The sequence below is a fragment of the Mesorhizobium sp. WSM4833 genome, from assembly GCF_055811095.1.
In genome coordinates this window covers 168,098-220,038 of the sequence record NZ_JBVVQG010000006.1, presented here as the reverse complement: position 1 = coordinate 220,038, position 51,941 = coordinate 168,098, and the positions used below count along the sequence as shown (strand labels likewise).

The window sequence follows — 51,941 nt, the reverse complement described above, 5'->3', positions numbered from 1 at the left end:
GCACACTGGCCGTGGGGCCGCGGGCCGCGGCCCCCCGGGGGCCCGGCCGGGGGGGCCGGGGCGGCCGCCCGCGGGCCCGGGCCCGCGCGGGGGGGGGGGGGGGCCGGGCCCCCCCCCCCCCCCGCCCGCGGCCGCCACACCAACCCCACGCCCCCCCACCGGCCCCGCGCCGTGTCGCCGGCCCCCCCCCGCGGCCGCCGCCCCCCCCCCCCCACCACTTTAGACAGGCTCCGGCTCCTCGAGAGCCTTCAAACGGGCGAGATTTGTGGCTGACCAGACATCGACCGCGAACCCGTGGCCGGCAGATGCCGGCACTTCCGATCTGATCTCTCCAGGCCGTAAACGCCTTGGCTGGGCGCTGATGGCCGTTGCGACGCTTGGCCTGCTGGCGACGATCGTGCTGGAGATCCTCTACAAGGGCAGCCCCGATACGATCGGCTTCGAGACCTGGCGCCCCGTCGTCTATGCCTATGTGCTGTGGGGCGTGGCGATCGGTGTCGGCCAGGTGCTGACGCGCGGCGAAGACGGCCAGCGTGCCCTGTTTCTGCTGCCGGCGCTGCTGTTCACCATCGCCATGGTGATCTTCCCGACGCTGTTCGGTTTCTACATCGCACTCACCGACTGGAACCTCAGTTCCTTCAGCGGCCGCCGGTTCAACGGGCTCGACAATTTCTGGCAGATGCTGGGCGATCCCTACTACCGCAACGCGCTGTTCAACATGGTGCTCTACGTGCTGGCGGTGGCGGTCGAATATGTCATTGCCTTCGGCTTGGCGCTGCTCCTCAATGCCCAGATCCGGGCGCGAAAATTCTTCCGCGTCGTCTTCCTGATGCCGCTGATGCTGTCGCCGGTCGCGGTGTCGTGGATGATCGGCAAATCGCTGATGGAATACAGGTTCGGGCCGGCCGCAACGCTGGCGCGCCATCTCGGCTGGGAAAATCCCGCCTTCTTCTCCGATCCGATCATCGCGCGCATATCGATCATGATACTGGATGCCTGGACCTTCATTCCGTTCATGATGATCATGCTGCTGGCCGGGCTGCAGGCGATGTCGCGCGAGGTGCTCGAAGCCGCACGCGTCGACGGCGCCAATGCGTGGCAGACCTTCTGGCAGGTCACCTTCCCGCTGATGCTGCCGGTGTCGGTGACGGCGGTGGTCCTGCGCATCATCTTCAAGCTGAAGCTTGCCGACATCATCATCACCGTGACGTCCGGCGGCCCCGGCGGCGCCACCGATTCCGTGTCGAGCTTCATCTACCGCGAATACCGCGACCGCTCGAATGTCGGCTACGGAACCATGCTGGCGATGGCCTATCTGGTGATCATCGTTGTGTTCGTCACGTGGTTGTTGAAATTTGCCAACCGTTTTGTCCGCAATGTCAATTAAAGCAAGATGGGGGTGAATTGAGCCCGATGAGCGTTCAGACCACCGAATATGTCGCCTCGGAGATCCGCTCGCCGGCGAGCTTCCTCGCCAGCCGCGTCTTCATCTATGGCGCGCTGGCCTTCTGGGCGTTCATCTGCCTGTTCCCGATCTATTGGACGATCACGACCTCGTTCAAGACCGCAGTCGACGTCACGCAAGGCCATCTCATCCCCTTCGTCGACTTCCAGCCGGACTGGAAGGGCTGGCGTTCGCTCGGCCTGTCGCCGGACTCGATCTTCCAGACCTCGACCGTGCGCGAGGAGTTCCTCAAGCGCTTCATGAATTCGGTGATCACCTCGGTCGGCGCGTCGAGCCTCGCCATCATCATCGGCAGCCTCGCCGCCTACGGGCTCACCCGCTATCGCTACCATTTCGCCTGGTTCAAGAACGAGGACATCTCGTTCTTCTTCCTGTCGCAGCTGATCCTGCCGCCGGTGGTGCTGGCGCTGCCCTTCCTGGTGCTCTACCGCGAGGTCGGCCTGCTCGACACGCGCATCGGGCTGATCCTGCTCTACACGCTGATGGTGCTGCCGATCGTCATCTGGATCATGCGCGACCAGTTCAACTCGATCCCGGTCGAGCTCGAGGAAGCCGCCCTTGTCGACGGGCTGTCGATCTGGGGCGCGTTCTTCCGCATCGTCATGCCGATCGCGCTACCGGGCATGGTCGCCGCCTTCATCCTGGCGATGGTGCTGTGCTGGAACGAGTATTTCTTCGCCGCCCTTTTGACCTCGACCGACGCCAAGACAATTCCCGTCATGGTGGCGAGCCAGACCGGCTCGCAAGGCATCAACTGGTGGTCGATGGCGGCACTAGCGACGGCGGCCATCGCGCCGCTCGCCGTCATTGGCATCGCGTTGGAGCGCTATCTGATCATGGGCATGACCGCGGGCGCGGTGAAGTAGCATGGCGCCCTCTTACCTTCTCCCCCTTGTGGGAGAAGGGAAGCCGCGCGCTAGCGTCCCAATATTGCCCGCAGGTGGTCCATGATCATGGCGACGCCCTTCTGCCCGAGCTCTGCCGAAGCATCCTTGGCGCTCGCCGTGTACCAGCCGGTATTGTCGGCGAAGTGATTGGCATCGACAGCCTCCGGGCATAGCGCCAGCATCAGCGAGGTCTCGCCAATGCCGGCATGGTCGAACGGGTACTTGCCGTTCATGTCAGCCGACATCAGCGGATGCACCTGCACCCAGTTGAAGAAATTTTCACCCGCCGCGTGTCCTGAATAATAGTCCGCCATCGCCTGCGACCCCCACCAGCCCTCGCCGCGCTCCTTTTCGAGGAAGCGGAAGATCGCCTGGCGGCCGGCGGCCTTGAACGCCAGATCGGTCGGCATGCCGGCGACAAAGTTCTCGGTCTGGTGGTGGATAATGGCGTGGATGTTGCGGAAGCCGATGCGCAGCAGGCTGTAGAACAGTTCCTCGCCGAACGGCGCCAGCGCATTGCCGCCGACCTGCACCGAGCCGCTGCCTTCCGGCGGCGCCACCGCATAGCTTGCCGCACCGTAGTAGAAGGGCGGCAGGATGACGACGTCCTTCTCCTTTTCGAACAGCTCCAGCGTCTTGATGACGGCCAGCGTGTCCATGCCGACGGCCATGTGCTCGCCATGGTATTCCAGCACGCCGAGCGGCAGAGCGACCGGCCAATTCTCGGCGATCGCCCTGCGGATCTGGTGTGGCAGCATCAGTTCATAGCGCATGATCTATTCCATGTTGGTGTGGCGGGCGCGCATGGCTTCGGGCGACACGCCGGTCAATTCCCTAAGCTTCAGCACCATCACCTCAAACAGCAGGAACAGCGCGCCTTCGAACACCGAGCCCATCGGCAGGACCGATGTTTTTTGCGCCCCCTGATCGTTGGCCATGGTCTGCGCGGGAATGAGCAGCGTGAAGTCGGCAAGCCTTGCCGCGCTGCCTTCGGCCTGGGCGGTCAGCAGGAGATTGGTTGCACCTGCTTGGCGCGCGACCTGCATCAGGGTCAGCACGGTCGAGGTTTCTCCCGGCCCGGAACTGACCAGGAAGACATCGCTCTGCCCCAGCGGCGGCGTGTTCATGTCGCCGACCACGGAAACCGGCAGCCCCAAATGGTAGAGCCGCATGGCAAAACCCTTGACCTGCAAGGCCTCGCGGCCGCAGCCATAGACGACGATCTGTCGCGCGCCGGCCAGCATTTTGCAGGCGGCGTCGATCCGGCTTTCGTCGATGCGTGCCAGCACGCCACCCATCTCCTCAAGTGCGGTCTCGAACAGGCTTTTGCTCTTGTCGCTCACCGCAAACCCGCCATTGAAAAATCACCCTGGTATTTGCCGCTCTTGCTGCCACGAACAGCTTGATTTCGTTATGCTAGCAACCGTGAAAATGCGTGTCCAACGCGCAGCTATGCTTTTGCCTGATCACAGGCGTGATAGTGTCATGTCAGACAAATCAAGCGAGGCAAACGGCAGGATATGAAGACACGGCATTTCGACCGCATCGGCAATGGCGGCATCAGTTTCACCGAGCTCGGCTTCGGCGCGGCGCCGCTCGGCAATCTCTACCGTGCCGTCTCCGACGAGGACGCCAACGCCACGCTGGAGGCCGCCTGGGCGACCGGCTGCCGCTACTACGACACCGCGCCGCTCTATGGGCTCGGCCTCTCGGAAACGCGGCTCAACCCGTTCCTGCGCGGCAAGAAGCGCGACGACTATGTGCTGTCGAGCAAGGTCGGCCGGATCATGCGTGCCTGCCCGCCCGAAGAGCGCACCGGCATCGGCAAGTTCTTCGACACGCCATCACGCCGCGAGGTGTACGACTACAGCTATGACGGTGTCATGCGCTCGTTCGAAGCCTCGCTTGAGCGCCTCGGCGTCGACCGGATCGACATCCTCTTCGTGCACGATGTCGACATCTTCACGCATGGCAGCAAGGAAGCCTCCGACCGGCGCATCGAGGAGTTCATGCGCTCGGGCTATTACGGCCTGCTGTCGCTGCGCGACCAGGGCGTGATCAAGGCGTTCGGCGGCGGCATCAATGAGTGGCAGGTCGCGCAGACGCTGGCTGAGCGCGGCGACTTCGATCTGTTCCTGCTGGCCGGGCGCTATACGCTCTTGGAACAGGAGGCGCTGACGTCCTTCCTGCCGCTCTGCCAGGCACGCGGCATCGGCATCGTTCTCGGCGGACCCTACAACTCCGGCATCCTCGCAACAGGGCCGAAGCCCGGAGCCTACTACAACTACTCCGAAGCGCCGAAGGACATACTCGACCGGGTCGCCGGGATCGAGAACGTCTGCAAGCGTCATGGTGTCAGGCTGATCGAGGCCGCCCTGCAATTCCCGCTGCTGCATCCTTCAGTCGTTTCGGTGATCCCCGGTGGCCAACGGCCGAGCGAAGTCGAGAGCAATCGCTCGCTGCTCGATGCGAAACTGCCCGCAGCACTTTGGGCGGATCTCAAGGAGGAAGGTCTTATGCGCACTGATGCGCCGACCGCATAAGCCGGCCGCGTCGCGTCAGCGTCGGGCACCAAAATGAAAAGCCGGGCAAGCCCGGCTTTTCTGAGGTCTCTGAAAAGAAAAAACGCTTAGTTGACTGCGTCCTTGAGGCCTTTGCCGGCCGAGAACTTCGGCACGGTACGCGCCGGGATCTTCACTTCGGCGCCGGTCTGAGGATTGCGGCCGGTCGAGGCGGCACGCTTTGACACGGTGAAATTGCCAAAGCCGACAAGCCGGACATCGCCGCCCTTCTTCAGTTCGCCGGTGATCACGGAAAATACCGCATCGACCGCCGACTGCGCGTCACCCTTCGAAATGCTCGCGGCGTCGGCGACAGCGGACACCAGTTCGTTCTTGTTCATAAAAATTCCCTTCCATGAGAACACCGGAACTATCGACTCATCCGGCAGGAAACGGACTTTAGAAAGAAGCGCTCCCGCAACCAAGTCGAAAAGGCAGGAAAAAAGCGGAAAAAGCCCGGAATTCCGGGGTTTTTCACATGAAAAAGCCGGGCGCCAGGCCCGGCTCTCCGTTTGTGCGCTGCAACCTTGACGAAAACCAACGCATGGCCCCGAAAACCGTAGCCGGTTTGCGGCAAGGGCCATGCGCAAGTCTAAGCGTTAGAGCGTCCTTTGTGCGTCCAGATGGACGCCCGGCGCTCTAATGCGCCAGGGACTTTCCAGCGTCGTCGGCACTGTCTGTCGCAGCCGGCGGATTGACCGGCTCGACCCATTCGATCGGCTCCGGCATACGCACCAGCGCGTGGCGCAACACCTCGCCGACACGTGAGACCGGAATGATCTCCATGCCGTTCTTCACATTGTCCGGAATCTCCGCCAAGTCCTTGGCATTGTCTTCCGGGATCAGCACCTTCTTGATGCCGCCGCGCAGTGCGGCGAGCAGCTTCTCCTTGAGCCCGCCGATCGGCAGGATGCGGCCGCGAAGCGTTATCTCGCCGGTCATCGCCACATCCGCCCGGACCGGAATACCCGTCAGTACCGATACAATGGCTGTCGCCATGGCAGCACCTGCAGACGGGCCGTCCTTCGGCGTGGCGCCTTCCGGCAAGTGCACGTGGATGTCGCGCTTGTCGAACAGCGGCGGCTCGATGCCGAAATCGACGGCGCGCGAGCGGACATAGGAGGCCGCCGCCGAAATCGATTCCTTCATCACGTCGCGCAAATTGCCGGTCACGGTCATGCGGCCCTTGCCGGGCATCATGACGCCTTCGACCGTCAGCAGCTCGCCGCCGACTTCCGTCCAGGCGAGTCCGGTAACGACACCGACCTGATCGTCAGCCTCGACCTGACCGAAGCGGAAGCGTTCAACACCGAGGTAATCGGCGAGGTTCGCCGCCGTGATGTTCACCGTCTTCTTCTTCGTCTTCAGGATCTCGGTCACCGCCTTGCGCCCGAGCTTCATCAGCTCGCGCTCGAGGCTCCTGACGCCCGCTTCACGGGTGTAGGTCTGGACGATGGCGCGGATCGCGTCCTCACCGACGGAAAACTCCTTCGGCTGCAGCGCGTGATCGCGGATCACCTTAGGCATCAGGTGCCGCTTGGCGATCTCGATCTTCTCGTCCTCGGTGTAGCCGGCGATACGGATGATCTCCATGCGGTCCATCAAGGGCGCCGGGATGTTCAGCGTGTTCGCCGTCGTCACGAACATGACGCTCGACAGATCGTATTCGACCTCGAGGTAGTGGTCCATGAACGTCGAGTTCTGTTCCGGATCGAGGACCTCGAGCAACGCCGATGACGGATCGCCACGGAAGTCCTGGCCCATCTTGTCGATCTCGTCGAGCAGGAAGAGCGGGTTGGACTTCTTGGCCTTCTTCATCGACTGGATGACCTTGCCGGGCATCGAGCCGATATAGGTGCGCCGGTGGCCACGGATCTCGGCCTCGTCACGCACGCCGCCCAGCGCCATGCGGATGAACTCGCGTCCAGTCGCCTTGGCGATCGACTTGCCGAGCGAGGTCTTGCCGACACCGGGAGGGCCGACGAGGCACAGGATCGGCCCCTTCAGCTTCTTCTGGCGGCTTTGCACGGCGAGATACTCGACGATGCGCTCCTTGACCTTGTCGAGGCCAAAATGGTCGGTATCGAGCACGTTCTGCGCGAAAGCCAGATCCTGCTTGACCTTGGAGTTCTTGCCCCACGGGATCGACAGGATCCAGTCGAGATAGTTGCGCACGACGGTCGATTCAGCCGACATCGGCGACATCGTCCGGAGCTTCTTCAACTCGGCTTCCGCCTTTTCGCGGGCCTCCTTGGAGAGCTTGGTCTTCTTGATGCGCGCCTCTATCTCGGCGGCCTCGTCGCGGCCGTCCTCGCCTTCGCCGAGTTCCTTCTGGATCGCCTTCATCTGCTCGTTCAGGTAGTACTCGCGCTGCGTCTTCTCCATCTGGCGCTTGACACGCGAGCGGATGCGCTTCTCCACCTGCAGGACGGAGATTTCGGCTTCCATGAAGCCCATCGCCTTTTCCAGCCGCTCCTTGACCGACAGCGTGGCCAGCATCTCCTGCTTCTCAGGGATCTTGATGGCGAGATGCGAGGCAACCGTGTCGGCGAGCTTGGAATAGTCGTCGATCTGGCTGGCAGCACCCACCACTTCGGGCGAGATCTTCTTGTTCAGCTTGACGTAATTCTCGAAGTCGGTGACGACCGAACGCGCCAGCGCCTCAACCTCGACCTCTTCCTCTTCCGGCTCGACCAGCGCCGCGGCGCGGGCCTCGTGGAAATCGGGACGGTCGGTGAACGAGACGATTTTCGCACGCGAAGCGCCTTCGACCAGAACCTTGACGGTGCCGTCGGGCAGCTTGAGCAATTGCAGCACATTGGCGAGCGTGCCGATGTCGAAAATGGCATCGGGCTCGGGATCGTCATCAGCGGCATTCATCTGGGTGGCAAGCAGGATCTGCTTTTCCTGACCCATCACCTCTTCCAGCGCCTTGATCGACTTCTCACGCCCGACGAAGAGCGGAACGATCATGTGCGGGAACACCACGATGTCGCGCAGTGGGAGAACTGCGAAGACGCCGTCGCTGGGTGCCTTGGATACTTTGGCCATTGTCCAACCTTTCATGTCGCGGCCGCTAATTGAGCCAACCGCGAATCTTATATTAACGACCGGGGATCGTTCCGCCTACCACCGTTTGTGACGGGAGTTTTACAGCACAGAAATCGGGCACCTCGGCCTTCTCCAGTTAGTTGGATGCACGACCCCCAAAGATCAAGGGGCGTGTCCAAATCCGCACTCCCAACCCGTCCGCGAGTGACACATTTGCGACGCCAAGCCCGTACGCCGCGCAAACCGCTGTGCGACAGCAAAACGGCGCCTTGCGGCGCCGTTTCAGAATTTCGCTGCGGGCTCATGTCAGGCGCTGACATTGCCCTTCTTTTCCTTCTGCTCGGAGTAGATGTAGAGCGGCCGGGCACTGCCGGTCACCACCTCCTCCGAAATCACCACTTCGCGCACGCCTTCGAGTGCGGGAAGCTCGAACATCGTGTCGAGCAGGATCGCCTCCATGATCGAACGCAGGCCGCGCGCGCCGGTCTTGCGCTCAATAGCGCGCTTGGCGATCGCCGAAAGAGCGTTCTCATGGAAGGTCAGGTCGACATTTTCCATCTCGAACAGCCGCTGATACTGCTTGACCAGCGCGTTCTTCGGCTCGGTCAGGATCTGGATCAGCGCCGGTTCGTCGAGGTCTTCCAGCGTCGCCAGGACCGGCAGACGGCCGACAAACTCAGGGATAAGACCGAACTTCAACAGATCCTCGGGCTCGACCAGGCGGAAAACATCGCCAGTGCGGCGATCCTCCGGCGAAGCGACGACCGCGCCGAAGCCGATCGACGTCTTGCGGCCGCGATCCGAGATGATCTTGTCCAGCCCGGCGAAGGCGCCGCCGCAGATGAACAGGATGTTGGCTGTGTCGACCTGCAGGAATTCCTGCTGCGGGTGCTTCCTGCCGCCCTGTGGCGGCACGGAGGCGACGGTGCCTTCCATGATCTTCAAGAGCGCCTGCTGCACGCCCTCGCCCGACACGTCGCGGGTGATCGAGGGATTGTCCGACTTGCGCGAAATCTTGTCGATTTCGTCGATGTAGACGATGCCGCGCTGGGCGCGCTCGACATTGTAGTCGGCCGACTGCAACAGCTTCAGGATGATGTTTTCGACGTCCTCGCCGACATAGCCGGCTTCGGTCAGCGTCGTCGCGTCAGCCATGGTGAACGGCACGTCGATGATGCGGGCCAGCGTCTGCGCGAGCAGCGTCTTGCCGCAACCGGTCGGGCCGATCAAAAGGATGTTGGACTTCGCCAGTTCGACATCGTTGTTCTTGCCGGCATGCGCGAGGCGCTTGTAGTGATTGTGGACCGCCACCGACAGCACGCGCTTGGCGTAGGGCTGACCGATGACATAGTCGTCGAGAACCTTGAGGATCTCCTGCGGTGTCGGCACGCCTTCGCGCGACTTCACCATCGAGGTCTTGTTCTCTTCACGGATGATGTCCATGCAGAGCTCGACGCACTCGTCGCAGATGAAGACCGTCGGACCGGCGATCAGCTTGCGCACTTCGTGCTGGCTTTTGCCGCAAAACGAGCAGTAAAGCGTGTTCTTGGAATCGCCGCTGTTGTTGCCGACCTTGCTCATTTTCATGTCCTTTCATGGCCGCCCGCCGATGGTCTGGCTGAAAGGGCGCATACTCTATCTATCGCGGGAATCCGCCGCCGCCAGTGTGTCCCGGCTCCCGCAACGCATTCCGTACGAAACACAAATCAGAAAACGTGGCAATGATTCGCGACAACCCCGCATAAAGCTAAGCCGCCGAAACTCAACATAGCCTTAACGTAGGCAATCCTGTCCCCCGAGGGAACAGCCAATTGTGGCCGAAATGCCGCAAGACGCGCCAAAAGCGCGTGATGGTGCCATCCAACTGCCAACTTGCCTTTATGCCAGCGCCCCTTCGGCCGCCTCGCGCGACGAAATGACCTTGTCGATGAGGCCGAAATCCTTGGCTTCGTCGGCGGTCATGAAATGGTCGCGGTCGAGCGTTTTCTCGATCTCTTCATAGCTCTTGCCGGTGTGCTTGACGTAGACCTCGTTGAGGCGACGCTTCAGCTTGATGATATCCAGGGCATGGCGCTCGATGTCGGACGCCTGGCCCTGAAAGCCGCCGGAAGGCTGGTGAACCATGATGCGGGCGTTCGGCGTGGCAAAGCGCATGTCCTTGTGACCGGCAGTCAGGAGCAGCGAACCCATCGAAGCCGCCTGGCCGATGCAGAGCGTCGACACGGCCGGCTTGATGAACTGCATGGTGTCGTAGATCGCCATGCCCGAGGTGACGACGCCGCCCGGCGAATTGATGTAGAGGTTGATTTCCTTCTTCGGATTCTCAGCTTCGAGGAACAAAAGCTGCGCGCAGACCAGCGTCGCCATGCCGTCCTCGACCGGACCGGTGATGAAAATGATGCGCTCCTTGAGGAGGCGCGAGAAAATGTCGTAGGCCCGCTCGCCGCGATTGGTCTGTTCGACCACCATCGGAACGAGGTTCATGTAGGTTTCGACGGGGTTCTTCATCAGGTATCTCTTATCTCGCGGTGGGATTCCGGCGCCGGGAATGCCGGCAGATCGGGCAGAATCGGTTCTGGATCGTTATTCCGTAAATAGGATGCCGGCTCGTCCTTGTGCAAGGCCGACCCCTCCTAGCCATCTGGGTAAGTCGAATCAAGCTTTCTGACCAAGGATTCGCGGCGGCGGATGCTTCCGCGGGTCCGGAGCCGCATCGCCGGCCCCGCAACGTAGCAGTTTCTTAACCGCGTCACTTAACGAAATGCGCCGAAACCGCTTTTTTCCGAGACGGCTTCCTCTACAATTCAACGTTGAACTTATGCATAGAGTTCAACAGGGGGAGTGTCATGCCCGGGAAAACCGCATGCTTCACCATTGCCGGCCTGACCGTGCTCGGCACGATTTCGCAGACGGCGGCCGGCGGCCGCGCCGTCGAATGTTATGAGCCGGTCCGCAGTCCGGCCGTCTATGACACGGTCTATGAAGACGTGATGATCAGTCCGCCCGGTCAGCAGGTCGACTATATCGCCCCTATCTTTGGCACGCGCGAGCGCGTCGTGATGACCGTTCCGGCGCAAGTGACCTACCAGATCGTACCGGCCGTCACCCGCACCGTCTATCGTACGGTCCGGGTCGATGGCGGCGGCTATTCCTGGGAATGGCGCGTCATCCATGGCCGCAAGGTGCTGTGCAAGGTATGGCACAAGGCGCGCTACGAACGCGTCGCAGAGACCGTCGTGATCCGGCCAGAACGCACGCGGCGCGTCGTCATTCCCGCACAATATGACAGCATCGCCGAGGAGGTGCTGGTGCGGCCGGAACAAAGGCGCGTCATCGATGTCCCCGCCTCCTACCAGGCCGTCGCGCGTCGTGTGTTGGTCCGGGAAGGCTCATCCAGTTGGCGGCGGGTGCATATTCCCAGGCATTGCCAGGATTAGCGCGCATGGCGTACCCTGCTTCGCAGCGGATCTCCGTTGGGCTGAGGGCATGCGCGACCTGGAAATTTCCAATCAGGAATTGTCAGACCTTGCCGAAGAAGCCTTGGCGCTTGCCAAAGCTTATTGGGCCTCCCTCGAGGAACGTCGGACGTATCCCACGACCAGCGGCAAACAGACGACGGAACTCTTCTCGCGGCCTTGGCAGGAGAGCGGTCGTGGTCGGGAAGTCTTGCAGGATTTCAAGTCGATAGCGGAGCATGTGCGGCCTTCAACCGGCAGGTTCTTCGGTTATGTCGTCGGCTCCGGCGAACCGATCGGCGCGCTGGGGGAATTGCTGGCTGCGGTGCTCAATCAGAATGTGACGTCGTGGCGCTCGGCACCGGCTGCGACATCGATCGAACGCGCCGTCGTCGAATGGTTGGCGGAGGCTGTCGGTTGCCCCGGATTTACAGGCAGCCTGTGCGGCGGCGGCTCGACGGCGAACCTCATGGCCCTGGCGATGGCGCGGGAAGCGAAGCTGCCAGCCAACGAAACAGGCGTGCGACCGTGCGTGATCTATGCTTCCGAGCAAGTGCACATGTCCATTCCCAAGGCCGTCGCGCTGTTGGGGATCGGTAGAAAAAATCTCCGTTTGATCCCTGTCGACGACAAATTCAGGATGCGGACGGATGCCCTCCAGGCAGCTATTGCAGCCGACCGCGGCATCGGCAACATGCCCATCGCCATCGTGGCCACGGCCGGCACCATCATCTCCGGTGCGATCGATCCCCTTCCCGAAATCGCAGACATTGCCCGCAGGGAAGCGTTGTGGATGCATGTCGATGGGGCCTATGGGGGACTGGCGGCCCTGACCGTCCCGGAAAAGTTCCAGGGACTGTCTTTGGCGGATTCGCTGTCGCTCGATGCGCACAAATGGCTCTATCAGCCACTCGATTGCGGCTGCCTGCTCAATCGCAACCCAGACATTGCGCGCACGACTTTCTCGCACAGCGACGACTACGTCAGGATATTGAGCGAAGACCCAACGGAAGCATTTGCATTCTTTGAAGAGTCGATCGAACTGTCTCGGCGCTTCCGTGCGCTGAAGCTCTGGATGTCGCTGCAGTATCACGGGCGCCGTGCCTATCGCGAAGCCATCGCGCGCGATCTCTACCATGCCCAGATGCTGGTACAGGCAATCGCTTCACAGCCGGAGCTTGAGCAGCTTGCGCCGGTATCGCTAAGCGCGGTCTGTTTCCGTCACCGCTCTAAGGACAACGAAGCGATCCTGCGCCGCGTGATCGCGCGCGGCCGCGTGTATCTGTCGAATGCAACGATCAGCGGTCAGTTCGCGCTGCGGGCGTGTTTCGTCAATCACAGGACGACCTTGGATGACGTGCGGGCGATTGTGTCCGAAGTCATTGCCGCCGCAGACGAACTCAATCATTGAACCGCTGCGGATTTGGCCTCGTGTTTCAGGCGACCTCCGCCCGCAGCCATGCCTTCAGACCGGCGATATCCCCATCGCCGACAGCAGCGGCAACGCGCCTGCCGACCGCAGCGCCGAACTTGTAGCCGTGGCCGGAGCATGCCGAGACAACAAGGCATTTGCCCTTTTCATGCGCCATGAATTTTTCGTCTGATGTGAAAGTGTAGGCGCAGGTGACGACTTCGGTCACCTGATACTCTTCGATGCGGGCGATCGGCGGCGAAAACAGGTTGCGGATCGCCTCGCCCTCGCCCGCCACCGGCTCGCGGTTCCAATCGGCGTCGCTGGTCGGCACCTTGTGCAGCCCGGACCCGAACTTCATGCCGGCGCCGCCGGAGGGCGGGATCACATAGCCGTCGATCGCGCCGCCGACATCGAGCACGACCGGTGCCGCCTGCCAGGCCGCCTTGAGGTCGGCCGGCGGTTCGACATAGGCAAGTGCGGTTCGATAGGTCTTCAATTCTCCATCCAGTTCTGGAAACAGTTTTAGCACCCAGGCGCCGGCGGCGACGACGATGCGGTCGGCCTGCATCGTCGAGCCGCTTTCGAGCACGATGTGGCCGGCTTCGGCGTCGACCTCGACCACCTTGCTGTTTTCGTAGACATTGGCGCCGTTGGCGCGCAGCCACTTTGCCAGGCCGGACGCGATCTTGCGGCAATGCAGGGCGCCGCCTTCGGTCGAGAAATAGGCGTAGCGAAACGAGCCGGCTTCCAGAAACGGCCAGCGTTTCACGGCTGCATCGGGCTCCAGCAGTTCGAACGGAAAATTGCCTTCTTCCAGGCCCTCGCGATATTCCTCGGCCTCGTCGCCGGGCTCGCGCGAAATGCAGACAAATCCTCTGGGATCGAGGTGGCTTTCGCCGAGATCGGCCCACATCTCGTCCCAGGCCTGGTAGGCTTCGGTGATCAGCCGGCCGTAGCCGGTCCCCGCGCGATAGGCGCGGCGGATGATGCGATGATGGTCGCCCGACGCGGCCAGCGGGTTCGGGATCGGCCCCTGCTCGACGATCGAAACGCTGTGACCCGCCTTGACCAGCGACCACGCCGTCGAGAGGCCGACAATACCCGCACCGACAACGATCACCTTCATCAAATCAGACTTTCCGCAGCCGGTCGGCTGGCTCAACGTATTGGATTGCGGGCGCCAACATACGGTCTGGAATCAGGCTGGCAAGCCGCGCTATTGGTCTGGCATGAGCAAATTGACGCCACCCGCCCTGGCCTTTGATCCAGCCACTCGACATCTGCGGCTCGACCCGCACGAGCCGGCTTTTTTTCAAAACCCTTATGATGCCTATGCTTTCCTCCACGGCGTATCGAATGCATTCTTCTGGGAAGAATTCGGCTTCTGGTGCTTTGGCGGTTTCGACGACGTCAACCGGCTGCTGCGCGACCGCCGTTTCGGCCGCCAGAATCCGGCCGGCATTCCACACAGTCGCGGCATCGGACAGGACCGCAGCCATCTCAGGGCCTTCGACGGCGTCGAAGCCAATTCGATGCTGGAACTGGAGCCGCCGGTGCACACGCGGCTGAGAACACTGGTCAACCGCGCCTTCGTCTCGCGTCAGGTCGAACGGCTGCGGCCGCGTGTCGAGGCTTTGGCCAACGAGCTGATCGACCGTTTCGAACCAGGCAAGACGGTCGACCTGTTGCCTGCCTTCGCGGCGCCCTTGCCGATCACCATCATTGCCGAAATGCTCGGTGTGCCGGTCGACATGGGGCCGCAACTGCTCGACTGGTCGCACCAGATGGTTGCCATGTACATGCATGGCCGCACGCGCGCGATCGAAGAGACGGCCAACCGCGCCGCGGGCGAATTTGCCGATTTCCTGCGTTTCCATGTCACCGAGCGACGCAAGAACCCTGGCGACGACCTGCTGTCGCTGCTGATCTCGGCGCAGGAGGACGGCAAAAAGCTGTCGGAGGACGAGATGGTGTCCTCGGCGATCCTGCTGCTCAATGCCGGTCATGAAGCGACAGTGCATCAGACCGGCAACGCTGTCCGTTCGATCCTTATGCAAGGCGGCGATGTCAGCCGCTTCTTCGGCTCACCCGAAGCGACCGCGGCAACGGTCGAGGAATGCCTGCGCTTCGACGCGCCGCTGCACATGTTCACGCGCTATGCCTACCAGGAGATCGAAGTCGCGCCTGGCATTGTCGTGCAGCCGGGCCAGACGATCGGGCTGCTGCTGGGCATGGCCAATCATGACCCGCGCGCCTTCGCCGAACCGCAAGCTTTCCGGCCCGATCGTCCGGACCAGAAGAACGTGTCATTCGGCGCCGGCATCCATTTCTGCATCGGCGCGCCGCTGGCCAGGCTAGAATTGCAGGTGTCGCTGAAAACCCTGTTCGAACGGCACCCGAAGCTGCATCTTGCCGAAAGGCCAAGCTTCCGCGACACTTACCACTTCCATGGGCTGGAAAGGCTCGCCGTCGGCTTTTGACGAAGCGCGGATTTGGGCGCCGGCCTATTCCAGCCATAGCGCCAGCAGCAACCACAAGGTCGGCTCACCGGACCGCCCACGATGCCCTTCCACGACAAGGCACCGGAAGCTGTCTCAGCCAGTTCCAGCGAAATAGTCATACGCAGGCAGCACAAGCTTGGGGGAGAGCCTGAAGGCCGTTGCTGGCAGCCCCTGTCGATCCATGCCAAATCGCAAGATCGGTCGAGCGCGATATATCCGGAAAGGCCTAACTGGTGTCGTCACGGAGAAAGAGACGTTGAAGGCCGCACTTGAAAACTACCAAGCCCGAATGCAGCGGGTGCTAGACCATATAGACCAGCATCTGGATGACGATCTGGGGCTGGAGGCGTTGAGCGGTGTCGCGGCGTTCTCGAAATATCATTTCCACCGGCAGTTCACGTCCACCTTCGGGGTGTCCGTGCATCGCTATGTCCAGCTCGCCCGCATGAAGCGTGCTTCGTACAGACTTGCCGAAAGTGACGCCCAAAGCGTCACCGACATAGCCATGGATGCCGGTTACGACGCGCCGGATGCCTTCGCCCGCGCCTTTCGGCAACGGTTCGGACAATCGCCGTCGTCGTTCCGGAAGTCTCCCGACTGGGGGTCGTGGCTCATGGCCTTCGGGCCCCTCGAAAAAGCAAGGAACACGCTTATGCAGATAATCTTTGAACACGACGACGTGACGATCCGCGATGTGCCCCCGACGCCGGTGGCGATCATGGAGCACCGCGGAGACCGGGCGACGCTCCAGGACACCATCCAGCGGTTCATCGCCTGGCGCAAGGCCGCGGGCTTGTCGCCCGAGACAAGCCCGACCTTCAACGTCTTCCGTTCCGAAAGGGAGCCCGCGGTCCCGGCTGACTACAGCATGGACATTTGTGCCGGGACCGACCGGCCGATCGAGGCGAATGACGCGCAGATGAAGGCTGGCGTGATCCCCGGCGGGCGCTGCGCGGTGCTGCGCTACCCTGGCAATACCAACAATCTCGAACCCGCAGCACTTTATCTTTATCGTGAATGGCTTCCGGCCAGCGGCGAGGAAGCACGCGACTTTCCGATCTATTGCCAACGACATCTGTCCCACTTCCCGGAGGGCCCGCTACGCGAAGTGGTCGTTGAACTCTTTCTGCCTCTGAAATAGCTCGGCAGGACAGCGGTTTGTCCCCCCGATCGCGAGCATCATGGCGACGCGAGATCAAAGCTTGATCACATACTCCTTGCGAGTCGTTTCAAGCACTTCCCAGCTGCCCTTGAAGCCGGGCTTCAGCACAAAGCTGTCGCTGGTCTTGACGGTGCGCGCTTGCCCACCGTCCTCCGCGATCACCGAAACGCCGGACAGGATGTGGCAGAACTCCCACTCGTCATAGACGATGCGCCATTTGCCCGGGGTCGATTCCCATATGCCGGCATAGAGGCCGCCGTCGCGCTCCTCGACATTCCAGGTGCGGAATTTGGGATCGCCCGAGATCAGCCGGTCGGGCGCCGGTGCACCCTGTTCGGCGTCGACAGCGTCGACGCCGATGGAAAGAAAGTTTGACTCGCTCATGATCGGTCAGACCTTGGCTAGAGCCTGTTCGAGGTCGGCGACGATGTCGTTGACGTCCTCGATGCCGATCGAAAGCCGCACCGTGTCCGGTCCTGCGCCGGCCTTGACCTTCTGCTCGTCGGAAAGCTGGCGGTGCGTGGTCGAGGCCGGGTGGATGACCAGCGACTTGGTGTCGCCGACATTGGCGAGGTGCGAGAACAGCTCGAGCGCCTCGACGAATTTGACGCCCGCGTCATAGCCGCCCTTCAGCGCGAAGGTGAACACGGCGCCGGCGCCAAGCGGTGAGTACTTCTTCTGCAGCGCGTTGTTCTTGTCTGAGGGCAGGCCGGGGTAATTCACCGATGCGACCTTGGGGTGGTTGGACAGCCAGGCGGCAACCGTCACGGCATTGTCACAGTGGCGCTGCATGCGCAGCGGCAGGGTTTCCAGGCCGGTCAGGATGAGGAAGGCGTTGAACGGGGAGATCGCCGGGCCGAGATCGCGCAGGCCGAGCACGCGCGCGGCAATGGCGAAGGCGAAATTGCCGAAGGTTTCGTGCAGGACAAGACCACCATATTCGGGGCGCGGTTCCGACAGCATCGGGTATTTGCCCGATTTCGACCAGTCGAAGGTGCCGCCGTCGACGATGGCGCCGCCGATCGAATTGCCGTGACCGCCGATGAATTTGGTCAGCGAATGGACGACGATGTCGGCGCCATGCTCGATCGGCCGGATGAGGTAGGGCGAGGCCAGTGTGTTGTCGACGATCAGCGGCAGGCCGTGCTTGCGCGCGATGTCGCCGATCTTCTCGATGTCGACGAAGGTGCCGCCCGGATTGGCGAGGCTTTCGATGAAGATCGCCTTGGTCCTGTCGTCGATCTGGCTTTCGAAGGTCGAGATATCGTTGGTGTCGGCCCATCGCACCTCCCAGCCATAATTCTTGAAGGCATGGCCGAATTGGTTGATCGAACCGCCGTAAAGCTTGTTGGCCGCGACGAAATTGTCGCCCGGCTGCATCAGATTGTGGAACACGATCACCTGCGCCGCATGGCCGGAGGCGACCGCGAGTGCCGCCGTGCCACCTTCAAGGGCCGCCATGCGCTCTTCCAGCACCGCCTGGGTCGGGTTCATGATGCGGGTGTAGATGTTGCCGAAGGCCTTCAGCCCGAACAGCGACGCGGCATGGTCTGCATCGTCGAAGACGAAGGAGGTCGTCTGGTAGATCGGCGTGGCGCGCGCGCCGGTCGCCGGATCGGGCTTGGCACCGGCGTGGACGGCGAGCGTGTTGAAACCTGGCGTGCGGGTCACTGAAAACCTCCCTTTTGAAACTCTTGAAATCGCCGGGCATTCTTGGCGAAGCATGAGCGCGAATGCAAAGAAGAAAATACCCTTCGGCTAGCGATCTGCGGCCGAGGCCCGAGAAAATGCGCTGGCCTAAGGAATAATTTTGCGCCTAAGGCGCATCGCGCGTCAGGCCTTGCTTTTGGTGCACGTCGTTATCCCAAAACCGCTGCGCACTTTTGAGCGACGTGCACTACTTCTGCCGCACGCCAAAACTCTGGAATCCCGACCGCATCAGCGGCTTCTTCGACGACAGCACGCCGGAATTGACGCCGGTCCAACCGATCTCGCCGGACAGCTTGCCATATTCGATCTTGGGGCAGCGGTTCATCACCACCTTTATGCCGGCGGCCTCGGCGCGGGTGGCGGCCTCGTCATGGCGCACGCCAAGCTGCATCCAGATCACTTTCGGCAAGGGATCAAGCCGCAGTGCCTCGTCAACGATGCCGGGCACTGCCGCCGGCGCGCGAAAAATGTCGACCATGTCGATCGGCTCTGGAATATCGGCGAGCCTCGCATAGGTCATCCGGCCGAGGATCTCCTTGCCGGCCTGGCCAGGATTGATCGGAAACACCGAAAATCCCTTGGCCAGCAGATATTTCAGCACGAAATAGCTTGGCCGCACATCATTGGCGGACGCGCCGACCATGGCGATGGTCTTCACCGAATTGAGGATGCCGGCAATGTAAGTGTTGTCGTAGCTATCGTGGTTCATGCGGCTTCCTACGGTAGTGGTATCGGTAAAGTTCACGGCTGAACCCAAGCGAGGCATAGAGTGCGCGGGCCGGTGTGTTGTCGGCCACCACCTGCAAGCATGCGGCGTGAGCCCCTGCCCGCCGCGCCCAGCCGATGAGGCCGCCGATGGTCTTGCGGCCCAGGCCTTGCTGCCTGAAACGGCCATCGGTTTCAACCGATTCCACCACAAGCAGGCCATTGCGGATGACACCATAGGCCAGGGCGGCAATTTGGCTGTCGCGGTCACAGGATACGAACGCCCGATCGCCGACGATCAGCCCGGTCATCTCGCGAAAGATGCGGCGGTCGGCTTCGTCAAAGGCTCCCATGCGGAACCGCGCCGCGAGCCAGTCCTCGCCCGGCACCTTCAAAACGGTGACCTGCTCATCGCGAACTTCAGCCAGGTCGCCGATCCCGGCATGGAGATGGATCGTGCCGCCTTCCGGCTGGTAGCCACGATGGTCGAGAGCGGCTTCGAGCTCGCCGGCGATGCCGGGAACCCGAAACAAGGGCGTCTGGCCGTGGCCGATGTAGAAGGACTCGGCGGCGTCGACGACCGCATCAGGCACGCCCCGCTTACCGCGCAAGGGATTGGCCGAATTGGTGCGCCGGATCCGTCCGCCCGATCGCCGTAGAAGCCAGCCATCAACCACCGTCTCGGTCGCCGCCGGCCAGCCTTCGCGGCACGCCTGCTCGACGCGCCAATTGAGGTCATCATCGCCGGCGCTCACGCGTCATCCTCCCGCAGTGCTTCCTCCATAAAGGCCTGCGGATCGGTGCAGAAGTCGCGCATCATGCGAAAATGATCGGTATCGCTGAAATCCGTGGGATCGAGCCCGAAGCGGCTGATGCGGAACAGCCGCGCGCCAGGACAAGCCATCAGCAGCGGCGAATGCGTCGCCATGATCACTTGCGCGGTGCCCGACTGGTCCATGCGCCGCAGCATCTTGAGCAGCTCGATCTGTCGCGTCGGCGACAGTGCGCTTTCGGGTTCGTCGAGGATGTAGATGCCTTGCCTGCGGCAGCGCTCCTCGAAAAAACGGATGAAGCCCTCGCCATGCGACCAGGACAGGAAGTCCGGCGGCGGGGGCCTGAAAGGGTCTTCCAGTGCCGCCTGATCGAGATATCGGGCCACGGAGTAGAAGGATTCGGCACGAAAGAACCAGCCGGCAGTGACTTTCGGCAGCCAGTGGCCACGGAACGTGTTTGCCAGCGCAGCACCGCTCTTGTCGATGGCGCTGGAATGGTCGACCGGCCTATATCCCTTGCCGCCACCGGCTTCGTCATAGCCGGCCAGCGCACCGATCGCCTCGAGCAGCGTCGATTTGCCGGTGCCGTTCTCGCCGACGATGATGGTGATCGGCGTGGTGAATTCGAGTTCGAAGTCGTGGCCGCGAAACAGCGGCAGGTTCCATGGATATTTTTCCCAATCCTCGACCCGCACGGCATCGAGCAGGATGCGCTTCAGATAGGGAGCCTTGAGCCGCGTCAGCTGCTTGCGATGGGCCATCAGCCAGGTAGCGAAATCGTGCCGTCTTCGGCGATCGGAAAGGCCGGATTGTGCGCCACTTCCCAGACATGCCCGTCGGCGTCGGCGAAGTAGCCGTACCAGCCGCCCCAGAAGGCGCGGCCGGCCGGCTTGACGATGCGGCCGCCGGCTTTTTCCGCCCTGGCGAGCACGTCGTCGACTTCGGCGTCGGAGCGGGTGTTGTAGGCGAGGTAGACCGCCGATGGCGCCGCGGCGAAGGCGATGCCGGAATCCTCTTCTGCGCTGGCACGTGGGAACAGACCAAGAATGACGCCGCCCATCTGGAAGAAGGCGACACCGTCGGTGATACCGGCATGCCGCTTCAAGCCCATAGCCTCGTAAAAGCGCACCGCGCGGTCCAGATCATCGGTGGCGATGGTAATGATAGAGATTCGCGGCTCCATGGTGCTGCTCCTATTCGTCCGTCCATTCCGGCTTGCGCTTGCCGATGAAGGCGCCGATGCCTTCCTCGGCGTCGCGCGCGAGCATGTTTTCGACCATGATCCGGCCGGTATAGGTGTAAGCATCCGCCAGCCCCATTTCGGCCTGCGCGTAAAACGCCTCCTTGCCCGTCTTGACCACCAAAGATGATTTGGAAGCAATGGTTTGCGCGTATTTGGTGACGATCTGATTCAGGTATTCACGCGGCACGACGCGGTTGACCAGGCCGAATTCCTTGGCGGTTGCCGCATCGATTGTCTCGCCGGTCAACAGCATCTCCATCGCATGCTTGCGCGAGACGTTGCGCGACAGCGCCACCATCGGCGTCGAGCAGAACAGGCCGATGTTGACACCCGGCGTACAGAAGGTCGCCTCATGCGAAGCGATCGCCAGGTCGCAGCTGGCGACCAGTTGCAGCCCGGCGGCGGTGGCCAGGCCGTCAACCTCGGCGATGACAGGCACTGGATGACACACGATCGCCTGCATCAGCGTCGCACAAGCTGCAAACGTCTCTGCGAAAAAGGCCTTGCCATGATCGGCGTCAGTGCGGCGCGCGGTCATTTCCTTGAGATCGTGGCCGGCGCAGAACACCTTGCCGGCAGCCGACAAGACGATGACGCGAACGGCCTTGTCGGCCCTGGCGCGCTCGAGTTCGGCCGTCAGCGCCGCCATCACCGCCAGCGACAGCGCGTTGGCAGGCGGATTAGCGAGTGTGAGGCGCAGCACGCCCTTGTCCAGTTGTGCAACCACCGGACCCTCAACGGCGGCAGGCTTGATGGCAAGGATTTCGGCCATGGATAAGGTTCTCCGCGATTCCGCTGGGGCTGCCAGACTATCTAATACCGGATCAGGTTTCGTCCAACACCGATCGCTTGCGCCAAGGGACGAAGGTTGTCAGAAATGCCGCGCTGCGCTCATACAGGCCTGGCGCAAAGCGAGAGACTAAGACATGCCCGCTCAGACCAACCTCAAGCCCGTGCTGACCGCGCAACAAGTCAATGCGCTGATGGAAACCGTCTATCCGCAGCTCAATGAGCAGTTCAAATATTTCGAGGCGATCGACGTGTTCCCGGGCGGCTGCACCGTGCGGCTCAACGCCGGCGAACGGCATTTGCGTCCCGGCGGCACGGTGTCCGGCCCCTCGCTGTTCACGCTGGCCGACATTGGCGGCTACGTCTGCGTGCTCAGCCATGCCGGGCCGGATGCGCTTTCGGTCACCGTCAACCTCGACATCAATTTCGTGCGCAAGGCCGAGGCAGGACCGATCGACGGCCATTGCCGCATCCTGAAGCTGGGAAAGAGCCTGATGGTGTTCGACATCGACATCGTTGCCGGCCCAGACGGACACACGGTGGCGCATGCCACCGGCACCTATTCGATCCCGCCGAAGCGGAATGGTGATGTGGTAAAATAATACCTTTTGTCCAAGCTATTGTTTTTGCTACATTTTACCTGATATCTACCTTTTCGTTCGCCTTGACGCGGTCACCACCCTCGCCTATAAGCCTCCACGAAGCAGCGGCCCGCAAAGGCCGCCGTTTTGTTATTGGCGGCGGGCAAGCGCCTTTCGCCAATCCAAGCAACAAGAAACGCCTTCTCTTATGAAGGTCAAAACCGAGAGCAGAAAACATGACAACCTTTTCGCAGAAGCCTGCGGATGTGGTGAAGAAGTGGATCCTGATCGACGCCGAAGGTCTCGTCGTCGGTCGTCTGGCCACTGTCATCGCCAATCATCTCCGCGGCAAGCACAAGCCGACCTTCACCCCGCACGTCGACGACGGCGACAACGTCATCGTCATCAATGCCGACAAGGTGGTGTTCACCGGCAAGAAATTCACCGACAAGGTCTATTACTGGCACACCGGCCACCCAGGCGGCATCAAGGAGCGCACCGCGCGCCAGCTGCTCGAGGGTCGTTTCCCCGAGCGTGTCGTCGAGAAGGCCGTTGAGCGCATGGTCCCGCGTGGCCCGCTCGGCCGTCGCCAGATGAAGAACCTGCGCGTCTATGCAGGCGCCGAGCATCCGCATGTCGCCCAGCAGCCCGTCGTGCTCGACGTGGCCAAGCTGAACGCCAAGAACAAGAAGGTCGCATAAGATGGCTGAGCTTTCCTCGCTCGCAGAACTGGGCGCCGCCACCGGCAACACCAATACCCAGCCGGCGGCCCCCGTCCACGTCCAGAAGCTCGACAAGTCGGGCCGCGCCTATGCCACCGGCAAGCGCAAGAACGCCATTGCGCGCGTCTGGGTGAAGCCGGGTTCCGGCAAGATCATCGTCAACGACAAGGAATTCGCGACCTATTTCGCGCGTCCGGTCCTGCAGATGATCCTCAACCAGCCGATCATCGCCTCCAACCGCGCCGGCCAGTACGACATCGTCGCGACAGTCGTCGGCGGCGGTCTCTCCGGCCAGGCTGGCGCCGTGCGTCACGGCATCTCCAAGGCGCTGACCTACTACGAGCCGACGCTGCGCGCCGTGCTCAAGAAGGGCGGCTTCCTGACCCGCGACAGCCGCGTCGTCGAGCGCAAGAAGTACGGCAAGGCCAAGGCCCGTCGTAGCTTCCAGTTTTCCAAGCGCTAAGCACTTCGCAGCTTCAGACAATCGAAAAGGCCGCCTCCGGGCGGCCTTTTTGTTTGCGGCTCGGCAGTCACCCCACCCACGCCTACGGCGCGACCTTCCCATCGAGGGGAGCTAGAAGAGCGCGGCGCCCTACCTCCCCCAATGGGGAGGTCGGCGCGGAGCGCCGGGTGGGGTGATGGCGCCGGAAACAGGTCAGGCCTTGCTGCCCTTGATATAGTCGATGAACGCCCGCAGCGGGGCCGGAACCAGGCGCCGGCCGGGATAATAGAGAAACGGTCCGGGAAAACTCTGCCACCACGGTTCGAGCACGGACTCAAGAGCGCCGCTGTCGAAGTAAGGGCGCAGCCAGCCCTCGAAGAGGCCGATGATGCCGGTGCCGGCAATAGCCGCGTCGACGGCAAGATCCGTCGCCCCGCCGATCCGCACGATCAAGGGGCCTGTCGGATCGACCCGCACCACCTCGCCGTCTCGCTCGAATTCCCACGGCAGCATCGCACCGCTGGCAAAGCGCCCACGCACGCAGGAGTGGCCAAGCAGGTCGCTCGGGTGTTGCGGGCGCCCATGGCGAGCAAGATAGGCAGGGCTGGCGGCGGTGGCGAAACGCTGCACGCGCGGTCCGATCGGCACCGCGATCATGTCCTGTTCCAGCCGCTCGTCATAGCGGATGCCGGCGTCACAGCCGGCCGCCAGCACGTCGACCAAGTTCTCGTCGGCGATCACCTCCAGCCGGATACCGGGATAGGCGGCGAGGAAACCAGGGACGATGTCGGGCAATATCAGCCGCGCAGCACTGACCGGCACGTTGAGACGCAACGAGCCAGCCGGCCTGTCGCGAAAACCGTTCACCACGTCCAGCGCCGCCTCCACCTCCGACAGCGCCGGGCCGAGCCGCTCCAGCAGGCTGAGGCCCGCCTCGGTCGGGACAACGCTGCGCGTCGTGCGGTTGAACAGCCTGACACCGAGCTGCACTTCCAGGCGACGCACCGCCTCACTCAGGCCGGAGGCGCTGCCGCCGCTCGCACGCGCGCCGTCGCGAAAGCCGCCGGCGCGCGCCACCGCCACGAAAGCATTCAGATCGCTGAGGTCCATCATTGTTCGCCATTCCGCACGGCCTGTGTGGATTGTACCGGATTATCACGAGGTTGGGCAGCGCCTATCTCTGCCTCCTCAAGGAGATCAATCATGTCCAACATCCAACAATCCGGCACCTTCGCCCCCGCCACCTTCAAGCTTGGCAGCCGCACCGTGAAGCGGCTCGGCTACGGTGCCATGCAACTCGCGGGACCCGGCGTGTTCGGGCCGCCCAAGGATCATGACGCGGCATTGGCCGTGCTGCGCGAGGCGATTGCGCAAGGCGTCGACCATATCGATACCAGCGACTTCTACGGTCCGCACGTCACCAACCGGCTGATCCGCGAGGCGCTGGCGCCCTACCCCCAAGATCTCGTCATCGTCACCAAGATCGGTGCCCGGCGCGGCGCGGATGGATCGTGGCTGCCGGCCTTTTCCGCGGAAGCGCTCACCCAGGCGGTACACGACAATCTCAGCAATCTCGGGCTCGAGGTGCTCGACGTCGTCAACCTACGCATCATGTTCGATACCCATGGCCCCGCCGAGGGATCGATCGAAGCGCCGCTCACCGTGCTGGCCGAGCTCCAACAACAGGGTCTGGTCAGGCACATCGGGCTGAGCAACGTGACGCCGGCGCAGATCGCGCAAGGACGGGGGATCGCCGAGATCGTCTGCGTGCAGAACCAGTACAATCTGGCGCATCGCGGCGACGATGCCCTGATCGACGATCTTGCCCGCGATGGCATCGCCTATGTGCCGTTCTTCCCGCTCGGCGGCTTCAACCCGCTGCAATCCTCCACCCTGTCGGAAATCGCGGCGCGCCTCGGCGCCACGCCAATGCAGGTCGCGCTCGCCTGGCTGCTGCGCCGCGCGCCCAACATCCTGCTGATCCCCGGCACATCGTCGGTCGGGCATCTCAGGGAGAACCTCGCTGCGGCTGAACTGGAATTGCCACAGCATGCGCTCAGCGAACTGGACGGCGTGGCGCTAGCGGCTTGAAGCTAGCCAATCTCCCCCTCGTGAGGGAGATTGGCAGCGTCAGCCGCCGCTTAATTGATGCTCGCCGTATTCGCCGGCTCAACCGGCCGCGCCTCGTCGGCATAAGGCACGCGAAAACCATTCGCGGCCAGCCAGTCGATTGCCGCCTTCGGCTCGTCGGTCTGGATGATGGTGGCGCCGCGATCGGCCCAGAAACCCCAGCTTTCGCGCGGCAGGCTGGCCTGCACCGCCAGTTCGTCGCCGCGGCCGCCGGCGAGGAAGCCGCCCGGTTTGTTGGCGATGGCGTAGGTGTCGGCCCAGATGTGCCAGTTGCCCCTCACAGCGGCCGCGCGCATGCGCGTGCTGAACAGCGGCCCGCCCGTCTCGGTCAGCGTCTCGGCGCCTGCCCGCCAGTTGATCAACTCGATCGCGCGCGGCGAGAAGGCGCGGTCGACCGTCCCGGCGAAACCGGCGTCATGCACCGCGTCATCAGCGATGATCGGCATGAACTGGAAGCCGCCGCCAATGGTCTCCATGGCGGCCTTGACCGTGGAAATCCGTTGTGAATTCCACAGGTTCTCCTTGACGATGACCTGTTCGGCCATGCCGAGATCGCGAGCGACCGCAATCATGCCCGGGAGGGCGCCGACGTCGAGCTTGTTGTCGAGGTTGATGAGGATGCGGTTTCTGGTCGCCATCAGCATCTCGTGCAGCGTCGAGACTGTTTCACTTGTCGCCGCACCGGTGCCCTCGACCACCAGCCGGCATGTCTTCAGTTCGGCCAGCGTGTACATGACCACCTCGCCCTTGCAGGTCGTGGTGCGGTCGAGCCAGCTGTCATGCATGACCACCAACTCGCCGTCCTTCGAGCGCCTGATGTCGACCTCGACGATTTCGGCGCCCATGGCGATCGAGCCCTCCACGGCGGCAATCGAATTTTCCGCGTAGAGCGTCTTGCCGGCCTGCATGCTGCCGGCGCGATGCGCAGCCACCATGACGTGATCGCGCCATTGGTTGGCATGCTCGAAGCGGTCGAGGATCTGTCTGGCGCGGGTCTCGCCGGCCAAGGCCTGGCCAGAGGCGGCTGCCACGGCCGTGTAAAGCAGAAAACTCAGCCAGATGGTCCGCATCGAGAATCGCTCCTTGCCGGATCGACACCCGGATAGGCGACGCCCGTGACATCTGGGTGAACGAAGCCGGCTAGCGGAATACTCGCAGCAGGTGCGTCAGATGCGTTTCGAGAGCCTGCGGAACCACGCCATGGCCGGCATCTCGACGAAACGCCAGGTGATCCAGGAGGCGGCAATGGTAGCGGCGAGCATGACGACGATCGCCACCGCCCCCGTCCAGCCGGCACCGAAGCCGGTGGCAGGCTGGCCGCGCAGCATGAAGTCGCCGATCAGGCCAAGGCCGAGCTTGCGCTCGACGAGCCCCGCGACGTTGATCAGGCGCGCCTGGACGAAGATGTGGACCATGTAGATCGAATAGGACAGCGCGCCAAGCGTCAGCATGAACGGGGCTCTGAGCAAGGCGCTGATCCAGCCACCCTCATGGGCGAACAGAAACAGCGCCAGCGCGAACACCAGGGGTGCCGCGATGCCGAAGTCATTGTCGCCCGCCAGCGAAACGAAAAGCACGATGACGGCCACCATGACGATTTCGGCAAGGGTCCAGTCCATGCGCGGGCCGCCCCTGGCGAGAGCCTGTCGCGCCCCTGCAATGGAATCATGCTGAAACCAGGCCAGCAAGGCGCCGAGCGAGAAGCCGTACAGGCAACGGATGAAGCCGAAATCGAAGGACACATCCATATGATGGGTCGAGAAGCCGAGCAGGAACAGCGGCGCAGTGACGGCGGTCGCGACGAACCATATCCAGGCGCGCGCGCCGGCGACGAAGACCACGCCGGCAAACAGGAGATAGGCGAAGAACTCGGCCGAAATGCTCCAGCTCGGCGCATTCCAGGTCAATTGATCCTCGAAGCCGACACCCTGCAGCAGAAGGAGATTGGCAAGCAGGCTGTTGAGGTCGAAGCCGCCGGTGAAGGGGGCAGCCCCCGTGCCGTGCAATTGCGGCAGCATCAGCCGCAGCAGCTCGAAACCGGCGAAGGCGGCAAGCATGAGCAGATGCAGCGGGTAGATGCGGCCGAAACGGACCAGGGCGAAACGCGCGACCTGTCCCGGTTGGTTGAGCCGATCGCCGTAGCTGCTGGCGATGACGAAGCCGGAAAGGACGAAGAAGAAATCGACGAACAGGTAGGACGAACCGATGAAGGCGCTTCGCGAAATCGTCGAACCGGTAGGAAAGTGAAACAGCGCCACCAGAAGCGCGCAGATGCCGCGCCACGAATCGAGGACCAGGAAGCGTTCGCCGGCGACCGTGCCGGTGTGGGTCGACGCCGCGGCACGGGTGGGGTTGAGAAACGCGGTCTGCGTCATGATGATACAATCCTGTCTTGCCGTGGCACTCGGGCAGCGCCATTCCGTCTCGCCAAGCTATGACTGGCATCTTCCGTGCCGGTTCTGTAGTTGTTGCAACCCGATGAAAAACGAGGATCCGTAATGGCGAACCACACCATCGACAACGCCTTCACCGCCCGTTCCAAAACGGGCGCCGCGTTCGAGCCGACCTATTCCGGCGCGCTGTCGTTCATGCGGCGCAAATACACCAAGGACGTGAAGGGCGCGGATGCGGTGGTGTGGGGTATTCCCTTCGATGCCGCCGTCACCAACCGGCCTGGCGCCCGCTTCGGGCCGCAGGCGATCCGCCGTGCCTCGGCGATCCTCGACAACGACCCGCAATATCCCTTTTCACGCGATCTGTTCGAGCATTTGGCGGTCGTCGATTATGGCGATTGCCTGCTCGATTCGGGCAACCATCAGAAGACGCCCGGCACGATCGAGCGCGAAGCGGCGAAGATCCTCAAATCAGGCGCCTTCCTGTTGACGCTCGGCGGCGATCATTTCGTCACCTGGCCACTGCTCAAGGCGCATGCCGCCATCCATGGTCCGCTCGCTTTGGTGCAGTTCGACGCCCACCAGGACACCTGGCCGGACGACGGCAAGCGCATCGACCACGGCTCCTTCGTCGGTCGCGCCGTCAAGGAAGGCATCATCGATCCCGACCGGTCGATCCAGATCGGCATCCGCACCCATGCGCCCGACACGTTCGGCATCAAGATCCTCCATGGCCATGAAATCGAGGAGATGCGGGCGTCCGACATTGCCTACGCCATTGTCGACCGCACCGGCGGCAAAAAGACCTATCTCACCTTCGACATCGACTGCCTCGATCCGGCCTATGCGCCCGGCACAGGCACGCCGGTTGCCGGCGGGCCGTCCTCGGCCAAGATCCTGTCGACGCTGCGCCAGCTCAACCAGATCGATATTGTCGGCGCCGATGTCGTAGAGGTTGCGCCGGCCTATGATCACGCCGATATAACGGCAATCGCCGGCTCGATGGTGGCCATGCAATATCTCGGTCTGCTCGCTGAACGGAAAGCCCGGCTTGAAGAGCTGAACAACGGCAATCACAATGGTGCCGCAGTGATTCAAGGCCAGGGCATATAGTCTTGAAAACTCAGGGAATTTGAACAACCCATGAAACCGAAAATCTTCATCGACGGCGAACACGGCACCACCGGCCTGCAGATCAGGGCGCTGCTTGCCGAGCGCGGTGATCTGGAGATCATTTCCATCCCCACCGAGCGTCGCAAGGAAACGGCGGCACGTGCCGAGTTCCTCAATGCCGCCGATGTCGCTATCCTGTGCCTGCCCGACGACGCGGCGAAGGAAAGCGTCTCGCTGATCGCCAACGACACCACCAGGGTCATCGATGCGTCGACCGCGCATCGCGTGGCGGAGGGCTGGGCGTATGGTTTCGCCGAGATGGACAAGGACCAGGCAAAGGCGATTGCCTCGGCAAAGCGCGTCGCCAACCCAGGCTGCTGGCCGCAGGGACCGATCGCGACGCTGCGGCCGCTGGTCACAGCAGGCCTGCTGCCGGCCGATTTTCCGATCACCGTCAACGGCATTTCGGGCTATTCCGGCGGCGGACGGCCGATGATCGAGGACTACGTCGCCAAGGGCGAGGACGCCTCGGAATTCCTGCCTTACGGCCTCACCCTGCAGCACAAGCACGTGCCGGAATTGAGGGCCTATGCAAGGCTGTCGCATGATCCGATCATGCAGCCGGCGGTCGGCAATTTCGCGCAAGGCATGATCACCGTGGTGCCATTGCAACTCGGCGGCCTCGACCATGTGCCGACCGGTGCGGAGCTGCATGCGGCGATTGCCGACCATTTCGCCGCCATCAAGGGCGGTGTGGTCGAGGTGGCGCCCTATGCGCATTCGGAGCGCATGCCGGAGATCGATCCGGAGATCTACAACGGCACCAACCGGATGAAGGTCTATGTCTTCGCCAACGACAAACGGGCGCAGGCCCTGCTGCTGGCGGTCTACGACAATCTCGGCAAGGGCGCCTCGGGGGCCGCCGTCCAGAACATGGATCTGATGCTCGGCCTCTGATGGACACGCCAGCCTTTCCGGCGCGCTGGAAAGTCAGCGCGCCCGAACTTATTGCCGAGACCTTTTCGAGCCGCATCTGGAAGGTTTTGCGCGAAGACGGATCGCCGGCGATCGTCAAGGCGCTGAAGCCTTTCGATGACGTCGCCGACGAGTTGCGCGGAGAGCACTATCTCGCCTGGCGGCGCGGCGAAGGCGCGGTGCGTCTGCTCGGCCGCGACGGCCACAGCATGCTGCTCGAATATGCCGGTGAAACCCTGCTGCAGCAGGTTCTCGACGAACAGGGCGACTTTGCCGCGACCGCAATCGCGGCGGAGGTGATGGCAAAACTGTTTTCACGGGGGAAAGCCCCCTACCCGTCCGAGCTTCAGCCGCTCCGGGAACGCTTCGCCAGCCTGTTCGACAAGGCGAATACCGATCGCGACGCCGGCCTTGACAGCCTCTATGTCGAGGCAGCCGTCATCGCCGAGCGGCTGCTGGCCGATCCGCAAGACATCAGGCCCCTGCATGGCGATCTGCATCACGAAAACATCCTGCACGGGCCGCGCGGCTGGCTGGCGATCGATCCGAAGGGCGTGCTCGGCGATCCCGGCTTCGACGCGGCGAACATGTTCTACAACCCGCTCGACCGGGACGATCTCTGCCTCGATCCGGAGCGGATCGCTGATATGGCCGAGATCTTTGCCAGAACACTGAGCCAGACACCGACCGCTATCCTCGATCATGCCATTGCCTATGGATGCCTGTCGGCGTCCTGGCATCACGAGGACGACAATGCGGTCGAGGAGAATCGCGAATTGTCGATCGTCAAGGCGATCCGGGCGGTGCGGGCAGGCTTCTGATCCGACCCAGTAGATCGGCTCGGGATCAGCCCCTGAGCGCTATCCCCGTCGGCAAGGGATAGGCGCCCTTGGTGCCACGCCAATGGGCTGCTGCAAAGCCCAGCACGATCAGCGCAAACCCCTGATGGGTCAGCGCCATATGCAGCGGCACATGCATGAGCAGCGTGCCGATGCCGATCGAGGCCTGCGCCAGCACCAGTAGAAACAGCAGCGTCGCGCGGCGCGCATGCGTCGAGCCTGGCAGCCGCCGGCGCGTGGCGATCATGTGCCACAAGGCCACGACGAATACCGTGTAAGCGCCAAGCCGATGGACGAACTGCACCGTCTTCGGGCTCTCGAAGAAGTTGCGCCATGCCGGCTCGAGAATCAGCAGATCGCCGGGAATGATCTTGCCGTCCATCAGCGGCCAGGTGTTGTAGCTCAGGCCCGCATCGAGCCCGGCGACCAGGCCGCCGAGATAGATCTGGATCAGCGCCAGCAGCACGATGAAGCCGGCCAGCCTCTGCGTCGACCTATCGGCGGCAGGCTCGGAATGCGGCGCCAGGCCCCGCGCGACCACCATGGTGGCGGTGAAGATCAGCGCGGCAAGCGTCAGGTGGGTCGCCAGCCGGTACTGGCTGACGGAGACCCGGTCGACCAGGCCAGAGGCCACCATCCACCAGCCGATGGCGCCTTGCAGGCCGCCGAGCAGCAGAATGCCCACGAGTTTCGGACCCAGGCCGCGCTCGATGCGGCGCGTCGCCCAGAAGAACAGCAGCGGCAAGGCGAAGACCAGGCCGACGCTGCGCGCCAGGATGCGATGCGCCCATTCCCACCAGAAGATCGATTTGAACGCTTCGATGCTCATGCCCTTGTTGAGCTCGGCATATTGCGGGATCTGCTGGTAGAGCTGAAATTCCTCCTGCCATTCGGCATCGTTGAGCGGTGGGATCACACCATGGATCGGCTTCCACTGCGTAATCGACAGGCCGGAATCGGTGAGCCTGGTGGCGCCGCCGACCAGCACCAGCGCAAACAGCACCAGAAGCACCACATAGAGCCAGGCGCGCAGCAGCGCCCGGTTATGCAGGTCGCGGTCGCGGGCGACGTATGGCGCGGCAGCTGATATGGCAGCCATGATCTTGTCCCGGCAGGTTGATTTGGCGGATTGGTGGACCATCGCACCCGTGCTGGCAAGACCATCCGGCGCGGCACGCCGTCGCGCCGCGTCTCACCGGTTGCGCAGTCTCGCCTCAAGGCCTATGCGAGGCCGTTACCCCTTGAGCCTGCCAGGCCGCCTGTGCAAATTCCGGCATGCTCGATCAGGAGACCAACCATGCCCCTGCGCCTGAAAAAGCTGATCGGAATGTTTCTGCTGGTGGCGCTGGTCATCATCTATGCGCTGGTCGCATCGATCTTCGCGGTCGCCCGGCTGTCGGAGTCGGGTCCGTGGGTGCATTTCCTGTTCTTCCTGCTCAGCGGCCTGCTCTGGGTGCTGCCGGCAATGGGCATCATCAAATGGCTGATGCTGGAGCCGAGGGCCAAGCGCTAGGCGAAACCGCCAGCGTCAGATGGTGACGACCATCTTGCCGGCATTGGCGAGCGGCGTCGTCACGCCCGACAGCATGGTGCGAATGTGGGCGAGCCTCTGATAGCGGCCGTTGACGGAAATGCGCGGCAAAGCATGCAGGAACCCGGCATGTTCGGCGCGCAGCACGCCGTGGCGCGTCGTCACGGCAGAGGTGTAGCCTGCGTCACGAGCAAAGCCGACTTCGCGACAGCCTACGGCACTCGCATAGCCATAGGGGTAAGCGAAATGGCGGGGCTCTTCGCCCAGTTCGGCCAGCAACATGGCGCGCACGGCGCCGATCTCGTGCCGGGCATCGGCTTCGGAGAGCCGCTTCAGATTGCTGTGGTTGATCGTATGGGCGCCGATCGTCACCAGCGGATGCGCGGCGATGCGGCGGATTTCGTCCCAGTTCATCAGTGTCCGCAGGCGCGGACCGTCGGCGTCGATGCCATTTGCGCGAGCCAGATCGCGCAACACCGCCTGCAGGTCCTCCTCGCGGATTTCGGAGGTGAGATAGGCGTGCAGGCGTGCATTGGCCTGCAGCTTCTTCGCGGGGGTCGAGCAATCGATCGTCAGCGGACCCTTCGGCCGCGTCAGCGTCAAGGTATCGCGCGCGTTGACGATGTCCTCGACAACGTCCCACCACAGGTCGGCTGTGCCGTTGATCAGCCCGGGCGCGACATAGATGGTGATCGGCGCGCCGTGCTTCTCCAGCACCGGCAGCGCCTCGACCATATTGTCGCGATAGGCATCGTCGGCGGTGATCGTGGCAAACTGACCGCCTTTGCCGCCCGCCTTGATGCACTCCACCGCCTCGTCCATGGAGACGAAGGCATAGCCATGCGCCTTCATGTCGGCGATCATGGCGTCAAGGAAGCCGGGCGCGATATTCAGATGCCGGTTGACGCTGTCCGGCTTTTCCGGCGTCGCGGTAACACGGTGCAGCATCAGGATGGCGCCAATGCCGCCGATGAACGGCTTGGCCAGCGGTGCAAGGCCGGTATAGCGGGCGACGTTCAGCGCCAGTTTCCGGATTGCCTCCCCGCCGTCGATCATTCATTCACCTTTTGCGCCTAGGCTGATCCAAGCACGGAATGCGCCTATGCGAACCCCCAAATCGCGACCAATACGCCCTAAGGATTGAGGTATGGTTGACGCAACTGCGTCATTTGACGGCAATCGGCTTGCGGCGACCGAGGCATCGTCGCGCGCCTTGCCACAGGACCGTGCCGGCCTGGCGATCTCGGTGGCGTCCACGGACGGACTGGCGGCCTATGCCGAGTTCTGCCGCTCGGCTCTGTTTGGTCCGGCGCAGGGTGCTGCCTGGGTCCTGAACTGGGCGGCCGAGACACGACCGGACCTGCTCGTCGCGACGCTGAGTGCCGAGGGCAAAACGGTTTTTTCGCTGGCGCTGGAGATTGCCTCGAAGGGGCCGTTCCGGATCGCCCGCTTCATGGGTGGGCGCCACGCCAACGGCAACTTCGTCGCCGCGGACCCGAACTGGCTGGCCAAGGTGGATATGCCGGCCCTCCGATCGGTGCTGGCGGCCATCGCCGAGGCACGCCCGGACATCGATCTGGTCGCGCTCGAGCGGTTGCTGCCCGATCTCGACGGCGTCGCCAATCCGCTCGCATCGCTTGACCATTTTTCCAGCCCCAATCTGTCGCTGGCCGTCGATCTCGCCGGCGGCTTCGATGCGCTGCTTTCTCGCGCCAGCGGCAAACGCAAACGCAAGAAGCACCGGTCGCAGATCCGGAAATTCGAGACCGTCGGCAGCCACCGGCGCATCGAGGCCCGCACCCCCGACGAGGTCGACAGGCTGCTCGACGCCTTCTTCGAGATGAAGGAACTCCGCTTCCGCAAGATGGGCATCGCCAACGTCTTCGGCGACGCGCAGGTGCGCGGCTTCTTCCGCGCGCTGTTTTCGCAAGCACTTAGCGAGGACAAGCCTTCCTTCGTGCTGCACGGGCTCGAGGTTGCCGGCAAGCTGCGCGCCATTACCGGTTCAAGCCGCTCGGGCAAACGCCTGATCTGCGAATTCGGAGCGATCGCCGAGGACGATCTCGGGCACGCCAGCCCCGGCGACTTCCTGTTCTTCGACAACATCCAGGAAGCCTGCGAGACCGGTTTCGAGGTGTATGACTTTTCGGTAGGAGATGAGCCTTACAAGCGGCTGTGGTGCGATATCGAAACGCGGCATTTCGAAGTGCTGGTCCCCTTGACCGTGAAGGGCCGCATGCTGGCGCTGACGCTTCGGCAAGGCGCGCGGCTGAAAGCCTTCGTCAAGAACAGCCCGACGATCTGGAAGCTGACCAAGGTGCTGCGCCGCAAAGCCGCCGGCCAGGCGGCGCCCTCGGAAGAAGATAGCTAACGCAATGACGCCGATCATCCGCACACTGTCCCTGCAGGAACTGGCGCTTCTCGTCGACTGGGCAGCTGCGGAAGGCTGGAACCCAGGTCTTGAAGACCCGGCGATGCTCCAGGCGGCGGACCCCGAAGGCTTCATCGGCGCCTTTGTCGGCGACGACATGGTCGCGGCAATTTCGGCCGTGGCCTATGGCAGCGAATTCGGCTTCATCGGCCTCTACATCTCCCGGCCTGACATGCGCGGCATGGGCTACGGCAAGACGGTGTGGGACGCCGGCATGAAAAGGCTTGCAGGCCGGACCGTCGGCCTTGACGGCGTCGCCGAGCAGCAGGCCAATTACCGGCGCAAGGGCTTCGCGCCGGCCTACGAGACCATCCGCGTCACCGGGCGCAAGGCAGGCCCGGCGGCCAGGGCCGATGGGTTGCGGACGATTACAACGCAACTCCTGTCCGATGTCGTCGCCTATGACGCCCATTGTTTTCCGGCGCCGCGGCGGGCCTTCCTGCAGCGATGGCTGCAAGAACCGCATCATGGGTTGGCGGCAATCGGTTCGCGCGGCGTCACCGGCTTTGGCGTGGCGCGCCGGTGTCGATCTGGCTTCAAGATCGGCCCGCTGTTTGCCGACGACATGGAAATCGCTTTGCAACTCCTGGAGGGACTGGCCGGTGCCTGTGAGGGCGGCGAGCTGCATATCGACGTCCCCGCCGATAACACCGGTTTCATAACTGCGCTCGATGCGGCCGGCTTTGCGCCGACCTTCACCACCACGCGCATGTACAAGGGGCCTGCCCCGGAACTGGACCTGCAAAGGGTGTTCGGCGTAACGACCCTGGAACTGGGCTAGATCGGGCGAACCGCTGAACGGCTCCGCCAGGCGATCCGCGGCTCTCTCAGGCGGCGGCAGTGCGCCGTCCCGGCACCGGATTGCCGGGCGGTTCGTGGCCGAGCGGCGTCACCAGCGTCAAGTCGGGATAGCCGTTCTCGATCAGTTTGACGGCAGCCTGCGTCACCTCGTCGTCGGCCTCCAGCATGGAGAGAAAAACCTCGGTGGCGTCGCCGGTCAGACGGCCGATGCCCTGCGCGTCGGCTGGTCCGCACTCGACCACGACCAGGTCGTAGGCTGTGGTCAGTGACTGCATGATGATCGGCAGCCGGTCGGCGGCGCGCATGGCGCGGACCGGATCGGCGGTTCCGACCGGAATGACGTGACAGTCCGAGTAGAGATCGGCATGGATGACGTCACTGAACTGCGCTTCCGAAGCGAGCAGGTTGGTGATGCCGGGAAAAAGTCCGCTGTCCAGCATCGGCCGCGAGGCGGCCCCCGACGCGGTGAGGTCCAGCAACAGCACGCGCAGCCCGGCGTCGGCGACTTCGCGCGCCACCAGGATCGCCGATGCAGCCGCCTCGTCGCCTTCCGGCGAGACGAATATGGCGCGCGCCGCACCCCTTGAGATCAGCTTTTCGGCAGCCCTTTCGATGTCGATCTCGCCCAGGGTGGAGCGCGCCGGTTCGGGCTCGACAACCGTCTGCTCTGTCGCCGCCGTAGCGGGCATTGCGACCACATCCGGCGCCTCGGCCATGGCCTGCATCGCAGCGGCATAAGGCTCCGCATCGGCTTCATGCGCAGGTTCAGGCAGTTCCTGGTGAATGACGGCTTCCTGGAAGACGGCAGGCTCGGGGCGGACAAATGGCTTGGCGGCCGGCGTCTGCGCCACATGGGGCATCGCCACCTCATCGATCCGTTCGAAACGGGAACCGCTCGCCGGCCGCATCGCGCGGCCTGAGAACAGCTCCCGCAGAAGCGTCACGATGGCCATGATCAGCAGCGATGCGGCGAAAGCCGCGCCGACGATGGGCCCCACCTTCGGAAAATAGGCCTCGGAGGGAACCGACGCCTTCGAGGCGATCCGGGCGTCGACCGGCAGATAGTTGCGGTCCTGGCGCGAAGCGGCTTCGCGGTAGTTGGTCAGGTAGAGTTCGAGCTGCTGTCGCTTGGCGGTCGCGTCGCGCTGCAGTGCGTCGAGGTCGACCTGTTGTTCGCCGGCCTGCGCCGAAGCGGCTTTCAATGTGTTGACGTCGGCGACGAGCTGGTTCTCGCGGGCCTTTGCCGTCTCGGCCTGCATCAACAGGCCTTTCATGATCTTCTGGGCCTCGCTGCGAATCTGCGCGTCGAGATCGGACAGTTGCGATTTCAGCGCGCGAATGCGCGGATGATTTCCAAGCAGCGTCGTCGACAGATCGGCGATGTTGGAGCGCAATTCGACCTGTCGCTCACGCAAGCGCTGGATCAGGTCCGATGACAGAACCTCCGGCACGGCGTCCAGCGAACCGCCATTCTGCAGCGCCCTGCGCACACCGTCGGCGGTCGCTTCGGCCGCAGCGCGGTTGGCGCGCACTTTCGACAGTTCGCTCGACAGTTCCGAAAGCTGCTGGGTGGCCAGCACCGAATTGTTGCCACCCATCAGAAGATCGGACTGGGCGCGATAGGCGGCGACCTTCGCCTCCGCATCCTTGACCTGCCGCTGCAGGTCGGCGATCTCGGGCGCCAGGAAGTCTGCCGCGGCGCTGTTCGATTCGAGCTTGGCCGCCCCTTGCCCCGCTATATAGGCGGCAGCGATGGCGTCCGGTATGGCGGCCGCGAGCTTGGGATCTTCCGATGAGAACTCGATGGCAATGATGCGGGTCTTCTCGACGCCGTAGACGTTGAGCTTCTCGTGCATTTTCTTGAGCACGCGCTCTTCCGTCGGAATTTCCATCGGGTCGCTTTTCAGGCCGACCAGAACCAGAGCGCGGCTCAGCGCCGACATGTCGAGCGCTTCATTGAACTCGGGCAGTTTTTCCAGCCCAAGCTTTTGCGAGACCTGCTTGAGGATTTCGTTGGAGGAAATGATCTGGACCTGGGTGGCGACGCCCTGCTCGTCGAGAATAGGCTTGTCGGTGTCGTTGTTGTTGCTGGCCGGCCGCGTGTAGATGGATTCGCGCGGCGCGATCTCCACCTGCGTCTCGGCCTTGTAGTGCCGGGTTGCCCGCGAGGCGAAAGCAAAGGCCAGCCCGGTCGCCAACAGGACGACGAGGCCTATACGCAGCCAATTCCTCGCCAGGCTGGCGAAGAGCTGCCTGAGATCGACATCGACATCTGCGGCCGCGGACTGAACGGACATGCATCCCTACTCCGATACTGGGTCAGCACGCACCGTAAACAACTATGGTAACTCAGCCGTTAAGATCGCGGTAAGTTTCCGTTAGGGTTTACTGGCGGGCGACAAACAAAACCGCCAGAAATCGCAAAAACTCTTGCCGATGCGCCACGTGTCGGCCGCTCCCTTTACCGGCCATTAACCCTAACAGGATGATAACGGGCCTCGATCCCTGATGTTTGCTGCGACGCCGCAGCGGCCCAGTCGAAGGTACTTGTCCGGTCATGAAAAGCACTGCTTCCCTGTTTCGCGCGCTGCTTGCCGTATCGATGCTGGCTGGCTGTTCCAGCTACCGGCCGACGCCGGCCGCCTTCCATGAGGTGCTCGATCAGCCCTACCGTCTTGGCTCCGGCGATCGCGTCCGCGTCACCGTGTTCGAGCAGGACGGGCTGACCAACACCTACAGCGTCGATCAATCCGGCTATCTCTCCTTCCCGCTTGTCGGCGCCATACCGGCGCGCGGCCACACCGCGCAGCAGATGGAAAAGGAGATCGCCGACAAATTGCGGCAAGGCTATCTGCGCGATCCCGACGTTTCGGTCGAGATCGACCGCTACCGGCCGATCTTCGTCATGGGCGAAGTGGGTGCCGCCGGCCAATACTCTTACGTCCCCGGCCTGACGGTGCAGAAGGCAATCGCCATTGCCGGCGGCTTCACGCCGCGCGCCAACCAGGAAAGCGTCGACATCACCCGCGACATCAACGGCAAGGTGATGACCGGCCGCGTGGTCACCTCCGACCCGCTGCTGCCGGGCGATACGGTCTACGTCCGCGAACGCCTGTTCTGACAGATACCAAGTGGCGGACAGGCTCAGGATCGTCCATTGCTTTCGCTCACCCGTCGGAGGAATTTTCCGGCATGTGCGCGACCTGACCGAGGCGCAGGTCGCCGCCGGGCATTCCGTCGGCATCGTCTGCGATTCGACGACGGGCGGCGCGTTCGAGGAACATCTGTTCGAACAGATGAAGAACATGCTGGCGCTCGGCATTCATCGCACGCCGATGCAGCGCCACGTCGGTCCCGGCGACCTTGCCTCGGCTTGGCGCACGTACAGGATCATCAAGGAATTGCGGCCGGACGTACTGCACGGGCACGGCGCCAAGGGTGGCGCCTATGCCCGGCTGTTCGGCTCGTTGTTGCGGGTATCAAGGTCTCGCGTAGCCCGCCTTTATTCGCCGCATGGCGGCTCCCTCCACTATGACGAGAACACGACCACCGGAAAGCTGTTCTTCGCGCTCGAGCGCTTCATGGCTCGTTTCACCGACTATCTGCTGTTTGTCTCGGACTATGAGCGGCGGACCTATCGCCACAAGGTCGGCGAGCCGCCCATTCCCAACACCTTGGTCTATAACGGCCTGCGCGCCACAGAATTCGAGCCGGTGATCACCGCGCCGGACGCAGCCGACCTGCTTTATATCGGCATGATGCGCGACCTGAAGGGGCCGGACATCTTCATCGACGCATTGGCGCTCGCCGGCCCACGGTTCGGCCGCGCGCTGACCGCGGTGATGGTCGGCGACGGCGACGACCTACCGCGTTACCACGGGCAAGTGAAACGCCTCGGGCTCGAGCGCCATGTCCGCTTCCTGCCGCCGATGCCGGCCAGGGAGGCCTTTGCCCTTGCCGCGCTTATCATCGTTCCTTCGCGCGCCGAAGCCATGCCCTATATCGTCCTGGAAACGCTTGCCGCGGGAAAGCCGATGATCGCAACCGCGGTCGGCGGCATTCCGGAGATATTCGACACCGGTTCCCCTGCCCTGATCCGACCTGACCCGATCGAGCTCGCCGAAAGGATGAGCCAGGCGCTGGCCGACCCGGCCGCCTATCGCGACCTGATGCCGGATGAGGCCGACCTCAAGGCACGCTTCGGCGCCGATGTGATGGCCGCCGACATCGAGAACGCCTATTTCGCCGCGCTCGACAGGTAGGCGCAGGACCAAGCCGTTCCAAAGCCGTATGTTGTTTCAAGGGTTTCTTAGCTCTCTTTTGCTATGACCGAGGGGAAGCTTGCGGAAAGCCCTCATGAACGAGATCGACCCCGCGCGCCGCTTTTCAGCAGAGGCGGTGCGTAAATTCGACGGCCCGGCCGATGGCGACACGCCAAGCGGCATGAACGATGTCGCGCGCCAGGTCGCCTCGCAGTACCGGCGCGATACGATGTCGCCGATCATGGTCAGCGGTGTCCTGCGCATGGTCGAATTCGGCTTGCTGTTCCTGTCCGGGCTCGCCGTCTATTTCCATTATGTCGGGTTCTTCAATTATCTCGCCTGGCAGTATCCGGTAACGATCGCCGCCGCGTCGTTCCTTGCCGTGGTGCTGCTCGACGTCACCGACTGCTACCAGATCGTCGCCCTGATGCGGCCGATCGCCAATTTCGGCCGCGTGCTGCTGGTCTGGGCCGGCACTTTCGCCCTCATGGCGCTGACGGCGTTCGTCATGAAGATGTCGGAAAACTATTCGCGCCTTTTGTTGGGCAGCTGGTTCGTCATCGGCTTCGTTCTCATCTTCGGCCTCAGGCTGGTAATGTCGAAGCTGATCCGGGCCTGGGCGCGCGATGGCCGCATGGAGCGGCGCGCCGTCATCGTCGGCGGCGGCAAGGCGGCGGAAATCCTGATCCGCTCGGTCGAAAGGCAGCCCTACAACGATATTCGCATCTGCGGCATCTTCGACGATCGCGGCGACAAGCGCTCGCCGCCCATCGTCGCCGGCTACCCCAAGCTCGGCACCATTTCGGAACTGATCGAATTCGCCCGCATCGCCCGTATCGACATGCTGATCGTATCGTTGCCGCTGACCGCCGAATCGCGCGTTCTGCAGTTGCTGAAGAAGCTGTGGGTGCTGCCGGTCGACATCCGGCTTTCGGCGCATTCCAACGCGCTGCAGTTTCGCCCGCGCGCCTATTCCTACATCGGCGCGGTGCCGATGCTCGACATCTTCGACAAGCCGATCAACGACTGGGATTCGGTCGCCAAGCGCGCCTTCGACATCGTCTTCAGCCTGATCGGCATCGTCGTGTTCTCGCCGGTGATGCTGGCGACCGCCATCGCCATCAAGCTCGACAGCAAGGGGCCGGTTCTGTTTCACCAGAAGCGGCACGGTTTCAACAACGAGATCATCGAGGTCTACAAGTTCCGTTCGATGTATACGGACAAGGCCGACCCGACCGCCAAGCAGACCGTGACCAAGAACGACCCGCGCGTCACCCGCGTCGGCCGCTTCATCCGCAAGACCTCGATCGACGAGTTGCCGCAGTTCTTCAACTCGCTGCTCGGTTCGCTGTCGCTGGTCGGCCCGCGCCCGCATGCCATCGCCGCGCAGTCGCACAACCTGCTCTACAACGAGGTGGTGGACGGCTATTTCGCGCGCCATAAGGTCAAGCCCGGCGTCACCGGCTGGGCGCAGATCAATGGCTGGCGCGGCGAGATGGACACCAACGAGAAGATCCGCATGCGCACGGAGTATGACCTCTACTATATCGAGAACTGGTCGTTGCTGTTCGACTTGCGGATCCTGTTCCTGACGCCGCTCCGGCTGCTCAATACGGAAAACGCCTATTGAGTGCGATCAGCCATGATCTGCCGCAGGCCGTGGTCAACGCCAAGCTGATCGCGCTGATTTCGTCGGGCGCGGTTTTCCTCGGCATTCTGCTGTCCGGCTTCGTCATCAGCGAGCCGGCGCCCTATGAGCTCTACATGGCCGGGCTGATTGCCATCTGGGCGCTTTTCGGCTTGCGGATTTCCCGCGCGGCAACGCCGCTGCTGGTGCTGCTGGTGACGATGAACATCGGCGGCATGATCTCCATGACGCAGATGGCGGACCTCGCCAACACGCCGCTCTATCTCGCCGTCTCGCTGTTTCTCGCCTTCAGCGCAGTGTTCTTCGCATCGATCACCGCCGTACAGCCGAACCTCTACCGATTGATCTTCATTGCCTATGTGGTTTCGGCCGTGGCGACCTCGCTGCTTGGCATTGCAGGCTACTTCCACGCCTTTCCGGGCGCCGAGATGTTCACCAAATACGATCGTGCCGCCGGCGCCTTCCAGGACCCGAACGTGTTCGGCCCGTTCCTGGTGCTGCCCGGCATCTATCTGCTCTATCTGCTTTTGACCGGACCGGTGACACGCATGCCGCTTTTGGCGGTGCCGCTGCTGATCATCACCGCCGGCATCTTCTTCTCCTTTTCGCGCGGCGCCTGGGGCATGTTCGCGGTTTCGGCCGTCCTGCTCACCGGCTGCCTGTTCCTGCAGAGCGCCAGCGGCATGTTCCGGCTGCGCGTGGTGGTGATGACGATTGCAGCACTGGCGCTGCTGGTCGTCGCCATGATCGTCATCCTGCAGCTGCCCGGCGTGTCGGAGATGTTCTCCAACCGTGCCCATCTCGAACAGAGCTACGACACCGCCCGTCTCGGCCGCTTCGCCCGCTATGGCATCGGCTTCCAGATGGCGATGGAGCATCCGTTCGGCATCGGCCCGCTGGTCTTCGGCACGATCTTCGGTGAAGACACCCACGACATCTGGCTGAAGATGCTGATGGATTATGGCTGGCTCGGCTTCGTGTCGTTCCTCGCGCTCGTCTTGTGGACGATAGCAGCCGGCTTCCGCATCCTGCTGCGCGACCGGCCGTGGCAGCCCTATCTCCTGTGCGCCTATGTCGCCTTCATCGGCAATATCGGGCTCGGCACCTTCATCGACATCGACCACTGGCGCCATGTCTACCTGCTGCTCGGCCTGATCTGGGGCGCCATCGCGCTGGAATACAGGCACCAACGGCTGTTGCGGCCTGCCTTGCGGGGCTCGCCGGCACCGGCATAAAAGTCGCGGGAGTGAGAGCGCTTCACGTTGGCCTTCGGTGGAGATCCGGCCCGCTCTACATCACGACGAAGACAGCTTCGAGAGCTTCCCGAATGGATTTGCTACCCGAATACGAAGTTTCTGATGGATTTCCTGACTAGGCGCTCTACATGCGCTTTACTCGGCTTCATTTGCGCTTTGAAGCGTCAGGCCAGTGTAGATCGAGTGCTCGACGGACGGTTGGTCCATGGCAAAAATATGCGGTTGTGGCAAAAACATCACATAATTTCATTTCGCTCCCGGCTATTGTTGTTCCCGAGGGAATTACTTGGGTTGGGAGAAATACGTGAATAGATTCTTAGCAGTTCTCGCGGTTGCCGCCCTGTCGGCAAGCACCGCGTCAGCAGCAGACATGTTGGCCCCGGTTGCGGGGTCGGCCTATGACTGGAGCGGCCTCTATGTCGGCGGCCATCTCGGCGTTGCCAATGGTGACATCACGGCAACGGATATGACCGAGCCAAACGGTGGGTTCTTCACCGACCTCGTTCCGGCGGGAACAGAAGGATTTGACTTCAACAAAGCCGGCGTAGCCGGCGGTATCCATGCAGGCGCGCAATGGCAGTGGGGACAGTTCATTCTGGGCGGCGAAGCGACCTGGACGGCAACGGGCATCCGCAAGACCATCACCAGCCCCTATTTCCCGGACAGCGACACCGAGACCGCCAAAATCTCGAATTATGCCACGGTCGTTGGCCGCGTCGGCTACGCCTTCGATCGCGTGCTGATCTATGCCAAGGCTGGTTATGCCGGCGGCAAGGTGGATTTCCGTGCCCGAGACAACGACGCTCTGGTGGCCTACGAAAAGAATGAGTGGCAGAACGGCTATGCGCTCGGCGCTGGCATCGACTATGCCCTTACGAACAACCTCTCGCTTGGCGTGGACTACACCCACGTTGACCTCGGCCATAAGACGAGCACGGGCGACAACGTGTTCGATGATGGCACTCTCGGCGACAATCCCGAGACCTATCGCACAGAGGCAAAGGTCGATGCCGTGATGGCCCGGCTAACCTACAAGTTTGGAATGGGTCAGTAGTGCATCGACATCATTTTCGCGGATCAGATCTAGCGTCAGGGGAGCTCGTCATCGCTCCCCTTTCCTCGTAGCCTACATATTCCTTCGAACATTCTGGCGATTGAACGAAGTCTTGAACTTCTTTGGGCAATTGCAGCCTAGAGCGGTGCAGGCTATGCCCTTCCAGGGCAAGACAAAGCACGTAGTGTGTCCGCCCTCGGTGACCGGAACCTAAGCAGCACTTGCGGTATGATTTGTCGGTGTGACTTTCGGTCACCAAAGGCACACCGGGACACCGTCTGTTCCCATTTCACCAATTTCAGCGAATTCGCCTCTTGCTTCTGAACCCTTGAGAATATAGGGCTTTCCGCGGTCCGGAGTGTAGCGCAGCCCGGTAGCGCACTTGACTGGGGGTCAAGGGGTCGTCGGTTCGAATCCGGCCACTCCGACCATTTTAGAAGCAGGACTTGCCCCCAAAAGTCCGCCTTTCCAGATGCCCGGTCAGTCTGGCCAAATCTCGGATCGGGACAAAATCCCGGAATGTATTCTCAATCGCCTTGCTCGAACTTCGGTTGAGCCCCTACCCCTGGCACACATCCACCCACTCAGCGCCGATTAGCTCAACCATCCTCTGCGGGCTGATCCGCACCGCCGCATTGGTGGCGCCTGCCGCGGGCACCACTTCCTCAAACTCGCGCAGCGATACGTCGCAATAGACCGGCAGCGGCGCCGGCAGGCCGAACGGGCAGACGCCGCCGACCGGGTGGCTGGTCGCTTCGACAACTTCCGCCGCGTCGAGCATGCGCGGCTTGCCGCCGAACTGGTCCTTGAACTTGCGGTTGTCCAGCCTGGCGATGCCGCTGGTCACCACCAGCATGGTGCGGTCGCCGACGCGCAGGCAGATCGTCTTGGCGATCTGCGCCGGCAGCACGCCATGCGCCTCGGCCGCCAGGGTCACCGTCGCCGAGCTCGCCTCCGTGACGATGACGTCGATGTCAGGCGCGTGGGCGGCGAAGAACGCACGAACGGAGTCCAGGCTCATATCGAAAAACCCATGGTTCAAAAACTTGAAGGACGGCGGATTGCTGTCCAGCAGCCGGGGCCGCCGCGCATATAAGCACGCGCGGCATACAAATCGGCAAGCGCCAGGCTGAAGCAGACGCTGCGGCAGGTACAAAGAAACCCGCCAAGAGGGCCTTGGCGGGTTCTCTGGAATGCCTGGTGCGGGTCTACGCCAGCGATCGACCTTGCGCCGCCGGCGGCGCAGCCGGGGTGATCAGAGCTTCTTGGGGAAGGTGAAGCGCGGACACAATACGACGCAGCTTCGACGGATCGGTCACTCTGCCGCTTTCGATATCCTCAATCTCGTCCACCGCCAGGCCGCATGTCAGGGAGAGCTCTTCCACGCTGTAACCGCGGGTCTCCCGCATCGCTCTGAGGGTGTTGTAATCTGGCCCGCTCCCGTTGGTTGCCGGTTCGGAGTGGGGTTCGCTTTTCGCATTATGGGGCATTGGCAACTCCATGACTGAAAGAGTTTGATCAAATGAGGAGTGTTGCCTGAGACGGTCGGGAAGATGCCCTCTCACTGGTGATTTGCCAAGAGCCAAAAGGGCCGTCACGGGATCGTGAACCAGGTGCCTGGCGCGGCCTCTGGCGCACACGTCGCGATCAAGTTGTTTTGAAGGCCTGATTGGCCTTTTGCCGGCAGTTTCGCCGCGCCCATTCGTTATCTCCGGGTCGCTGGCGCGAAACCATCCGGTTCCAGCCAGTTCTTTCCCGGAAGGATTTTTTGCAATGGACTTGAAGACAGTCATGGTCGTGCTCGGCACGATTTCCAGCCTTTCCGTCGCCGGCGCGGGCGCCGCCCAAGCCGCAGGCGCGCTTCGTGTGCGCGGCACGGTGGTCAGTTTTAAGCCCACGCTGCTCACCGTGAAAACCCGCCAGGGCGATACCGACGCGATCAAGCTCAAGGCCGGCTGGAAGATCTCGGGCGTCGCCAACGCATCGGCAACGGGCATCAAGCAGGGCGATTTCCTCGGCATTGCCTCCGTTTCGAAAGCGGATGGCGGCAGCGGCGCCCTGGAGGTGGTGGTCTTTCCGGCCGCGCTGAAAGGCACCGGCGAGGGTGACCGCCCCTGGGACCTGCAGCCAAACAGCCGGATGACCAACGGCACCGTCGCCGATGTTACCGATATAAGCGGGCGATCCGTCACGCTGACCTATGACAATGGCCAGACCAAGAAAATTTCGATTCCCGACACCACCCCTGTCGTCACCTTCGCGCCGGCGACGCCGACCGACCTCAAGCCGGGTGCGACGGTCTTTGTCACCGCTGAGCGGGGCAGTGACGGCGCACTCAGCGCCAGCCGCGTCGTGGTCGGAACCAACGGCGTGGTGCCGCCGATGTAGTCGGACAGGCGGCCAATGGGCCGCCTCTCGATCTTGCCGTGCATGGTGGCGGGAGGCTGGATTGGGCAGAAACAGTCCAGAAACAAAATTCTACAATCGGGAAATACTGACGAAAAAATTCAGGCGCGTAATTCCATTCGCGGCGGCCGGGCTATCGCCCCGATCCATATGCGCCGCGAAACAAAAGGAAACGATCCATGAAGAAGTCCCTCCTCTCGGCCCTCGGGCTTGCAGTTGCATTGGCTTTCACGGTGCCCGTCATCGGTGCGACGAGTGCGGATGCGGCCCCGATGGCAAAGCACCATCGTCACCACCATCATCATCGCCACCATGTCCGCCACCACCATCATCACCGCCACCACCACCATGTGATCGGAAACAAGGCCTAAGCACCGCAGACTGCCACCGAGAAGACCGGCCTTGGCTTCCTGTCCAAGGCCGGTCGTCCCTTGGCATTGCGGCGCGTTAGCTCGACACGATTTGGGCGCACCAAGTTCGTCGAATGACGGCGCCAGCTATCTCCAACATCAGAAGCACCGCCTCAGCGCCGGCTGAACAGCAGACTGGCGACAAGACCGAGCACCACAAGGCCGACAGCGGCGGCAGCCGCCGGATGGTCGCGGGCCGACCTCTCGATCACCCTGCCCTGTTTGCGCAGTGCCGGCATGGCGTCGCGCAGACGCCCCGCAAGATCGGAATAGGTGTCGAAGGCTGCATCGCGACCGTCCTCGTAGTAGGCGCCGCCTCGCCTTGCCACAGCCCTCTTCAAGCTGGCCAGTTCTTTGGTGAGAGCCGCGACCTGCCTGTCGAGATCGATGTCCGAGAGGGTCGAAAATGATGCCATGATGTGTTTCCTTCACTTGCAGAAGGAAACGTAACGCCTCACCGGAAGACGGGTTCCGGTTTCGAACTATCACGTCGGGCTGCGGTCAGCGCACCTGATCAAGCAGGCGCTTGCATTCCAGGAGGTCGAACAGCGCCTCCTGCAGCAAGGCCCTGTTGTCGCGCGAGAGTTTCGATGCATCCGGCTGCACCGGACCGTCCTCGTCGCTCTTGCCCAGGCCGAAAAAGCGACGGCTGGGTTTGACGCGCGGCTGGCCGACCAGTTCGTCGTCCATGCTGCGCGGCTGGGCCGCCGGCGTCAGCGGCACCTGGTCAGCCTGCCTTCGCTGCGAGATCGCCTCGACGGCGGCCATGTCGCCATTGCCGATGGCAACCAGGAAATGGTTGCCGTTCTCGCGCAACAGCTTCTGCACGCCCTTGATGGTGTAGCCCTGGTCGTAGAGCATGTGACGGATGCCCTTGATCAGCTCGACATCCTGCGGCCGGTAGTAACGACGGCCGCCGCCGCGCTTCATCGGCTTGATCTGGTTGAAACGCGTTTCCCAGAAGCGCAGCACATGCTGCGGCAAATCGAGATCTTCGGCGACCTCGCTGATGGTACGAAAGGCGTCGGGGCTCTTGTCCATGGGCGAATCCTCACGCTGGACGATGATCCGGCCTAGCTGCCGAATCGGGGCTTATTTCAGCGGTTTATGAAGCAATATTCAAGCCCGGCGTCATGGCGGCGGCGGTTTTCAACCGCGCTGTAGGATTACTTGCCGCTTTTGGCCTTGCCGCTCTGATGGGAGCGCAAGATACGGCTCTTCAGCACGTTGGACGACTTGAAGGTCATCACCCGACGCGGCAGGATCGGCACTTCCTCGCCGGTCTTGGGATTGCGGCCGATACGCTCGTTCTTGGAGCGGACGTGGAATGTCGCGAAGGACGACAGCTTCACCGTTTCGCCGCGCACGATGGCTTCGCAGATTTCATCCAGCACCGCTTCGACGAGTTCGGCCGATTCAGTGCGCGACAGGCCGACCTTCCGGTAAACTGCCTCGGCAAGGTCGGCGCGCGTAAGTGTCTTTCCCCCCATGCGACCGTCCCATCAGCTCAAAACATAAAATTCGGCACAACAACGGCAGAGCCTAAGTAATTGATCCGTCAAGGTCAAGGACCGAAACTGGACCGTTCGGCACTTACCAGCGAACCAGGACAGCGCCCCAGGTGAAGCCGCCACCCATCGCTTCCAGGAGGACGAGATCGCCCTTCTTGATGCGGCCGTCGGCAACGGCCACCGACAGCGCCAACGGCACGGAAGCAGCCGAGGTGTTACCGTGCAAATCGACCGTAACCACCACCTTTTGCTCAGCTATCCCGAGCTTCTTGGCGGAAGCGTCAATAATTCGTTTATTGGCCTGGTGCGGCACGAACCAGTCGAGATCCTCGGCTGAGATACCGGCTTGCGCGAACGTCGCCTCGATGACGTCGGTGATCATGCCGACCGCGTGCTTGAAGACTTCGCGGCCCTCCATCCGGAGATGGCCGACCGTACCCGTCGTCGACGGCCCGCCATCGACAAAAAGCTTGTCCTTGTGCGTGCCGTCGGAGCGCAGGCTGGCCGCCAGAACGCCATGGTCGGCGATCGTGCCCGCGCCCTCGCCCGCTTCCAGGATCATGGCACCGGCGCCGTCGCCGAACAGCACACAGGTCGAGCGATCGCTCCAGTCGAGAATGCGCGAGAATGTTTCGGACCCGATCACCAGGACACGCTTGGCCAAGCCGCCGCGGATGTAGAGATCGGCGGTGGTCACGGCATAGACGAAACCCGAACAGACCGCCTGCATGTCGAAGGCAAAGCCGTGATGCATACCGAGCCGGTTCTGGATCTCGACGGCGGTGGCCGGAAACGTGTTGTTGGGCGTCGAGGTCGCCAGCACGATCAGATCGATGTCGGCGGGCGTGAGACCCGCATTGGCAAATGCGGCACGTGCCGCCGCTTCCCCCAGCGAAGCCGTCGTCTCGTCATCGCCCGCGATATGGCGCTGGCGAATGCCGGTGCGCTGGGCGATCCACTCGTCGGAGGTCTCGACCATGCCTTCGAAATCGGCATTCTTCATGATTCGGCGGGGCAGCGCGGCGCCCGTGCCGCGCACGACTGATCTGATCAAAGTTCTTTCCTATTCCTTTGCGTCGGTGACGACGTCGGATTTCCTAGATGACAGGGCGCGCGGGTTGCGCGCATGAAACAGGTCCAGATCGGCCTCGATACGGTCGAGGAGGTTGTTGCGGACCATGTCATAGCCGAGTTCGATCGCGGCGGCGAACCCGTCAGAATCAGCACCGCCATGGCTTTTGACGACGATCCCGCTCAGCCCCAGGAAAACGCCGCCATTGGAGCGGCCGACATCCATCTTTTCGCGCAAGCGGTTGAAGGCGCCCTTAGCGAAGACGTAGCCGATCCTGGCCATCAGGGTGCGGCTCATCGCGGCGCGCAGATAACCCGCTATCTGGCGCGCCGTGCCTTCCGCGGTCTTCAGAGCGATGTTGCCGGCGAAGCCCTCGGTCACCACAACGTCGACCGTGCCCTTGCCGATATCGTCGCCCTCGACGAAACCGTGATAGTTCATCGAGGCCATGTTGGCTTCGCGCAGCATGCGCCCCGCCTCCTTGACCTCTTCCTGGCCTTTGATCTCCTCGACGCCGACATTGAGCAGGCCGACGCTGGGCCGGGCTATGCCGAAGACCGAGCGCGCCATGCCGGTGCCGAGAATGGCAAAATCGATGAGCTGTTGCGCATCGGCCCCAATGGTCGCGCCGACATCCAGCACCACGCTTTCGCCGCGCAATGTCGGCCAAAGGGCTGCGATCGCCGGGCGATCGATGGTGGCCATGGTGCGCAGGCAGAATTTCGACATCGCCATCAGCGCACCGGTGTTGCCCGCGGAAATGCAGGCGTCGGCCGTGCCGGCCTTGACCGCTTCGACGGCCTTCCACATCGATGACTTCCAGCGGCCGTGGCGCAGCGCCTGGCTCGGCTTGTCGTCCATCCTGACCGCAATTTCGCAATGGAAGAATTCGCTGATCTCGGCAAGCTTGGGAAATTTGGCGAGCTCCGGGCGCACGACCTCCTCACGCCCGAAGATGACGAAGCGGATGTCGGGACGACGGGTCGCGACCGTCATGAGCGCTGGAATGACCACGGCTGGTCCGTGATCGCCGCCCATGGCATCGATGGAAATCCTGATCACGCGGTATTTGTCTCACGGTTAGGCGGCAGGTCGTTTAGCGACCGCGAAGGTTCGGCGAAAATAACGGTTTTGGGCTGCCACACAACCGACTTTTCCGTCGCGGGCGAGCTTTTCAGGATTTTCCCAGCAAGGATCGCAGTTTTTGCTGAAATTCATTCTCCGCCGGTTCGGTCTCGCTGCCGGCGTTGAGCGATGCGCCCTGCTTACGCGGATAGGGGTCGATGGCGAGCCCGAAATACTGTTCGGCGAGTGCCCCGACATCGATCGTGTCACCGGAAAATGTCTCTGGACTGTCAGGGCCTTCCGCGTCGAGCAGGATCTCGCCGCCACCATCGAAACCCTGCCGTCCAAGCTTGGAATCCTCGGGCAGCAGCAGCGCTTCGACCGGTTCGTCGATATGCGCTTCGACAGGCTCGAGCGTGACGATGCAGGCCTGGGTGATGTCGGCTTCGACACGACCGCTTATCTTCACGCCATTGCGCTTCCACGACGCGACCAGAAGCTCGGCGCGATAGGATTCGACCGAAATCAACCCGTGCTCCTCGGCCAGTGCCGCACGCTGTGCGGCATCGGCTTCGATAACCAGCGGCAGGCCCTTTTGCGGCAGGCGCGTGATGTTTGCACGGAAGGAGACCGGGCTTTGCGGGTCCACATGCTTCATTGTTCAACCTCCTTGGCGGCGGGAAAGGTCAGCGTGCCGGAGACAATCGATTCGGATGTCTGCGCGGCCAGATGATTGCGCGCGTCGGTAACATAGTTGGCCAGCAGCGATGCCTCCAGCCAGGCGCCCGCGTCGGGCCGGACATTGCGGGCAAGAGCCGCGGTCAGCGCTTCATGGTCGTTTCTTTCCAGGGCATCGTCATAGGCAGCGGTTCGGCCATAAAACATCTTTGCCAGCTTTTTCATGCGTTTGGGCACGCCAACGTCGCCAATGCCCAATTCCCGCAACGAATGGTCGACGTCGAGGAAGAACTCGTCGATCAGCACCTGGGCGACCTCTTGCGCCGCACCGCTCTCACCGCGCAACCTGTGCTGGAACAGGAACATGTGCAGCGACAGCATCTCGAAACGGCCAAGCGGCGTGTCTGGCACATTCCAGTGGGAATAAAACACCGTCTGCCGCGCCGCCGCCACGATTTGTGCGTAAAGCGCCTCGGTGATAGCGCGGTTGGCGTAGCGTTCGCGGCCAAAAAAGCGCTGGAACATTGGGGATGGTCTCCTGGGGACCGTTTGTTGAAGTGGGCTTGTTGCATCGGCAAGCAAGCTGGTTTACCGGTTTCGCGGCCCAGCGCAAGTTGCGGCCAGCTAATGGAGTTGTTGTTGCGCGCGCTGAATTTCAAGTCGACCTTCTCGTCCAGGCCCGCCGGCGCGATCTCGCTGCTGATGATCGTTTCGGCATTATCGGCCTGCCACACCTCCAAGATGATCGGCGACCTCAGCCCGAGTGAGACGCTGACGCAAGGTTACGTCATAGACCAGCAGGCAATCGACCTGGTGCCGGTCGGTTCGAGCCGCGAGCAGGTGCTTCTGGCGCTCGGCACGCCGTCGACGACCGCGACCTTCGACAACGAGGCCTTCTATTACAT

The 51,941-nt window shown here is 62.7% G+C and carries 53 protein-coding genes and 1 tRNA gene (1 of these 54 cut by a window edge); 25 read left to right on the top strand and 29 right to left on the bottom strand.

Annotated elements, in window-relative coordinates:
• Positions 1 to 265 precede the first annotated feature (265 nt).
• Complete coding sequence (locus AC0L2D_RS14090) at positions 266 to 1,387, top strand: carbohydrate ABC transporter permease (protein WP_024504588.1); 1,122 nt, start codon at positions 266 to 268, stop codon at positions 1,385 to 1,387.
• Between the two features lie 26 nt (positions 1,388 to 1,413).
• On the top strand, positions 1,414 to 2,331 hold the full coding sequence (locus AC0L2D_RS14085) for a carbohydrate ABC transporter permease (RefSeq protein ID WP_013532185.1): 918 nt from the start codon (positions 1,414 to 1,416) through the stop codon (positions 2,329 to 2,331).
• A 50-nt stretch (positions 2,332 to 2,381) separates the two neighbouring features.
• On the opposite strand, the gene AC0L2D_RS14080 is transcribed toward AC0L2D_RS14085, so the two are convergent.
• Together AC0L2D_RS14080 and AC0L2D_RS14075 are read right to left on the bottom strand one after the other, a co-directional pair.
• Positions 2,382 to 3,125, bottom strand: coding sequence for a creatininase family protein (locus AC0L2D_RS14080; protein WP_063167792.1), 744 nt, complete (start codon positions 3,123 to 3,125; stop codon positions 2,382 to 2,384).
• Between the two features lie 3 nt (positions 3,126 to 3,128).
• Positions 3,129 to 3,650, bottom strand: a complete 522-nt coding sequence (locus AC0L2D_RS14075; RefSeq protein WP_473541447.1) for an SIS domain-containing protein — start codon at positions 3,648 to 3,650, stop codon at positions 3,129 to 3,131.
• Positions 3,651 to 3,872: 222 nt separating this feature from the next.
• Between AC0L2D_RS14075 and AC0L2D_RS14070 the strand changes: the two genes are divergently transcribed.
• Positions 3,873 to 4,895, top strand: coding sequence for an aldo/keto reductase (locus tag AC0L2D_RS14070; protein ID WP_063167791.1), 1,023 nt, complete (start codon positions 3,873 to 3,875; stop codon positions 4,893 to 4,895).
• A gap of 86 nt (positions 4,896 to 4,981) precedes the next feature.
• Here AC0L2D_RS14070 and AC0L2D_RS14065 read toward each other — a convergent pair whose 3' ends face one another.
• The 4 genes from AC0L2D_RS14065 to clpP form a co-directional block, all read right to left on the bottom strand.
• The gene (locus AC0L2D_RS14065) at positions 4,982 to 5,254 is read right to left on the bottom strand and encodes an HU family DNA-binding protein (RefSeq protein WP_006201846.1); all 273 of its coding nucleotides are present in this window, start codon (positions 5,252 to 5,254) and stop codon (positions 4,982 to 4,984) included.
• Between the two features lie 298 nt (positions 5,255 to 5,552).
• Positions 5,553 to 7,964, bottom strand: a complete 2,412-nt coding sequence (gene lon / locus AC0L2D_RS14060; protein ID WP_013532189.1) for an endopeptidase La — start codon at positions 7,962 to 7,964, stop codon at positions 5,553 to 5,555.
• A gap of 306 nt (positions 7,965 to 8,270) precedes the next feature.
• Positions 8,271 to 9,545, bottom strand: a complete 1,275-nt coding sequence (clpX, locus tag AC0L2D_RS14055; RefSeq protein WP_013532190.1) for an ATP-dependent Clp protease ATP-binding subunit ClpX — start codon at positions 9,543 to 9,545, stop codon at positions 8,271 to 8,273.
• Positions 9,546 to 9,842: 297 nt separating this feature from the next.
• The gene (gene clpP, locus AC0L2D_RS14050; protein ID WP_013532191.1) at positions 9,843 to 10,472 is read right to left on the bottom strand and encodes an ATP-dependent Clp endopeptidase proteolytic subunit ClpP; all 630 of its coding nucleotides are present in this window, start codon (positions 10,470 to 10,472) and stop codon (positions 9,843 to 9,845) included.
• A 338-nt stretch (positions 10,473 to 10,810) separates the two neighbouring features.
• Between clpP and AC0L2D_RS14045 the strand changes: the two genes are divergently transcribed.
• Both AC0L2D_RS14045 and AC0L2D_RS14040 read left to right on the top strand, forming a co-directional pair.
• A complete protein-coding gene (locus AC0L2D_RS14045) occupies positions 10,811 to 11,401 on the top strand; it encodes a hypothetical protein (protein WP_473541363.1) in 591 nt (196 codons plus the stop codon).
• 49 nt (positions 11,402 to 11,450) lie between these two features.
• Complete coding sequence (locus tag AC0L2D_RS14040; protein WP_473541362.1) at positions 11,451 to 12,830, top strand: pyridoxal phosphate-dependent decarboxylase family protein; 1,380 nt, start codon at positions 11,451 to 11,453, stop codon at positions 12,828 to 12,830.
• A gap of 25 nt (positions 12,831 to 12,855) precedes the next feature.
• Here the strand turns inward: AC0L2D_RS14040 and AC0L2D_RS14035 are convergent, their stop codons facing one another.
• A complete protein-coding gene (locus AC0L2D_RS14035) occupies positions 12,856 to 13,959 on the bottom strand; it encodes an NAD(P)/FAD-dependent oxidoreductase (RefSeq protein WP_224672960.1) in 1,104 nt (367 codons plus the stop codon).
• A 103-nt stretch (positions 13,960 to 14,062) separates the two neighbouring features.
• Between AC0L2D_RS14035 and AC0L2D_RS14030 the strand changes: the two genes are divergently transcribed.
• Together AC0L2D_RS14030 and AC0L2D_RS14025 are read left to right on the top strand one after the other, a co-directional pair.
• Positions 14,063 to 15,313: a cytochrome P450 gene (locus AC0L2D_RS14030; protein ID WP_473541361.1), complete on the top strand. Its 1,251-nt coding sequence runs from the start codon at positions 14,063 to 14,065 to the stop codon at positions 15,311 to 15,313.
• Positions 15,314 to 15,590: 277 nt separating this feature from the next.
• Complete coding sequence (locus AC0L2D_RS14025; protein WP_063173648.1) at positions 15,591 to 16,475, top strand: AraC family transcriptional regulator; 885 nt, start codon at positions 15,591 to 15,593, stop codon at positions 16,473 to 16,475.
• A gap of 54 nt (positions 16,476 to 16,529) precedes the next feature.
• Here the strand turns inward: AC0L2D_RS14025 and AC0L2D_RS14020 are convergent, their stop codons facing one another.
• From AC0L2D_RS14020 to AC0L2D_RS13990, 7 genes are all read right to left on the bottom strand, one after another.
• On the bottom strand, positions 16,530 to 16,880 hold the full coding sequence (locus AC0L2D_RS14020) for a cupin domain-containing protein (protein WP_473541360.1): 351 nt from the start codon (positions 16,878 to 16,880) through the stop codon (positions 16,530 to 16,532).
• Between the two features lie 6 nt (positions 16,881 to 16,886).
• Complete coding sequence (locus AC0L2D_RS14015; RefSeq protein WP_024504598.1) at positions 16,887 to 18,167, bottom strand: O-acetylhomoserine aminocarboxypropyltransferase; 1,281 nt, start codon at positions 18,165 to 18,167, stop codon at positions 16,887 to 16,889.
• 226 nt (positions 18,168 to 18,393) lie between these two features.
• A complete protein-coding gene (locus AC0L2D_RS14010; RefSeq protein ID WP_473541359.1) occupies positions 18,394 to 18,915 on the bottom strand; it encodes a CoA-binding protein in 522 nt (173 codons plus the stop codon).
• Positions 18,902 to 19,666 (bottom strand): GNAT family N-acetyltransferase, encoded by a 765-nt coding sequence (locus AC0L2D_RS14005; RefSeq protein WP_473541358.1) that lies wholly within the window; start codon positions 19,664 to 19,666, stop codon positions 18,902 to 18,904. Before AC0L2D_RS14005 ends, AC0L2D_RS14010 begins: the two co-directional genes overlap by 14 nt.
• Positions 19,663 to 20,445 (bottom strand): AAA family ATPase, encoded by a 783-nt coding sequence (locus AC0L2D_RS14000; protein ID WP_013532201.1) that lies wholly within the window; start codon positions 20,443 to 20,445, stop codon positions 19,663 to 19,665. Before AC0L2D_RS14000 ends, AC0L2D_RS14005 begins: the two co-directional genes overlap by 4 nt.
• The gene (locus AC0L2D_RS13995) at positions 20,445 to 20,867 is read right to left on the bottom strand and encodes a VOC family protein (protein ID WP_027162400.1); all 423 of its coding nucleotides are present in this window, start codon (positions 20,865 to 20,867) and stop codon (positions 20,445 to 20,447) included. The genes AC0L2D_RS14000 and AC0L2D_RS13995 overlap by 1 nt, the downstream gene beginning before the upstream one ends.
• A 10-nt stretch (positions 20,868 to 20,877) precedes the next feature.
• Positions 20,878 to 21,699 carry an enoyl-CoA hydratase gene (locus tag AC0L2D_RS13990; RefSeq protein ID WP_224672966.1) on the bottom strand — a complete coding sequence of 274 codons (822 nt, stop codon included), beginning with the start codon at positions 21,697 to 21,699 and terminating at the stop codon, positions 20,878 to 20,880.
• 154 nt (positions 21,700 to 21,853) lie between these two features.
• On the opposite strand from AC0L2D_RS13990, the gene AC0L2D_RS13985 reads away from it, so the two are divergent.
• The 3 genes from AC0L2D_RS13985 to rpsI all read left to right on the top strand — a co-directional run bounded on the left by AC0L2D_RS13985 (position 21,854) and on the right by rpsI (position 23,482).
• Positions 21,854 to 22,318: a PaaI family thioesterase gene (locus tag AC0L2D_RS13985; RefSeq protein ID WP_027162402.1), complete on the top strand. Its 465-nt coding sequence runs from the start codon at positions 21,854 to 21,856 to the stop codon at positions 22,316 to 22,318.
• A gap of 215 nt (positions 22,319 to 22,533) precedes the next feature.
• Complete coding sequence (gene rplM, locus AC0L2D_RS13980) at positions 22,534 to 22,998, top strand: 50S ribosomal protein L13 (protein ID WP_013532205.1); 465 nt, start codon at positions 22,534 to 22,536, stop codon at positions 22,996 to 22,998.
• Position 22,999: 1 nt separating this feature from the next.
• Entirely contained in the window at positions 23,000 to 23,482 is a 483-nt protein-coding gene (gene rpsI / locus AC0L2D_RS13975) for a 30S ribosomal protein S9 (protein ID WP_023810272.1), read from the top strand.
• Positions 23,483 to 23,674: 192 nt separating this feature from the next.
• Here the strand turns inward: rpsI and AC0L2D_RS13970 are convergent, their stop codons facing one another.
• Positions 23,675 to 24,574 (bottom strand): LysR family transcriptional regulator, encoded by a 900-nt coding sequence (locus AC0L2D_RS13970; protein ID WP_473541357.1) that lies wholly within the window; start codon positions 24,572 to 24,574, stop codon positions 23,675 to 23,677.
• Positions 24,575 to 24,664: 90 nt separating this feature from the next.
• Here AC0L2D_RS13970 and AC0L2D_RS13965 point away from each other — a divergent pair, with 90 nt between their 5' ends.
• A complete protein-coding gene (locus tag AC0L2D_RS13965; protein WP_473541356.1) occupies positions 24,665 to 25,552 on the top strand; it encodes an aldo/keto reductase family oxidoreductase in 888 nt (295 codons plus the stop codon).
• Positions 25,553 to 25,602: 50 nt separating this feature from the next.
• On the opposite strand, the gene AC0L2D_RS13960 is transcribed toward AC0L2D_RS13965, so the two are convergent.
• Positions 25,603 to 26,661, bottom strand: coding sequence for a glycerophosphodiester phosphodiesterase family protein (locus AC0L2D_RS13960; RefSeq protein ID WP_473541355.1), 1,059 nt, complete (start codon positions 26,659 to 26,661; stop codon positions 25,603 to 25,605).
• Positions 26,662 to 26,757: 96 nt separating this feature from the next.
• The gene (locus AC0L2D_RS13955; RefSeq protein ID WP_473541354.1) at positions 26,758 to 27,966 is read right to left on the bottom strand and encodes an acyltransferase family protein; all 1,209 of its coding nucleotides are present in this window, start codon (positions 27,964 to 27,966) and stop codon (positions 26,758 to 26,760) included.
• Between the two features lie 123 nt (positions 27,967 to 28,089).
• Between AC0L2D_RS13955 and speB the strand changes: the two genes are divergently transcribed.
• From speB to AC0L2D_RS13940, 3 genes are read left to right on the top strand one after another with little or no spacing between them, the layout of a single operon-like run.
• Positions 28,090 to 29,097, top strand: coding sequence for an agmatinase (gene speB, locus AC0L2D_RS13950; RefSeq protein ID WP_013532211.1), 1,008 nt, complete (start codon positions 28,090 to 28,092; stop codon positions 29,095 to 29,097).
• Between the two features lie 30 nt (positions 29,098 to 29,127).
• Positions 29,128 to 30,054, top strand: coding sequence for an N-acetyl-gamma-glutamyl-phosphate reductase (gene argC / locus AC0L2D_RS13945; protein WP_013532212.1), 927 nt, complete (start codon positions 29,128 to 29,130; stop codon positions 30,052 to 30,054).
• Positions 30,051 to 30,893, top strand: a complete 843-nt coding sequence (locus AC0L2D_RS13940; protein WP_473541446.1) for an aminoglycoside phosphotransferase family protein — start codon at positions 30,051 to 30,053, stop codon at positions 30,891 to 30,893. Before argC ends, AC0L2D_RS13940 begins: the two co-directional genes overlap by 4 nt.
• Before the next feature lie 25 nt (positions 30,894 to 30,918).
• Here the strand turns inward: AC0L2D_RS13940 and AC0L2D_RS13935 are convergent, their stop codons facing one another.
• Positions 30,919 to 32,010 (bottom strand): COX15/CtaA family protein, encoded by a 1,092-nt coding sequence (locus AC0L2D_RS13935; protein WP_224620234.1) that lies wholly within the window; start codon positions 32,008 to 32,010, stop codon positions 30,919 to 30,921.
• Between the two features lie 198 nt (positions 32,011 to 32,208).
• Here AC0L2D_RS13935 and AC0L2D_RS13930 point away from each other — a divergent pair, with 198 nt between their 5' ends.
• Positions 32,209 to 32,424 (top strand): DUF2842 domain-containing protein, encoded by a 216-nt coding sequence (locus tag AC0L2D_RS13930; protein WP_013532215.1) that lies wholly within the window; start codon positions 32,209 to 32,211, stop codon positions 32,422 to 32,424.
• Positions 32,425 to 32,439: 15 nt separating this feature from the next.
• Here AC0L2D_RS13930 and AC0L2D_RS13925 read toward each other — a convergent pair whose 3' ends face one another.
• Positions 32,440 to 33,498 carry a polysaccharide deacetylase family protein gene (locus tag AC0L2D_RS13925; RefSeq protein WP_473541353.1) on the bottom strand — a complete coding sequence of 353 codons (1,059 nt, stop codon included), beginning with the start codon at positions 33,496 to 33,498 and terminating at the stop codon, positions 32,440 to 32,442.
• A 91-nt stretch (positions 33,499 to 33,589) separates the two neighbouring features.
• Between AC0L2D_RS13925 and AC0L2D_RS13920 the strand changes: the two genes are divergently transcribed.
• Together AC0L2D_RS13920 and AC0L2D_RS13915 are read left to right on the top strand one after the other, a co-directional pair.
• The gene (locus AC0L2D_RS13920; protein ID WP_473541352.1) at positions 33,590 to 34,813 is read left to right on the top strand and encodes a GNAT family N-acetyltransferase; all 1,224 of its coding nucleotides are present in this window, start codon (positions 33,590 to 33,592) and stop codon (positions 34,811 to 34,813) included.
• A 4-nt stretch (positions 34,814 to 34,817) separates the two neighbouring features.
• Positions 34,818 to 35,654 carry a GNAT family N-acetyltransferase gene (locus tag AC0L2D_RS13915; RefSeq protein WP_473541351.1) on the top strand — a complete coding sequence of 279 codons (837 nt, stop codon included), beginning with the start codon at positions 34,818 to 34,820 and terminating at the stop codon, positions 35,652 to 35,654.
• Positions 35,655 to 35,700: 46 nt separating this feature from the next.
• On the opposite strand, the gene AC0L2D_RS13910 is transcribed toward AC0L2D_RS13915, so the two are convergent.
• The gene (locus AC0L2D_RS13910) at positions 35,701 to 37,971 is read right to left on the bottom strand and encodes a GumC family protein (RefSeq protein WP_473541350.1); all 2,271 of its coding nucleotides are present in this window, start codon (positions 37,969 to 37,971) and stop codon (positions 35,701 to 35,703) included.
• A 260-nt stretch (positions 37,972 to 38,231) separates the two neighbouring features.
• On the opposite strand from AC0L2D_RS13910, the gene AC0L2D_RS13905 reads away from it, so the two are divergent.
• The 6 genes from AC0L2D_RS13905 (at position 38,232) to AC0L2D_RS13880 (ending at position 44,325) form a co-directional block, all read left to right on the top strand.
• On the top strand, positions 38,232 to 38,795 hold the full coding sequence (locus AC0L2D_RS13905; RefSeq protein WP_473541349.1) for a polysaccharide biosynthesis/export family protein: 564 nt from the start codon (positions 38,232 to 38,234) through the stop codon (positions 38,793 to 38,795).
• 10 nt (positions 38,796 to 38,805) lie between these two features.
• Positions 38,806 to 39,936, top strand: coding sequence for a glycosyltransferase family 4 protein (locus AC0L2D_RS13900; RefSeq protein WP_127368454.1), 1,131 nt, complete (start codon positions 38,806 to 38,808; stop codon positions 39,934 to 39,936).
• A gap of 94 nt (positions 39,937 to 40,030) precedes the next feature.
• Complete coding sequence (locus tag AC0L2D_RS13895; protein WP_224672974.1) at positions 40,031 to 41,566, top strand: undecaprenyl-phosphate glucose phosphotransferase; 1,536 nt, start codon at positions 40,031 to 40,033, stop codon at positions 41,564 to 41,566.
• Positions 41,563 to 42,819, top strand: coding sequence for an O-antigen ligase family protein (locus tag AC0L2D_RS13890; RefSeq protein WP_473541348.1), 1,257 nt, complete (start codon positions 41,563 to 41,565; stop codon positions 42,817 to 42,819). Before AC0L2D_RS13895 ends, AC0L2D_RS13890 begins: the two co-directional genes overlap by 4 nt.
• Before the next feature lie 307 nt (positions 42,820 to 43,126).
• Complete coding sequence (locus AC0L2D_RS13885) at positions 43,127 to 43,894, top strand: outer membrane protein (protein WP_473541347.1); 768 nt, start codon at positions 43,127 to 43,129, stop codon at positions 43,892 to 43,894.
• Between the two features lie 354 nt (positions 43,895 to 44,248).
• A tRNA-Pro gene (locus AC0L2D_RS13880) sits at positions 44,249 to 44,325 on the top strand.
• 128 nt (positions 44,326 to 44,453) lie between these two features.
• Here AC0L2D_RS13880 and AC0L2D_RS13875 read toward each other — a convergent pair.
• Together AC0L2D_RS13875 and AC0L2D_RS13870 are read right to left on the bottom strand one after the other, a co-directional pair.
• Complete coding sequence (locus tag AC0L2D_RS13875; protein WP_224672976.1) at positions 44,454 to 44,915, bottom strand: YbaK/EbsC family protein; 462 nt, start codon at positions 44,913 to 44,915, stop codon at positions 44,454 to 44,456.
• 187 nt (positions 44,916 to 45,102) lie between these two features.
• Entirely contained in the window at positions 45,103 to 45,687 is a 585-nt protein-coding gene (locus AC0L2D_RS13870) for a helix-turn-helix domain-containing protein (protein WP_473541346.1), read from the bottom strand.
• On the opposite strand from AC0L2D_RS13870, the gene AC0L2D_RS13865 reads away from it, so the two are divergent.
• Positions 45,668 to 46,282 (top strand): hypothetical protein, encoded by a 615-nt coding sequence (locus tag AC0L2D_RS13865; protein ID WP_473541345.1) that lies wholly within the window; start codon positions 45,668 to 45,670, stop codon positions 46,280 to 46,282. The genes AC0L2D_RS13870 and AC0L2D_RS13865 overlap by 20 nt on opposite strands.
• 541 nt (positions 46,283 to 46,823) lie before the next feature.
• On the opposite strand, the gene AC0L2D_RS13860 is transcribed toward AC0L2D_RS13865, so the two are convergent.
• The 7 genes from AC0L2D_RS13860 to AC0L2D_RS13830 all read right to left on the bottom strand — a co-directional run bounded on the left by AC0L2D_RS13860 (position 46,824) and on the right by AC0L2D_RS13830 (position 51,561).
• Entirely contained in the window at positions 46,824 to 47,126 is a 303-nt protein-coding gene (locus tag AC0L2D_RS13860) for an MDR/zinc-dependent alcohol dehydrogenase-like family protein (RefSeq protein WP_013532229.1), read from the bottom strand.
• Positions 47,127 to 47,211: 85 nt separating this feature from the next.
• Positions 47,212 to 47,751, bottom strand: coding sequence for a MerR family transcriptional regulator (locus AC0L2D_RS13855; RefSeq protein WP_063167770.1), 540 nt, complete (start codon positions 47,749 to 47,751; stop codon positions 47,212 to 47,214).
• A 125-nt stretch (positions 47,752 to 47,876) separates the two neighbouring features.
• Complete coding sequence (locus tag AC0L2D_RS13850) at positions 47,877 to 48,200, bottom strand: integration host factor subunit alpha (RefSeq protein ID WP_013532231.1); 324 nt, start codon at positions 48,198 to 48,200, stop codon at positions 47,877 to 47,879.
• Positions 48,201 to 48,303: 103 nt separating this feature from the next.
• Positions 48,304 to 49,275 carry a beta-ketoacyl-ACP synthase III gene (locus AC0L2D_RS13845; protein ID WP_473541344.1) on the bottom strand — a complete coding sequence of 324 codons (972 nt, stop codon included), beginning with the start codon at positions 49,273 to 49,275 and terminating at the stop codon, positions 48,304 to 48,306.
• Between the two features lie 9 nt (positions 49,276 to 49,284).
• Positions 49,285 to 50,355, bottom strand: coding sequence for a phosphate acyltransferase PlsX (gene plsX, locus AC0L2D_RS13840; protein ID WP_024504675.1), 1,071 nt, complete (start codon positions 50,353 to 50,355; stop codon positions 49,285 to 49,287).
• Between the two features lie 112 nt (positions 50,356 to 50,467).
• Positions 50,468 to 51,016 (bottom strand): YceD family protein, encoded by a 549-nt coding sequence (locus AC0L2D_RS13835; protein ID WP_027162417.1) that lies wholly within the window; start codon positions 51,014 to 51,016, stop codon positions 50,468 to 50,470.
• Positions 51,013 to 51,561 (bottom strand): ubiquinol-cytochrome C chaperone family protein, encoded by a 549-nt coding sequence (locus tag AC0L2D_RS13830; protein WP_063167769.1) that lies wholly within the window; start codon positions 51,559 to 51,561, stop codon positions 51,013 to 51,015. The genes AC0L2D_RS13835 and AC0L2D_RS13830 overlap by 4 nt, the downstream gene beginning before the upstream one ends.
• A 114-nt stretch (positions 51,562 to 51,675) precedes the next feature.
• On the opposite strand from AC0L2D_RS13830, the gene AC0L2D_RS13825 reads away from it, so the two are divergent.
• Positions 51,676 to 51,941 carry the 5' portion of an outer membrane protein assembly factor BamE gene (locus AC0L2D_RS13825; RefSeq protein WP_013532236.1) on the top strand. It continues 247 nt past the right edge of the window, so 266 of the gene's 513 nt are visible here — the first part of the coding sequence; the start codon lies at positions 51,676 to 51,678; the stop codon falls past the right edge of the window.

Bases quoted from the DNA above. Each gene is read 5' to 3' on its own strand.
- AC0L2D_RS14085 (WP_013532185.1), top strand. From the start codon at position 1,414: ATGAGCGTTCAGACCACCGAATATGTCGCCTCGGAGATCCGCTCGCCG.
- AC0L2D_RS14080 (WP_063167792.1), bottom strand. From the start codon at position 3,125: ATGCGCTATGAACTGATGCTGCCACACCAGATCCGCAGGGCGATCGCC.
- AC0L2D_RS14075 (WP_473541447.1), bottom strand. From the start codon at position 3,650: ATGGGTGGCGTGCTGGCACGCATCGACGAAAGCCGGATCGACGCCGCC.
- AC0L2D_RS14070 (WP_063167791.1), top strand. From the start codon at position 3,873: ATGAAGACACGGCATTTCGACCGCATCGGCAATGGCGGCATCAGTTTC.
- AC0L2D_RS14065 (WP_006201846.1), bottom strand. From the start codon at position 5,254: ATGAACAAGAACGAACTGGTGTCCGCTGTCGCCGACGCCGCGAGCATT.
- lon (WP_013532189.1), bottom strand. From the start codon at position 7,964: ATGGCCAAAGTATCCAAGGCACCCAGCGACGGCGTCTTCGCAGTTCTC.
- clpX (WP_013532190.1), bottom strand. From the start codon at position 9,545: ATGAGCAAGGTCGGCAACAACAGCGGCGATTCCAAGAACACGCTTTAC.
- clpP (WP_013532191.1), bottom strand. From the start codon at position 10,472: ATGAAGAACCCCGTCGAAACCTACATGAACCTCGTTCCGATGGTGGTC.
- AC0L2D_RS14045 (WP_473541363.1), top strand. From the start codon at position 10,811: ATGCCCGGGAAAACCGCATGCTTCACCATTGCCGGCCTGACCGTGCTC.
- AC0L2D_RS14040 (WP_473541362.1), top strand. From the start codon at position 11,451: ATGCGCGACCTGGAAATTTCCAATCAGGAATTGTCAGACCTTGCCGAA.
- AC0L2D_RS14035 (WP_224672960.1), bottom strand. From the start codon at position 13,959: ATGAAGGTGATCGTTGTCGGTGCGGGTATTGTCGGCCTCTCGACGGCG.
- AC0L2D_RS14030 (WP_473541361.1), top strand. From the start codon at position 14,063: ATGAGCAAATTGACGCCACCCGCCCTGGCCTTTGATCCAGCCACTCGA.
- AC0L2D_RS14020 (WP_473541360.1), bottom strand. From the start codon at position 16,880: ATGAGCGAGTCAAACTTTCTTTCCATCGGCGTCGACGCTGTCGACGCC.
- AC0L2D_RS14010 (WP_473541359.1), bottom strand. From the start codon at position 18,915: ATGAACCACGATAGCTACGACAACACTTACATTGCCGGCATCCTCAAT.
- AC0L2D_RS14000 (WP_013532201.1), bottom strand. From the start codon at position 20,445: ATGGCCCATCGCAAGCAGCTGACGCGGCTCAAGGCTCCCTATCTGAAG.
- AC0L2D_RS13995 (WP_027162400.1), bottom strand. From the start codon at position 20,867: ATGGAGCCGCGAATCTCTATCATTACCATCGCCACCGATGATCTGGAC.
- AC0L2D_RS13990 (WP_224672966.1), bottom strand. From the start codon at position 21,699: ATGGCCGAAATCCTTGCCATCAAGCCTGCCGCCGTTGAGGGTCCGGTG.
- AC0L2D_RS13985 (WP_027162402.1), top strand. From the start codon at position 21,854: ATGCCCGCTCAGACCAACCTCAAGCCCGTGCTGACCGCGCAACAAGTC.
- rplM (WP_013532205.1), top strand. From the start codon at position 22,534: ATGACAACCTTTTCGCAGAAGCCTGCGGATGTGGTGAAGAAGTGGATC.
- rpsI (WP_023810272.1), top strand. From the start codon at position 23,000: ATGGCTGAGCTTTCCTCGCTCGCAGAACTGGGCGCCGCCACCGGCAAC.
- AC0L2D_RS13970 (WP_473541357.1), bottom strand. From the start codon at position 24,574: ATGATGGACCTCAGCGATCTGAATGCTTTCGTGGCGGTGGCGCGCGCC.
- AC0L2D_RS13965 (WP_473541356.1), top strand. From the start codon at position 24,665: ATGTCCAACATCCAACAATCCGGCACCTTCGCCCCCGCCACCTTCAAG.
- AC0L2D_RS13960 (WP_473541355.1), bottom strand. From the start codon at position 26,661: ATGCGGACCATCTGGCTGAGTTTTCTGCTTTACACGGCCGTGGCAGCC.
- AC0L2D_RS13955 (WP_473541354.1), bottom strand. From the start codon at position 27,966: ATGACGCAGACCGCGTTTCTCAACCCCACCCGTGCCGCGGCGTCGACC.
- speB (WP_013532211.1), top strand. From the start codon at position 28,090: ATGGCGAACCACACCATCGACAACGCCTTCACCGCCCGTTCCAAAACG.
- argC (WP_013532212.1), top strand. From the start codon at position 29,128: ATGAAACCGAAAATCTTCATCGACGGCGAACACGGCACCACCGGCCTG.
- AC0L2D_RS13935 (WP_224620234.1), bottom strand. From the start codon at position 32,010: ATGGCTGCCATATCAGCTGCCGCGCCATACGTCGCCCGCGACCGCGAC.
- AC0L2D_RS13930 (WP_013532215.1), top strand. From the start codon at position 32,209: ATGCCCCTGCGCCTGAAAAAGCTGATCGGAATGTTTCTGCTGGTGGCG.
- AC0L2D_RS13925 (WP_473541353.1), bottom strand. From the start codon at position 33,498: ATGATCGACGGCGGGGAGGCAATCCGGAAACTGGCGCTGAACGTCGCC.
- AC0L2D_RS13920 (WP_473541352.1), top strand. From the start codon at position 33,590: ATGGTTGACGCAACTGCGTCATTTGACGGCAATCGGCTTGCGGCGACC.
- AC0L2D_RS13915 (WP_473541351.1), top strand. From the start codon at position 34,818: ATGACGCCGATCATCCGCACACTGTCCCTGCAGGAACTGGCGCTTCTC.
- AC0L2D_RS13910 (WP_473541350.1), bottom strand. From the start codon at position 37,971: ATGTCCGTTCAGTCCGCGGCCGCAGATGTCGATGTCGATCTCAGGCAG.
- AC0L2D_RS13905 (WP_473541349.1), top strand. From the start codon at position 38,232: ATGAAAAGCACTGCTTCCCTGTTTCGCGCGCTGCTTGCCGTATCGATG.
- AC0L2D_RS13895 (WP_224672974.1), top strand. From the start codon at position 40,031: ATGAACGAGATCGACCCCGCGCGCCGCTTTTCAGCAGAGGCGGTGCGT.
- AC0L2D_RS13875 (WP_224672976.1), bottom strand. From the start codon at position 44,915: ATGAGCCTGGACTCCGTTCGTGCGTTCTTCGCCGCCCACGCGCCTGAC.
- AC0L2D_RS13865 (WP_473541345.1), top strand. From the start codon at position 45,668: ATGGACTTGAAGACAGTCATGGTCGTGCTCGGCACGATTTCCAGCCTT.
- AC0L2D_RS13870 (WP_473541346.1), bottom strand. From the start codon at position 45,687: ATGACTGTCTTCAAGTCCATTGCAAAAAATCCTTCCGGGAAAGAACTG.
- AC0L2D_RS13860 (WP_013532229.1), bottom strand. From the start codon at position 47,126: ATGGCATCATTTTCGACCCTCTCGGACATCGATCTCGACAGGCAGGTC.
- AC0L2D_RS13855 (WP_063167770.1), bottom strand. From the start codon at position 47,751: ATGGACAAGAGCCCCGACGCCTTTCGTACCATCAGCGAGGTCGCCGAA.
- AC0L2D_RS13850 (WP_013532231.1), bottom strand. From the start codon at position 48,200: ATGGGGGGAAAGACACTTACGCGCGCCGACCTTGCCGAGGCAGTTTAC.
- AC0L2D_RS13835 (WP_027162417.1), bottom strand. From the start codon at position 51,016: ATGAAGCATGTGGACCCGCAAAGCCCGGTCTCCTTCCGTGCAAACATC.
- AC0L2D_RS13830 (WP_063167769.1), bottom strand. From the start codon at position 51,561: ATGTTCCAGCGCTTTTTTGGCCGCGAACGCTACGCCAACCGCGCTATC.